This window comes from Frankia sp. CcI49, assembly GCF_001983215.1.
GTDB lineage: Bacteria > Actinomycetota > Actinomycetes > Frankiales > Frankiaceae > Parafrankia > Parafrankia irregularis.
Genome location: NZ_MOWP01000023.1, coordinates 114,864 through 165,636, shown reverse-complemented (window position 1 = coordinate 165,636; position 50,773 = coordinate 114,864). Strand labels below are relative to the sequence as shown.

At 70.7% G+C, this 50,773-nt stretch carries 38 protein-coding genes, 1 tRNA gene and 1 pseudogene; 16 read left to right on the top strand and 24 right to left on the bottom strand.

Features of this window, described 5'->3' with window-relative positions:
- Positions 1–204, top strand: a pseudogene (locus CcI49_RS42950) (hypothetical protein); the annotation flags it as partial.
- Positions 205–452: 248 nt separating this feature from the next.
- Here the strand turns inward: CcI49_RS42950 and CcI49_RS21315 are convergent.
- The gene (locus tag CcI49_RS21315; protein ID WP_054568992.1) at positions 453–1,292 is read right to left on the bottom strand and encodes an SAM-dependent methyltransferase; all 840 of its coding nucleotides are present in this window, start codon (positions 1,290–1,292) and stop codon (positions 453–455) included.
- A 253-nt stretch (positions 1,293–1,545) separates the two neighbouring features.
- On the opposite strand from CcI49_RS21315, the gene CcI49_RS21310 reads away from it, so the two are divergent.
- The 3 genes from CcI49_RS21310 to CcI49_RS21300 all read left to right on the top strand — a co-directional run bounded on the left by CcI49_RS21310 (position 1,546) and on the right by CcI49_RS21300 (position 4,286).
- On the top strand, positions 1,546–2,331 hold the full coding sequence (locus tag CcI49_RS21310) for a siderophore-interacting protein (RefSeq protein WP_054568993.1): 786 nt from the start codon (positions 1,546–1,548) through the stop codon (positions 2,329–2,331).
- 441 nt (positions 2,332–2,772) lie between these two features.
- A complete protein-coding gene (locus tag CcI49_RS21305) occupies positions 2,773–3,129 on the top strand; it encodes a hypothetical protein (RefSeq protein ID WP_050796123.1) in 357 nt (118 codons plus the stop codon).
- Positions 3,130–3,305: 176 nt separating this feature from the next.
- Entirely contained in the window at positions 3,306–4,286 is a 981-nt protein-coding gene (locus CcI49_RS21300; protein ID WP_235498197.1) for a hypothetical protein, read from the top strand.
- Between the two features lie 38 nt (positions 4,287–4,324).
- On the opposite strand, the gene CcI49_RS21295 is transcribed toward CcI49_RS21300, so the two are convergent.
- The 4 genes from CcI49_RS21295 to CcI49_RS21280 all read right to left on the bottom strand — a co-directional run bounded on the left by CcI49_RS21295 (position 4,325) and on the right by CcI49_RS21280 (position 8,579).
- Positions 4,325–4,735 (bottom strand): DUF3817 domain-containing protein, encoded by a 411-nt coding sequence (locus CcI49_RS21295; RefSeq protein WP_076828826.1) that lies wholly within the window; start codon positions 4,733–4,735, stop codon positions 4,325–4,327.
- Positions 4,732–5,286: a hypothetical protein gene (locus CcI49_RS21290; RefSeq protein ID WP_054568995.1), complete on the bottom strand. Its 555-nt coding sequence runs from the start codon at positions 5,284–5,286 to the stop codon at positions 4,732–4,734. The genes CcI49_RS21295 and CcI49_RS21290 overlap by 4 nt, the downstream gene beginning before the upstream one ends.
- Positions 5,287–5,885: 599 nt before the next feature.
- On the bottom strand, positions 5,886–7,487 hold the full coding sequence (locus CcI49_RS41605) for a hypothetical protein (protein ID WP_152991525.1): 1,602 nt from the start codon (positions 7,485–7,487) through the stop codon (positions 5,886–5,888).
- A 135-nt stretch (positions 7,488–7,622) separates the two neighbouring features.
- Complete coding sequence (locus tag CcI49_RS21280; protein ID WP_076828862.1) at positions 7,623–8,579, bottom strand: SigE family RNA polymerase sigma factor; 957 nt, start codon at positions 8,577–8,579, stop codon at positions 7,623–7,625.
- Between the two features lie 590 nt (positions 8,580–9,169).
- Between CcI49_RS21280 and CcI49_RS21275 the strand changes: the two genes are divergently transcribed.
- The 3 genes from CcI49_RS21275 (at position 9,170) to CcI49_RS21265 (ending at position 11,211) form a co-directional block, all read left to right on the top strand.
- Complete coding sequence (locus CcI49_RS21275) at positions 9,170–9,373, top strand: hypothetical protein (RefSeq protein WP_054568997.1); 204 nt, start codon at positions 9,170–9,172, stop codon at positions 9,371–9,373.
- A 48-nt stretch (positions 9,374–9,421) separates the two neighbouring features.
- On the top strand, positions 9,422–10,414 hold the full coding sequence (locus CcI49_RS21270) for an NAD(P)H-quinone oxidoreductase (RefSeq protein ID WP_076828860.1): 993 nt from the start codon (positions 9,422–9,424) through the stop codon (positions 10,412–10,414).
- A 227-nt stretch (positions 10,415–10,641) separates the two neighbouring features.
- The gene (locus CcI49_RS21265; RefSeq protein ID WP_054568999.1) at positions 10,642–11,211 is read left to right on the top strand and encodes a bacterial proteasome activator family protein; all 570 of its coding nucleotides are present in this window, start codon (positions 10,642–10,644) and stop codon (positions 11,209–11,211) included.
- A gap of 63 nt (positions 11,212–11,274) precedes the next feature.
- On the opposite strand, the gene CcI49_RS21260 is transcribed toward CcI49_RS21265, so the two are convergent.
- From CcI49_RS21260 to CcI49_RS21250, 3 genes are all read right to left on the bottom strand, one after another.
- Positions 11,275–12,762, bottom strand: a complete 1,488-nt coding sequence (locus CcI49_RS21260) for a metallopeptidase TldD-related protein (protein WP_076828824.1) — start codon at positions 12,760–12,762, stop codon at positions 11,275–11,277.
- Complete coding sequence (locus CcI49_RS21255) at positions 12,759–14,330, bottom strand: TldD/PmbA family protein (protein ID WP_054569001.1); 1,572 nt, start codon at positions 14,328–14,330, stop codon at positions 12,759–12,761. Before CcI49_RS21255 ends, CcI49_RS21260 begins: the two co-directional genes overlap by 4 nt.
- A gap of 169 nt (positions 14,331–14,499) precedes the next feature.
- On the bottom strand, positions 14,500–15,921 hold the full coding sequence (locus CcI49_RS21250) for a hypothetical protein (protein WP_076828822.1): 1,422 nt from the start codon (positions 15,919–15,921) through the stop codon (positions 14,500–14,502).
- A gap of 600 nt (positions 15,922–16,521) precedes the next feature.
- Here CcI49_RS21250 and CcI49_RS21245 point away from each other — a divergent pair.
- The 3 genes from CcI49_RS21245 to CcI49_RS21235 all read left to right on the top strand — a co-directional run bounded on the left by CcI49_RS21245 (position 16,522) and on the right by CcI49_RS21235 (position 18,479).
- Positions 16,522–16,722 (top strand): hypothetical protein, encoded by a 201-nt coding sequence (locus CcI49_RS21245; RefSeq protein WP_076828820.1) that lies wholly within the window; start codon positions 16,522–16,524, stop codon positions 16,720–16,722.
- A gap of 496 nt (positions 16,723–17,218) precedes the next feature.
- On the top strand, positions 17,219–17,428 hold the full coding sequence (locus CcI49_RS21240; RefSeq protein WP_054569004.1) for a hypothetical protein: 210 nt from the start codon (positions 17,219–17,221) through the stop codon (positions 17,426–17,428).
- Positions 17,429–17,561: 133 nt separating this feature from the next.
- The gene (locus CcI49_RS21235; protein WP_054569005.1) at positions 17,562–18,479 is read left to right on the top strand and encodes a helix-turn-helix transcriptional regulator; all 918 of its coding nucleotides are present in this window, start codon (positions 17,562–17,564) and stop codon (positions 18,477–18,479) included.
- A gap of 28 nt (positions 18,480–18,507) precedes the next feature.
- Here CcI49_RS21235 and CcI49_RS21230 read toward each other — a convergent pair whose 3' ends face one another.
- On the bottom strand, positions 18,508–19,314 hold the full coding sequence (locus CcI49_RS21230) for an HAD family hydrolase (RefSeq protein ID WP_054569006.1): 807 nt from the start codon (positions 19,312–19,314) through the stop codon (positions 18,508–18,510).
- A gap of 277 nt (positions 19,315–19,591) precedes the next feature.
- Here CcI49_RS21230 and CcI49_RS21225 point away from each other — a divergent pair, with 277 nt between their 5' ends.
- The 3 genes from CcI49_RS21225 to glsA all read left to right on the top strand — a co-directional run bounded on the left by CcI49_RS21225 (position 19,592) and on the right by glsA (position 23,027).
- Positions 19,592–20,062 (top strand): phosphoribosyl-ATP diphosphatase, encoded by a 471-nt coding sequence (locus CcI49_RS21225; protein ID WP_054569007.1) that lies wholly within the window; start codon positions 19,592–19,594, stop codon positions 20,060–20,062.
- Positions 20,063–20,120: 58 nt separating this feature from the next.
- Positions 20,121–20,966, top strand: a complete 846-nt coding sequence (hisG, locus tag CcI49_RS21220; RefSeq protein ID WP_076828858.1) for an ATP phosphoribosyltransferase — start codon at positions 20,121–20,123, stop codon at positions 20,964–20,966.
- A gap of 228 nt (positions 20,967–21,194) precedes the next feature.
- Positions 21,195–23,027, top strand: coding sequence for a glutaminase A (glsA, locus tag CcI49_RS21215; RefSeq protein ID WP_054569008.1), 1,833 nt, complete (start codon positions 21,195–21,197; stop codon positions 23,025–23,027).
- 69 nt (positions 23,028–23,096) lie between these two features.
- Here the strand turns inward: glsA and folE are convergent, their stop codons facing one another.
- From folE to dacB, 5 genes are all read right to left on the bottom strand, one after another.
- Positions 23,097–23,855: a GTP cyclohydrolase I FolE gene (gene folE / locus CcI49_RS21210; protein WP_054569009.1), complete on the bottom strand. Its 759-nt coding sequence runs from the start codon at positions 23,853–23,855 to the stop codon at positions 23,097–23,099.
- Entirely contained in the window at positions 23,852–26,107 is a 2,256-nt protein-coding gene (ftsH, locus tag CcI49_RS21205; RefSeq protein WP_076828818.1) for an ATP-dependent zinc metalloprotease FtsH, read from the bottom strand. Before ftsH ends, folE begins: the two co-directional genes overlap by 4 nt.
- A gap of 210 nt (positions 26,108–26,317) precedes the next feature.
- Positions 26,318–28,090 (bottom strand): hypoxanthine phosphoribosyltransferase, encoded by a 1,773-nt coding sequence (hpt, locus tag CcI49_RS21200; protein ID WP_076828816.1) that lies wholly within the window; start codon positions 28,088–28,090, stop codon positions 26,318–26,320.
- Positions 28,091–28,171: 81 nt separating this feature from the next.
- The gene (locus tag CcI49_RS21195; protein WP_054569011.1) at positions 28,172–29,326 is read right to left on the bottom strand and encodes a zinc-dependent metalloprotease; all 1,155 of its coding nucleotides are present in this window, start codon (positions 29,324–29,326) and stop codon (positions 28,172–28,174) included.
- Positions 29,327–29,413: 87 nt separating this feature from the next.
- Entirely contained in the window at positions 29,414–30,892 is a 1,479-nt protein-coding gene (dacB, locus tag CcI49_RS21190; protein WP_054569012.1) for a D-alanyl-D-alanine carboxypeptidase/D-alanyl-D-alanine-endopeptidase, read from the bottom strand.
- Between the two features lie 616 nt (positions 30,893–31,508).
- Here dacB and CcI49_RS21185 point away from each other — a divergent pair.
- Positions 31,509–32,048: an inorganic diphosphatase gene (locus CcI49_RS21185; RefSeq protein ID WP_006542998.1), complete on the top strand. Its 540-nt coding sequence runs from the start codon at positions 31,509–31,511 to the stop codon at positions 32,046–32,048.
- A gap of 161 nt (positions 32,049–32,209) precedes the next feature.
- Here CcI49_RS21185 and CcI49_RS21180 read toward each other — a convergent pair.
- A tRNA-Thr gene (locus CcI49_RS21180) sits at positions 32,210–32,281 on the bottom strand.
- A 504-nt stretch (positions 32,282–32,785) separates the two neighbouring features.
- Between CcI49_RS21180 and CcI49_RS21175 the strand changes: the two genes are divergently transcribed.
- Positions 32,786–33,517 (top strand): response regulator transcription factor, encoded by a 732-nt coding sequence (locus CcI49_RS21175; RefSeq protein WP_006542997.1) that lies wholly within the window; start codon positions 32,786–32,788, stop codon positions 33,515–33,517.
- On the opposite strand, the gene CcI49_RS21170 is transcribed toward CcI49_RS21175, so the two are convergent.
- The 9 genes from CcI49_RS21170 to CcI49_RS21130 form a co-directional block, all read right to left on the bottom strand.
- Entirely contained in the window at positions 33,499–34,146 is a 648-nt protein-coding gene (locus CcI49_RS21170; protein WP_116437461.1) for a histidine phosphatase family protein, read from the bottom strand. The genes CcI49_RS21175 and CcI49_RS21170 overlap by 19 nt on opposite strands.
- A gap of 60 nt (positions 34,147–34,206) precedes the next feature.
- Positions 34,207–35,181, bottom strand: coding sequence for a regulatory iron-sulfur-containing complex subunit RicT (gene ricT / locus CcI49_RS21165; RefSeq protein ID WP_054569013.1), 975 nt, complete (start codon positions 35,179–35,181; stop codon positions 34,207–34,209).
- Positions 35,182–35,321: 140 nt separating this feature from the next.
- Positions 35,322–36,122: a metallophosphoesterase gene (locus tag CcI49_RS21160; protein WP_076828856.1), complete on the bottom strand. Its 801-nt coding sequence runs from the start codon at positions 36,120–36,122 to the stop codon at positions 35,322–35,324.
- Between the two features lie 104 nt (positions 36,123–36,226).
- The gene (locus tag CcI49_RS21155; RefSeq protein WP_076828814.1) at positions 36,227–37,495 is read right to left on the bottom strand and encodes a DNA polymerase III subunit delta'; all 1,269 of its coding nucleotides are present in this window, start codon (positions 37,493–37,495) and stop codon (positions 36,227–36,229) included.
- Positions 37,496–37,502: 7 nt separating this feature from the next.
- A complete protein-coding gene (gene tmk / locus CcI49_RS21150; RefSeq protein ID WP_076828812.1) occupies positions 37,503–40,118 on the bottom strand; it encodes a dTMP kinase in 2,616 nt (871 codons plus the stop codon).
- Entirely contained in the window at positions 40,118–43,183 is a 3,066-nt protein-coding gene (gene topA / locus CcI49_RS21145; protein WP_054569015.1) for a type I DNA topoisomerase, read from the bottom strand. Before topA ends, tmk begins: the two co-directional genes overlap by 1 nt.
- Positions 43,184–43,824: 641 nt before the next feature.
- On the bottom strand, positions 43,825–46,185 hold the full coding sequence (locus CcI49_RS21140) for a sodium-translocating pyrophosphatase (RefSeq protein ID WP_054569016.1): 2,361 nt from the start codon (positions 46,183–46,185) through the stop codon (positions 43,825–43,827).
- Positions 46,186–46,852: 667 nt separating this feature from the next.
- Entirely contained in the window at positions 46,853–47,428 is a 576-nt protein-coding gene (locus tag CcI49_RS21135; RefSeq protein WP_054569017.1) for an ATP-binding protein, read from the bottom strand.
- Positions 47,429–47,464: 36 nt separating this feature from the next.
- Positions 47,465–47,806 carry an STAS domain-containing protein gene (locus CcI49_RS21130; protein ID WP_006542987.1) on the bottom strand — a complete coding sequence of 114 codons (342 nt, stop codon included), beginning with the start codon at positions 47,804–47,806 and terminating at the stop codon, positions 47,465–47,467.
- A 316-nt stretch (positions 47,807–48,122) separates the two neighbouring features.
- On the opposite strand from CcI49_RS21130, the gene CcI49_RS21125 reads away from it, so the two are divergent.
- Complete coding sequence (locus CcI49_RS21125; protein ID WP_076828810.1) at positions 48,123–50,567, top strand: DEAD/DEAH box helicase; 2,445 nt, start codon at positions 48,123–48,125, stop codon at positions 50,565–50,567.
- The last annotated feature ends 206 nt before the right edge of the window (positions 50,568–50,773 follow it).

Here is a 50,773-nt window from a genome sequence, read left to right as displayed (position 1 = left end):
CAGGGTGGGTCGACCGGGTCGTTCGGTAAGGGTGGCGCTCAGGGTGGGTCCACCGGGTCGTTCGGTAAGGGTGGGTCGACCGGGTCGAACCACGCGGCCGTCGACGGCTTCGCACCGACCGGGAGCGCTGCCGACACGTCGATCAGCCAACTCCTTCAGGATCTCCTGGAGTTCTCCGCGATTGTTCACTGGCTTGGCTTCTAGAACAGTTCCGCGGATGGTCCACGGAAAATGCGGAAACCGGGTGCGTCGCAGCGCCAGATGATTTCGCGCATGTGGACGAGTAGATCCCGGCTGGGTGGGCTCATCCTGTTCCGAAGAGCCATGGCGATGGTTGTTGGGGCGGCGGTCGCGGGTCCCCGGCCCGCTGGTGCTGATCGGTGCGGGTGCAGCGCTGTGATCGGTGCGGGTCGGCGGACGTGTGTCGACCCGCACCGGCGGACAGCGGTGGATCAGGATATGCGGGCGATTCCGCCGTACCAGCTGACCTGGGCGTCGGTCGGCCCGTCCGGCGCCGGCTCGGCCCGCCAACGATGGACGATCTGCACCCCGGGCTCGACGAGATCGAGACCTTCGAAGAAGCCCTCGATCTCCTTTCGGGTCCGGGTGGTGAGGGGGATCCCGCGCTGCCGGTAGATCTCGACGAGTCGCCCGGCCTCCTCCGGCGCGACGTCGGCCGTGCAGTGGGTGAGCGCGAGATAGCTGCCCTTGGGCATCGCGTCGAGGTACCGACGGAGAAGCTCGGTCACCTCGTCGACGTCGGGGAAGAAGTGGAGGATCGCGATCAGGGACAACGCCACGGGGCTGCTCATGTCGAGGGTTTCCCGTACCTCGGGCGAGGCCAGGATCTTCTCCGGTTCGCGCAGGTCGGCGTCCAGGTAGGCGGTGCGGCCTTCGGGTGTGCTGGTGAGCAGTGCACGGGCGTGCGCGAGGACGATCGGGTCGTTGTCGGCGTAGACCACCCGCGACTCGGGGGTGATGCTCTGGGCGACCTCATGCAGATTGGGCGAGGTCGGGATGCCGGTGCCGATGTCCAGGAACTGGCGCAGGCCCACCTCGCCGGCAAGGTATCGGGTCGCACGGTGGACGAAGGCGCGGTTCTGCTGGGCGGCGATGCGCAGTGCCGGGAACGCCGTCAGCGCATGTTCAGCGGCTTCCCGGTCGGCCGGGAAGTTGTCCTTGCCACCCAGAAAGAAGTCGTACATGCGAGCGGAATGCGGGACGTCCGTCCGCAGGTCGACCGGCTCGATCTGCTCCACCGGCCAGCCATACCTGTTCTTGTTGTCGCTCACGTCCCGGCCTCTCTCAGCGTCGTCCGGACATCGGCATGCACCGTCCCCGCATGCGTCTTGCCGGCGGCCGAGCGGTATCTGCCTGCCGGGTCAGGGAGCAGCGAGATGTTACCGAATTATGATGGTTCGATCTCAGGGAGTGGCAGGTGGGTCGGCAACGGGACGTGGCGTGGTAGCCCCGCCTGGTGCACGCTCCAGTGGGCGGCGGCCCAGGCGGCTGGCTCCTTTTCCCTGAGTTGAGGAGGATTCGGTCGTGACTGACAACGGTGAAGAGGCCCCCGGCGTCACTCGGACCCGAGGGGCTGCCTGGCGTCTGCTGGACAGGGTGCTGCTCCACGCCCGGGTGGAGTCCGTCGGAATGCTCGCCCGCCGAACGCGGCGCATCGTGCTCACCGGTCCGGCGCTGGCGGATCTCGCCTGGTCACCCGGGCAGAACGTGACGGTGTTCCTCGCCGATCCGACCAGGCTGGCGGGGTGGCGCAATGGCCCACGTGACCTCAAACGCAGCTACTCGGTGTGGGACTACGACCCGTCCGGCCGCATGGAGCTGGCCGTGTACGACCACGGCGGCGAGACCCCTGGGACGTCCTGGGCCCGTCGGGTGGTCCCGGGCGACGAGGTCATCGTCACCCGGCCGGAGGGGCGCCTGGTGACCCGTCCCGAGGCGGGCGTGCACCTCTTCGTCGGAGAGGACACGGCGGCCGTCTCGTTCGGCGCGATGCTCCGCACGCTGCCCGCACCGACCCTGGTCCGTGGTGTGATCGAGTGCGATGAGGAGGATGACCGGCTTCCGCTGCCGCGTGCCACGGAGCTGACCTGGGTCCATCGGCGCGGTGTGCCTGCCGCCTCCTCCTCGCTGCTGACCGCGGCGCTCGCCGATCTCGATCTCTCCGGTGGCGAGCCCGGCGCTGCCTACGTGGTCGGTGAGGCTCGCACCTGCCAGGCTGTCCGGCGCCATCTCATCGATGAGCGGGGCTGGCCCCGGCAGCGGGTTCTGGTCAGGGCCTTCTGGACCCCGGGCCGCCGTGGGATGGACTGACCAGTGCGTACGCCGCGGCCGTGGCAAACGGGGTCGCGACCGGCGGAGACTCCTTCCGGATTCCTTCCGTGATCGAGGCAGGCGCGGCGTCCGCCCACCCGATCAGGCCGCCAGCCGCGCCGGCCGGTGGCCTGCGCCGGCCGGGCAGGTGGCTGCGGGCCGGTTCACCCCAGGCGGGGGAGCGCCGAGGGTCGTCCGGGGCCGGACCTGCGGCTTCCCGTCGGCGGGCTTGCCCGTGTGAGCCCAGGTAGCCGTGTCGGCGGATCACCTGGAAGGGCCAGCGAAGGGCGCAATGCCGAAGAACTCTGAAGAGTCGACGCCCGGTTGCGTGACGCTTGTGCCGGTGTACGACAGGATGGCCGGGTGCCTCCCCGCCGCTCTGCTGGTCGGCGCGCGATCCCGACCCCGCTCGCGCCGAACACCGCCCCACGTGCCGTTTCGGTGACGCTGCCGACGCGTCCGGGCCCGTCGTCTCAGCAGGCGCTTCCCCTGCCTGTCGACTCCGCTCGTCAGCCTGTGCGCCTGCGTGACCTTCCCACCGTGGTGAGCTGCGGAGGCTGCGACCAGCGCTGGTCCGAGCTGGAGGCCGCGCACTGCCGGGCCTGTCATCAGCTCTGGCCGACAGTGGACGGCTTCGATGACCATCTTGTGGAGTGCCCGGCCTCGCCGGAGATCGCGCCCAGGAAGGCGAAGCGGATTCCCGACCAGCGCCGGAACTCCCCGGAGGCAGCCCAGGAGCCGGCCGAGCGTGCCCAGCCGTCGGCGGGGGCCGCGCGGGACGAGTGGAACGTCGCCTGACCGCAGGCCGCTGTCCGCTGTCCGCGTCGGCGTTCGTCCCTTCCTTCGCGCCGGACGTCGCGCCGGACTTCGTATCGGTGTCCGCGTTTGGCGGTCGTTCTCGGTGGATGATGCGGTCATTGGGCCCGACAGCCCGGTGATCGGGTCAGCAAGCTGCTACGTTCCGGCGCGGGAGCGTGCGCGCGCGTTCCGCGATGGTGGGCTCGGAACGGGAGGACGGCATGACCGTGTGCGGGCTGCTGCGGCTGGACGGTGCCGACGTCCGCCGGTCGGAGCTGACCGGAATGCTCGCGGCGTCCTCCATCGGTCTTCCCGCCGCGCGCCGGGTGCATCTGGATGGTTCGTTCGGTGTGGTCACAGCCGCGGATGATGCGGTCGGATCCATGCCACCTGTGCTGGTGGGGCCGGCCGGGCTGGTCGTCGTGATCGTCCACCACGGGGCGGGAGCGAGGGTGGTGCGGGTCGGTCGAGCCGGGGGCGCCCGAGTGGCCGCGCCGACGAGCCAGGCAGGCGCCGCCACCGGGCCTTTCCGCACCGCCGGTTCGATCGGTACCGTCGGCCCGCCGGGGCGGCGTGCCGCCTCGGACGGATCCGATGGCTCCTCGGCCGGCACCGGATCGGTGACTGTGCTGCGTCCCGCCGGTCCGCGCCCGGTCGGCCTGCGTCCTGCGGACGCGGGGGAGTCGCTCCCGGCGGTGGATGCCGCGGATGCCGCGGGCGGCGTGGATGTTGTGGACGCCGGGGCGCCGTGGCGGGAGCCGACCGGCGACGGCGGCTGGGACGAACGCAATCACGGTGTTCGGGCAGCGGACGCGCTGATGGCCTCGTACCGCGCCGCCGGGCAGCGTGCGCTGGGCACGCTGGGCGAGCATCTGTTGGCGATCGTCTGGGAACCGACCCGCCGAAGACTGATTGTCAGCCGGGGTGGCCGGCGTGCGGATGACCTGGTGGTCTGGTCCGACGGCCGCTATTTCGCCTTCGGCGCCGAGCCGGGGCAGGTGCTCGCGGTGGGGTCACTGGGCTCCGTCCGCCCGCGCCGGCTCGCGGCTGGTGAGACCCTGCCGGTGACCGTGGCGACCAGGCTCCGCAGGCCTCCCGCGGCCGACTTTCTTCCCCAGGAAGCCGAATCCGCCGTGTTGGACACTCCTGTCACCTGACCGGCGCACGCCAGGTGGCGCACCGCGGCATTCGTGAGCTATGCGGAGGCGGCGCCCCGGCCGGCCCGTACGAGGGTGACGACCTTCCGCTCCGCGACAAAGGACAGGAAGGGGATCGTGCCCGCCAGCATGAGGAGGATCGTCCTCTTCGCGGGGAACCGCAGGCGGCTCGCCAGATCGAACGCCGCGGCCAGGTAGATCATGTAAAGCAGCCCATGGATGGGCCCGATGGTCTTCACCACGGCCGGCTCGTCCGCCAGATACTTCAGCGGCATGCCGACGACGACCAGAAGAATCAGCACCACGCCGACCACGTAGGCGATGATCCGGTAGCGCAGCAGCGAGGAGCGGACGGCGGCGGGCGTGGAGCGCGGCCCGCCCTGTGCGCCGGGTCTGCTGGGCTCGGCCGTGCTCGGCCGGGACGTCACGGGCTCTGAGGATGCCGTCACCGGCGGCCTCCCTTACGGTCGTTGTCCGGGCCGGTGGCGTCGCGTTCGTACAGCGACGCGAGATAACGGTTGTAGGCGGCGAGCTCGAGGTCCTCTTCGGTCTCCGCCTCCGAGCCGACGGCCGAGACCTGGCCGGGACGTGCCTGGGGCAGCGGGGTTACCGCGACGGCACCCGCGGTGCCCTGCTGCGGCACGGTCGCCGGAACGGCGGCACCAGCGGCACCCGCGACACCGGTGGCATCCGCGGTGCTCCCGTCGACGGATGGCGCGGGAGCCTCCGGAGCTATGCGCCCGCCAAGGCCCCACTGGGGGCCGGAGTCCTCTTCGGCGTCCCGCGGATGGAGGTCCTCGGAGACCATCCGCCACCACCAGTAGGCGACGAAGGCCGCGAAGATCGGCCACTCGACGCCGTAGAAGAGGTTCTGCATGCTGCCGTGATCGGACTCACCCTTGGTCCACTGCCAGATGCCCATCCGCAGGAAGAGCCCGATCAGCGCGAGCGCGAGCGCATGGCGGGCGATCCACGACGGGCGGAGCAGAATCCTGCGCACGCAGCCGACGGTACCTGTCCGTCCGCGCGGGCGGGTAGCTCCGGCGATCCGGACGTGGCGGGCGTAGGCACCGGCGATCTGACGACGGATCGGAAAGCGGCCACGGTGAGCGACCCAATGGATCACGAGGCCCAACGGATCGCGGGACCGTGGAAGTGGTGGTGGGAGGTCCGTGGACGCGTGGAGGGCAGCCCTCCCACCATCCGCGGGGCTCGGTGACCGCGGGCGGATGACGGAACCGCCGACGGAGATGTGACGTGTGAGCTCCGCGTGCTGGCACCAGAGCGGTAGTGCTCCGGTGCCAGTGTCGGTTCGGCCCGCCCGCCCGGCTGGGGGGGGTTAGCGGGGATCGGGCGGGCCGGAACGACCACCACAACCTGGCGCGGTATGCGGTGGTGCGCTCATATGTCCAGTCGTCCGGGGGCCGTCGGAGGTTGCCGCGGATCGCGGATTTTTTTTCCGTTGTTTTTCGGGGTGATGCGGTGCCGCAGTGATGGCGCCGTCGGAGGGCGTGGACCTGCCGGCGCCAGTAGCCGGTGCCGGTGTCGACGGGTCTGCTCGGCCGACGGATCGGCTCGGCCGACGGGTCGGCTCGGCGGTCAGTAGAGGACGGCCGCCGCGAGGGTGAGCATCCGGCTGCCGTCGCTCGCCGTGACGCTGATGGGCGTCGATCCCGCAGCACGTGGAAGCCACACGGAGAGCACGGCGTCGGCGTCGCCGTTGGCCTTGGCGCCATGCGACGAGCCCAGTGCCACCTGATGGGACTCGGCATCCCGGCCGTCCCCGACGACCACGGTGAACGCGGCGTTCGGCCCCCCGAGATACAGGTCGAGGCGTCGGGGACCCGATCGTGCGTCGATGCTCAGCCGAAACCGGGAGGTGGCGAGGCGGTCGTTGTCTCCCGTGCCGGACGCGAGCGGCCGGCCACCCGTCCACGAGAAGCTGTTCCGGAAGCTGCCGGCCGCGGTGGCCGCGGCCAGGCGGCTGGTGTCGATGCTCGCGGCCGGATGGGCGGCGCGGGTCTGCACGCCTGCGTTGAACAGCACCCAGTCGAGGCAGCCATGCGCTGGTAGGGCCGTCCGCTCGCTGGCACCGAACACCCGAGCGGAGGCGGAGCTGCCGGCGGACTCGCGCGTGGACGCATCGCGATCGTGCCCCGTGCCGGACGAGTCCCCGAACCGGTGGTAGGAGGAGTCGTCGCCGTCGCGGCCCTGCGTGCCGGTTGAGGAGTCACGGTCCTGTTGCTGGCCATGCTGACGGTCCGAAGCACCGCCTCCTGCTCCGCCTCCCCAGCCGGAGCTGCCTCCCCAGCCGGAGCCGGATGCCGAGCCCGCCATCCCACGCGCCGTTCCGCGCACCGTGCCAGGCTTCGTGGCACCGGTGCCCCCGTTGGGTTGTTCCCCCGGGGACGGGCTGGTGGCGTCGGTGGTGGGCGTCGGCACCGGCGGAGTCCGCGTCGGAGCGGCGGACTCGGCGAGCTGTTCGGACGGCCGCACGACGCCCTTGGTCGGCGGGGGCTCGGTGGTGGGTGCGACGGGAGTCCGGGTTGCCGGGTGTGATGAGACGGTCACGGTGCCCAGGTCGGGGCTGCTGTGAGTGAGCACGCTGCTCAGCAGGAACACCCCGACGATCGACGCGGCGCCGGCACCGGCGAGGAGCGGCAGGCGGCCTCGGCCTCGGTCCTGGGCCGGGCGTGGCCGTGGTCGGACCCCGCCCGGCCGTTTCGTCACCAGGTCGCGGCGCCCGGACGTCGACCGAGGGGTCCACGTGGCGGACCGACTGTCGACCGTGCGGTCCGTGCCGGGCGTGTCGTCGGTCGTGCTGGTCCCGGCCGTGGCGGACGCGCCGGCCGGGGGCAGCGCGGGTTCCGTGGTGAGCAGGCCTCCTGCCTGGAGGCGGGCACGGATTCGCTCCGTGTTCGGATCGTGGCTTGCGAGTTCGCGGGCGAACAGGGCCCGCAGTGTGCTGGTGAAATCGTCAGCGGGTGCGGATTCGGGGCGCGCGGCGTTCCCGGCAGCTCCGGCCTTCCTGGCAGCTCCGGCGTTGGCAGGCCCGGTGTTCTCGGTGGGCCTGTGCACGCCGCCGAGAACGCCCGACGGCTCGTTGGTGGAAGCTGGGCGCGTGTCGGGGATGCCGCTCCCAGGGGTGTGCTCGTCCGTCTGGGAGCGAGCAGAGCGTCTCGTGAAACGATCACGGAACATGACATGCCCATTATGCGAGTACCGGGGGTTACCCGTGAACGCGCACTGTCGCACGCGCCCGTTCATACGGCCTCCACGATCAGGAAATCCGGGTGGGAGCGGTGACATCGTGGGTGGCGTGACCCCCGTGTCAGCTCAGCTCTCACTGCCCCGGAGCCGGCCGTGCGCCTCGCCCTCCCGTAGCCGGTTCAACGCTGACCGCGCGGCGGCCGCCGGATCCACCGCGCCACCGACGCGCCGCCGGGACCGTGGGGCACCGCCACGGCGGGCGGCTGCTGAACGAGTGGTGGGTGGCTCCTGCTGGGGCACGGATCTGCCCGCTTCGTGGGGTGGGATCAGGTCTGGCCGCGCGCCGAGCAGCCGTTCCAGCTCGGTCACGGCCTTGGAGGTCTGGCTCTTGACCGTGCCGACCGAAACGCCGAGGATCCGCGCGGTTTCCGCTTCGGAAAGATCAAACGCGTAGCGCAACACCACGCAGGCCCGTTTGCGTGCGGGCAGGGCCATCAACGCGGCACGTAGATCGACCGCGGCCGGTAGATCCGCGTGCTCACGAGCTTGTCCGGCGTGATCGCCCATCATGCCGAGTACCGCCAGGCCGCGGCGTTCTCTGATCATCCGGCGTAGTCGGCTCGTCGCGAGGTTCGCGAGGATGCGCCGGACATAGGCGATCGGGCTGTCCGCCGCGCTGACCCGATCCCAGCGGGACCAGGCCGCGGTGAGCGCGTCGGCGGTCAGGTCGTCGGCGACATCGCGGTCGCCGGTGAGCAGGTAGGCGAAGCGTGACAGCTCACGGTGGTGGTTCTCGAAGAAGATCTGGAACTCGTGCCGTGCGTTCGGCTGGCCGGCCAGGTGGCCCGAGCCGTCCGCCGGGTGCTCTGGGAGAGGCTCCGGCTCCTCGGTGTCGCCGCCCCACTGGGTGACCACGTCGCTGCTTGTTGCCAGGAGCTCCGCTCCCCAGTCCGGCGGGGCCGCTTCGAGTGGTACCGCTTCCAGGAGCGTGGGATCCAGCAACGTCGGATCCCACCGGGGTCGGTGATCGGTGCGCAGCCGAGGGGAATGGGCGCCGAGCTCCGCGACGCTGTCCACACTCACCAGGCACACTCCCGAGGCTTGTCTGGGCGATCCCGTGTGCCCTTGTCGCGGTGGCGCGGTGCTGGCGGCGCGGTTGTGTTAACCGGCGCGATAACACCGCACTATTGGACGGTACTCCGCGCTGGAAGTATCGCGAAAGGGGTTGAAGGCGACTAAATCGTGTCGCTGGGATGTTGTCGGCCGCGTCGGTCCGTTCAATCACTCCGGCACTGTCCTCGTGGCGCCCGTGATGGGCTGAACTTTCGTGTTTCATGTCCTGATGTCGTGACGGATGTGCGTGGACCGGTACCTGACCGGAACGGCGCCGGCTCGCTGGGCGGGTGCGCGTGGAACGGGCAGCCGTCAGCGGGGCCGTGGTACGGCGGAACGCGATACGGGCCGGGGCGGTACGCCCGCGATGTTCCCCGCGACGGGATGCGGGGTAGGCGAGCGGTATGGCCCCGCTGACTGACGCAGTGCCGCCGGACGCAGTGCCGCCGGACACAGTGCCGCCGGACACAGTGCCCCCTGACCCCGCCGTGGCTGGAGGCCTCGCCTCGCGTGCCGGGGGGCCGCGCGTTGCCTGCCGGCCGATGGTCGCCTGCCGGCCGATGGCAGTGGCCGCGGCGGTCCCGCGGCGTCCCGACAGCCCACCCCCGCTCGACCCACCCCCGCTCGACCCGGACGCGCCCATTCCGGACGACCCGGGCCCGCTGCTTCCCGACAGCCCGGATCTTCCGCCGGCGCCCCACGAGCCGTCCCCCTACACGCCCCCGGTCCCCGAGCGGCCGGAGCCGGAGCCGGAGCCCGTCTGAGCGCGAGTGCGCCGGGCCGGACGTGCCCCGCGCCGTACAGTGACCTTCGTGCATGCGGTGACAGTGAGCGCGCCCGGTGGCCCTGATGTCATGACCTGGGCGGAGGTGCCCGATCTTCCTCCGCCGGGGCCGGGCGAGGTCACGCTCGACGTCGTGGCCACCGCGGTCAACCGTGCGGACCTGCTGCAGCGGCAGGGTTTCTACCCTCCTCCGCCCGGTGAGAGCGACATCATCGGCCTGGAGTGCTCGGGCCGAGTAGCCGTGGTGGGCCCCGGTGTCGCAGGGTTCGCGCCGGGCGACGAGGTGTGTGCACTGCTTGCCGGCGGGGGGTATGCGACCCGGGTGAACGTCCCGGCGGGCCAGCTTCTGCCGGTGCCCGCCGGCGTGACCCTCGTCCACGCCGCGGGCCTGGCGGAGGTGGCCTGCACTGTGTACTCAACGGTCTTCGAACGCGCGGAGCTGGCGGACGGTGAGGTCTTCCTCGTCCACGGTGGTGCGTCCGGGATCGGGACCTTCGCGATCCAGGCGGTGCGGGCGCTGCGCCCGGCCGCGGTGATCGCGGCCACCGCGGGCAGCGCGGAGAAGCTCGCGCGCTGCCGTGAGCTCGGCGCGAACATCACGATCTCCTACCGGGACGAGGATTTCGTCGCCCGGGTGCGGGAGGAGACCGGTGGCCACGGCGCGGACGTGATCCTCGACAACATGGGCGCGTCCTATCTGGAGCGCAACGTCTCGCTGCTTGCGCCGGATGGTCGACTCGTCGTGATCGGCCTGCAGGGGGGCACCAAGGGGACGCTGAACCTGTCGGCCCTGCTGCCCAAGCGGGGCAGCGTGCACGCGCTGTCGCTGCGCAACCGCCCGGCCGGGCAGAAGGCGCGGATCGTCGCGGGGGTCCGGCAGCACGTGTGGCCGCTGGTCGCCGAGGGGCGCATCCAGCCGGTGATCGACCGTGTTCTCCCGATCTCGGACGTCCAGGCGGCCCACCGGATCGTGGAGGAGCTCGGGCACGTGGGCAAGGTCATCCTGAACGTCGGTGGCTGATCGGCCGGTGCTCAACAGCCGTTCATCGGGCTGACCAGGGAAGTCGTCGCCGCGGTTGGGTCAGGGAACGAATTCGGCCGTTGGTCACCTTTCCTGGTGTTTCGTCCGGCCCGCAGCGGGCCCATCATCCGGTGCGCTGTGGCCGGAGCGTGAACCGTTGTCGGCGCGAACAGGAGCCGGCGATTCCGTTGGATGGACTCGCCCGCTCGGGAGGGCAGGATGGAGGCATGACAGACCAACCGAAACCCCGCGTCGTCGTCGTCGGCCCGGACGGCGCCCTGCAGGAGGTCCGTGGGGCGGTCGGCGTGCCGCTCACACCGTCCGCGGAACCCGGCTCCCACCCGGCGGCCGAGGGGTCGGACGGCGAGGTCAAGAACCCGTTCGCCGACATGGTGTCCCAGCCCGACAAGGTCATGCGAATCGGCACGATGATCAAGCAACTGCTTGACGAGGTGCGGGCGGCGCCGCTGGACGACGCCAGCCGGGTCCGGCTCCGCCGGATTCACCAGAGCTCGATCGCCGAGCTGTCGGACGGCCTCGCGCCGGAGCTGAGGGAGGAGCTCGCCCGGCTCTCCCTCCCGTTCGACGAGAACGTGACGCCGTCCGACGGAGAGCTCCGCATCGCCCAGGCGCAGCTCGTCGGCTGGCTCGAAGGGCTTTTCCACGGGCTGCAGACAGCGCTGTTCGCCCAGCAGATGGCGGCGCGCGCCCAGCTCGAGGAGATGCGTCGGCGCGCGCTTCCCAGCGGTCAGCAGCAGCAGGGCGGCAACGAGCCCTTCGGCGGTACCTACCTCTGACGTCCTCCCCCGCGTGAACCGCGGGGGATTCCAACGGACCCTCGTGATCAGGCAAGCACCTGATCAGCTGGCCGGGCTCACCGAGCTCATGTTGAAGTCGGGGATCCGTAGCGTCGGCATTCGCGCGAGGGTGAACCAGTCGGCCCATTCGCGGGGCAGTGTCCGTGCGGTGGCGCCGATCTCGGTGGCGCGGCCCAGCAGGTCGACCGGCGACTCGTTGAACCGGAAGTTGTTGACGGCACCGACGACCTCACCGTCCTCGACCAGGAAGACGCCGTCCCGGGTGAGGCCGGTGAGCAGGAGCACCTCCGGGTCCACCTCGCGGATGTACCACAGGCAGGTCAGAAGCAGGCCGCGTCGCGTCGAGGCAATCATGTCGTCGAGGCTGGCGGTGCCTCCTCCGTCGAGGAGCAGGTTGTCGACCAGCGGGGTGACGGGCATGCCGGGCGCTGCGTCGGCGTGGCCGGCTGACCGTGCCGACGCACGGGTCTGCACGAGCGCGTTGAGGCGTCCGTCCATTATCCAGTCGGTCGGCCCGAGCGGCAGACCGTTGTCGAAGACGCTGGAGGTGGCCGAGGACGAGGTCGCCGTGACGAACGGTGTGGTTGCCAGGCCGGCCGCACCGGGGTCGCTCCACAGCCGCAGACCCGCCGGGCCGATCATCTCCCCGATGCGCGTTCCGCCGCCGGGGCGGCTGAACACCGTGCGCCCTTCGGCGGCGTCCCGGCCGGCGGCCGACCAGTAGAGATCGACCATGAGGTCGGCGACGGCTGACGGTGGCAGCAGCGTCTCGTACCGGCCGGCCGGAAGGTCGACGGAGCGGCCACACCATGCCAGCCGGGCCCGCAGGTGCTGGTCGGTCGCCGCGACGTCCACATCGGTGAAGTCAGGAGTGGACTGGCCGTGCCACACGGAGCCACCGGGGACGTTGCTCTTGGCGTTCCACTCCACCGAACCGGTCGGCTGGCTGTGGCGCAGCCGCAGGCCGGTCGACGTCCCGAGCCAGGTGGTGGTGAGGTCATGTGAGGCGAAGCCGAACAGCCGCCGGTCCTCGGCACGGGCGGCGCCGAACGCCTCGGCGAGATCACGGGCGAACGCCGCGAACACCGCGCTGCTGGTCCGCTCGGCCGGGTCGGTGAAGACGCCGACCGGCGATCCCGGCGACCCCGCGGACGCGGCCGGCGGGCCGCCCGCCGGGGTGATCAGCTCGCTGTAGTCCTCGGCGTCCTCCGACTCCCGCGCGGCCGCTTCCGAGGCACGGACCAGCGCCTCCAGGACAGCGAGGTCACCGTCGCCGCCCGGCCCGTCCACCGCGGAGGTGGTGCGCACGCCGAAGGACCGCCCGACGACACTGATGACCGTCACCGACCGGTCCCGGGCGGCACCGTTCGTGGTCAGGGTGTTGTTCGCCCAGCGCAGGTTGACCGTGCTGGACTCACTGGCGATGACGATCGCGCCGTCCGCGCGGGACAGTTCCAGCGCTCGCTCGACGATCTCGTGCGAGGCCCGGATCGCGTGTGCTGCCCCGGCCACCGGGAACCCCCCGCTCATCGCCCGCCCTCACGACGGGTGTTAAGGATGTTGACGTTGCGGAACAGTGCCGTCGGGCAGCCATGGCTGACCGCGGCGACCTGGCCGGGCTGGCCCTTGCCGCAGTTGAACGCCCCACCCAGCACGTAGGTCTGCGGGCCGCCGACAGCGTCCAGCGAGCCCCAGAAGTCGGTGGTGGTGGCCTGGTAGGCGACGTCGCGCAGCTGGCCCACCAGCTGCCCCTTGCGGATCTCGTAGAAGCGCTGCCCGGTGAACTGGAAGTTGTAGCGCTGCATGTCGATGGACCAGCTCCGGTCGCCGACCACGTAGATGCCGCGGTCCACCCGGCTGATCAGCTCCTCGGTCGACGGGCCACCGGGCGCGGGGAGCAGCGACACGTTCGCCATCCGCTGGATCGGGACATGGCCTGGCGAGTCGGCGAACGCGCAGCCGTTCGAGCGGTCCACGCCGAGCGCGGCCGCGTTCTGGGCGGCCATTCGCCGGTCGAGCTGGTAGCCGACCAGGACACCGTCGCGGACGATGTCCCACCGACCGGTCCGCACGCCCTCGTCGTCGTACCCGATCGTGGCCAGACCGTGGGGCGCCGTGCGATCGCCGGTCACCGTCATGGCCGGGGAGCCGTACCGCAGCGATCCGAGCTGGTCGAGGGTGGCGAAGGACGTCCCCGCGTACGCGGCCTCGTAGCCGAGCGCGCGGTCGAGCTCGGTGGCGTGCCCGACGGACTCGTGGATCGTCAGCCAGAGGTTGGACGGGTCGACGACGAGGTCGTAGCGGCCCGGTTCGACCGACGACGCCTTCGCCTTCTCCGCCAGCAACGACGGGATCAGGTCGAGCTCGGCCTCCCAGTCCCAGCAGCCCGCCGCCGGGCCGGCGACCATCCACTCCCAGCCGCGGCCGACCGGCGGCGCGATCGTGCGCATCGTCTCGAAGCCGCCGGCCGGATCCACCCGGGTCGCCTCGAGCTGGCAGATCACCCGAACCCGCTGCTGGCTGGTGTCCGTGCCAGCGGTGTCGGCATAGAACTTGTTCTCCATGACGGCCTCGAAGTGCCCGTCCACGTGATCGACGTCCTGGGCGGCGAACAGTGTTCGACACAGGCCGCCGACCCGCTCGATCTGATCCCGTGGGTCGATGGCGAACGGGTCCGAACCGTAGGCGGACACCCAGGTGGCGCCGGCGTGGACCGGCTCGTCGGCCAGCTCCACCGGTTCCGAGTTGAGCGGCCTGGCCACCTTCGCCATCGCCACCGCCTCTCGGGCGACGCGGACGGCCTCGTCCACCGTCAGGTCGACGCCGGCGGCGAAGCCCCAGGTCCCGTCGTGCACCACCCGCACCGCGAAGCCCGCGGTGACGCCGTCGGAGCGGCTCTCCAGGCCGGCGTCACGGAAGGAGAGCGACGACTCCTTGAGCCGTTCGACCCGGATGTCCGCATGGCTGACGCCGAGGTCGCGGGCGGTCTGGAGGGCTGCGTCCGTGAGAGCCGCGGTGGGCAGCGCACGGAACTCCTCGTCGATCTGATGCGGTGGCAGAGCCGGAGTGGCCGGATCCCCGGGAACGGAAGGCGCCATACCCCCATCCTGGCCTGTCGGCGCGCCTGCCACGCGATCGCGTGCTCCGTCATCGCGATCGCGTCGCCGACCGGTGGGGTGAGCCTGCCGCGAGCCATGCCACGAGCCGTGTGGTGAGCCGTGTGGTGAGTCGTGCCGTGAGCCGTGCCGCCGGGCGCGGCCCGCCGGATCAGCGCGGACGCTGCTGGCCTCCCGGCGGATGCTCGCCGGGGCGCCGACGGACAGGTCCGCGCCGTGAGTCGTCGGGCTCCCCACCAGAGGACGGCGGTACCGGTGGTCGTGGCGGTATCCGGATGCGGTGCTTGGCGACCGCGGGGCGTGCCCGCTCGTCGTCCTGCTCCGGCATCCCAGGGCCCGCGGCCCGGCGGGACAGCAGGGACCCGGAGGTGCTCAGCCCGGCACGGGTGCCGACGACGTCCCACCGGCGCTCGACCTCGCGAACGGCCGCGACCAGACTGTCCAGGTGTGCGGCCGGCGCCTGCCCGCCGAAGAGATCGAACGTCATGGTCAGCGCGCAGACGAAGTGACGGGCGTCCGGCGCGTACGGGTCGACCCGGGCCGGCTGGCCGGCCCGCGGCGTCACCGCGCTCATGTACAGCCGGACGACGCGCTCGATTCGGGCCGAGAGGTTCTCGAGGAACGGATCCTCCCTGGTGCGCCAGGCACTGCGCGGTGGCGCGGGGAAAACCGGGGTCTCCTCCTCCCAGTCGTCAGCCATGTCATCCCACGCGGCGGCATCGTTCTGGTTGTCAACGGGTGCTCCGGGCCCGGCGGGTTCTCCGGAACCGGCGTGCTTGGCGTGCTCCCAACGACCCGCGGCCGGATCGGGGTGCTCCGCGTCCCTTCGCGGGAGGCACCAGAAATCGTTCTCCAGCACCTCATCCGCCGGATACCAGTCCTCCACCGGATAGCCGTCGGCCACCTCGCTCGGTTCACCCGGCTCTGGCCGAGTCGCGATGACACCGCCGGCTGGCCATGGATCCGGATTTCCGGTGCCGGGCAGATCCGGGTCGAACAGGTCGGAAAGACGTATACCGCTTCCCTGTTCCGCGCCGTCGAGGTGCTGGCGGGGAGTGGGAAGCGGGGTGTGGGTCCACCGCACCGCGGTCGGATCCGGTCTCGACCGCAGGTCGGAATCGCCCCGATATCTGTTTCGGAATCGCCGCCGGAACAGGCGCCGGTCGCCCGGTTCGCCGTCGTCGCCCCGGGGACCGCGTCGCCGGTCGGACCGTCGGGGCCAGGGCGCGTGGACGGCTATGCCGAGCAGCACAAGGACCGCCCCCGCGACCGTCGGAATCAGGGAGATCCCGTGGTCGCCGGCGTCCGTGGGACCCGAACGGACCGTTTCCGGCGGTACACCCGGGAGCACAAGGTTTCCGTCGTGGTTGCCGTCGTGYGACGTGGCGGTGGACTCACCTGCGACCAGGGCGCCGACGCCGGCCGCGCCGGCCAGCAACACGGTGAGAAGCGCGAGCAGGAAGGCGGCGCGAAGCCTTCTGCGCCTGGCGCTGAAGACAGTCAATGCCACACCGATGACCGCCGCCCCGACTGACAGGCCCGGATGGAGGTCGTTGCTGGTGAGCACGCTCATTCCTGTTCTCCCCCGTATCGGTTCCCGGGGGATGCTGCTGCTGGCTCGATCGGCTCGATCGGTGCCGCTGGAGACGGGATGGAGGCACCCGTACGGACCGGTGCCGGCGCAACTCCGGCGCAGCAGAAGACGTGTGTGGTCGGGGAGGAACACGGCGCTCCACCCGGCCGTGGTTCCGCGGATGACCGCGCCCCCGTGCCAGACATCCGATGCACCTCCTCGGGTGCGGGAGGACCTGTGGAACGCCCCCGATAGGGTCTGTCGGGGTGTCTCGAATCGTGACTCCTGTAGCGCTGTGCCACAAGGTCCTTTTGACGAATAATCCTTGATCTTTCTGAGATCGCGCCGAAAGTCGATATTTGATTACGCGAAGATATAGAGTGGTTACAGGGTGTGATTATCCCCACTTTCTCTCATCATCTATATCTTGTCGATCTTTGAACTGATTTTCCATGCGTAGCGGTGGGCGTGAAGCGCATCTTTATGCTCTACTCGGGCTTGCCTCCCCGTGAGACGAACGGCGGCATCGTTCGTTTGCGTCACGCGCGATGCCCAACCGGGTCGACCGGTGGCCGAGGTGAGTACAGAGAGGCTGAATCGATGACTCTGACCCCGTTGGCGGCTGTCTGTAACACCGCCGCGTGCCCGGCGGTGTTCCTTGACGAATCGGGCGCGATCGTCATCCGGGGTGATCAGATGGATCCGCCGCCGGCCGCCGTGGTCCTGTCGCCCGGCGAGGCGCTGGTTGTCATCCCGCCGGCCCTGTTGCTGGAAGCGGCCCGGCGGCTCGGCCCGCTGTGAGTGGGGTGCGTCGTGGTCGCTGAGGCCGTGCATCGGCGTAACTGACGCCGTGCGCCGGCGTTTCTGAGGCAATGCGCCGGCGTTTCTGAGCCGGTGTGCCGGGTCGGGTGTGTGGCGGTGTGCCGGGTCGGGTGTGAGGCGGGCCGACGCTGCGGGCCTGGATGCGAGCACGGATGCGGGTCGGACTGGCTCAGGCGGTCGGAGCCCGCCACCCCGAGTACGCGGTGCCGGTTTGTCGCGGAACAGAGCCGGCTTTGGTAACAAAGTATTCCAGTGCGATTACGGAACGTGGTTGGATCCTGTCGGGTAACCGGGCGACCTGGTGCCTCGCTCATGCGTGCCCTGCCGGAGGGTCGCCAGCTCCGCCGCTATATTCAAGCGGCTACGGGCCCGAGTCCGGAGTATTCGGCCGGCCGCCCGCATATGCCTCCGATCCGAGCTAGTATTCGTGGCGGCCGGCGGTGTCGTCGAGCTGACAGTCAGGAGCCGCGGAGCGATGGAGCTCACCCCGTTGGTCGGCATGGCCTGCAACACGTCGGGATGTCCGACCATTTACACCACCGAGGGTACCGATCTGGTGGTGCAGGGTTATATTGTCCCGGATCGGCGCGGGGCCGGTGAGGTGCCGGAAGGCGAGACCCTGGTACGGATTCCTCGCCAGCTGCTCGTCGATGCGATTCGGAAGCTGCCCGCCGTAGACGGGTAGCCACCGACCGCCGAGAACCTCGCCGTTCGCCGGCCCGATGCAATGAGCCTTTTCCGTTGTCTACTCGGCCCTGCGGAACCCCTGACCGTGCACCGTGAGATGGAAAAGGCTCACTGACCGTACCGAGGTAACAATGGCGGATATCGGACCGGGCACGTCGTCTGCGTCTGCGTACGACGTCGACGACCACGGCGCTCGTTCCTCGGCGGTCAACATCGGCCGGATCCTCGGCTCCCTGCGTCGGGCCCGCGGCCTGACCGGCGAGGCCCTCGGTGCCAAGGTCGACATGAGTCAGGCGAAGATCTCCAAGCTTGAGCGGGGCCTGTTACGTCCCACTCCGGCGGACGTCGAGCGCATCGCCAGGGCTCTCGACGCGCCGGAGAACGCGTATCGGAACCTGATGGACGACGCGGAGAAGCTCCAGAACGCGGCCGCGCGGCGCGGCGGACGGCGCCGGATCGGCGCCGTCGGGCAGCACGACTACTTCACCGAGGAAGGGCGGGCACGGGAGCTGCGAAGCTACGAACCCGTGGCCGTCCCGGGCCTGCTGCAGATCAGTGAGTACACCCGGCGCGTTGTGAACGGATACTTCTCACTTCAGTACGCGGAGGACACGTCCGAACAGGAGTGGTACGCCGACACCGCGGCCACGGTCTCCCTGCGGGCCCAGCGGCAGGAGCGCCTTTACGAGCCGCAGCGGATCTTTGACTTCGTCATGATGGAATCAGTGCTCAGTAACCGGTTCGCCCCGCCGGCCTACATGCTCGCGCAGATCGACCGCATCGAAAAGGTCGCGGATCTGCCCAATGTCACGGTCCGCATCGTGCCCCGCGGGGTGGAGCTTCGGTTTCCGCCGGCCCAGGGCTTCACACTTCTCGACGATCGGGCCGTCATGCTCGAGTCGATTGAGGCGACAATTGTGCGGGACCGGCGGACCGTGGACTTCTACCGGCGGGTACACGACTACTTCGTCAAGAACTCCGAAACCGATCTGGCGCGGATGACCGATTCCTACAAGACCCTGTACGCGGATCTGGCGCGTCCCAGCTGACCCGCGCCGACGGGAGCACCAGGCCACGTCAGCGGTAGAGGCGCTCCAGCACCTGGGCGACGCCGTCGTCGTCGTTGGAGGCCGTGATCTCGTCGGCGGCCGCGAGGACCTCCGGATGCGCGTTCGCCACCGCCACCGAATGCCCGGCCCAGGCGAACATCGGCAGGTCATTCGGCATGTCCCCGAAGGCCACGACGTCGGTGGGCCCGATCCCGCAGCCTGCCGCAAGCTCGGCCAGAGCGACCGCCTTCGAGACACCCGGCCCGGAGATCTCGATCAGGTCGGCGCTCGACATGGTCACGGCCGCGTCGGATCCGGCGATGCTGACGACCGTCTGGTACACGTCGGTCATCACTGTTCCGCCCCGGCGGACGAGGAGCTTCGCGGTCGGCAGGAGGTCGAGGAGCTCCTGGAAACTGCCGACGACCTCGTCCGGGTCCGGCCACATGGTGAGGAACTCGGGTTCCCGCCCGAACCGCAACCCGCTCTCCACCGCGAAGGCCACACCGGGCACCACCTCCCGGATCGCCTGCGCGAGCCGCACCGCCGCCGACCGCTCCAGGACTGTCTCGCGCACCGCGACGCGAGCGTCAAGATCGTAGACGAGTGCGCCGTTGGCGCAGATGGCGAGGCCGGAGACCGCGGTCTGGCGGACGATGTCAGCCATCACCCGGGTGGGGCGACCGGTGACGAACACGACGGTCGCGCCAGCACCCTCGACCTGGCGCAGCGCGTCCCTGGTCCGGTCGGAGACGGTGCCGTCGGTACGGATCAGGGTTCCGTCCAGGTCGGTGGCGACAAGAGCGGGACGGGACACAAGTAATGAGTCAACCATTCGCAGCGATGCCGCACCATCGTCTGAGCGGGCTCGGTGGTGTCGGCTTCGGGTCGCTACCAGTCGATACCAGAGCATCGCCCGGAGTGCGTCGACCCACCGCTGATGTCGACTCGGGTAGCTCATCGAGCTGATCCGCTGTGGCCTCAGGTGTGCCTGCGGCCAGAGTCGAGGCCGGGTGCCTCGAGTGCTGATCGGCGTCCCTGGCCTGGTCGCATGGATCGGATCGACGATCATGGTCGGCGTCCGGCCCGGCGGCTGCGGGTAGCATGCGGGCATGGTCCTTTCCGACGCGCCCGACGCGGCCCGTCCGTCCGCGACCGGCGGTGCTGGCGGAGTGGGGGGTTCCGGCAGCGGCGCCGGGGCTGGTTCCCGAGGCGCGGCCGCGGCTGAGGGCGTCGAGTTCGGCGGGCCGGCTGCATCGGTCACATCGCCGCCGTCCGCCACCGAATCCGCGCTTGGCGCAGGAAGCGGCAGCCGGGAAAGAAAAACATTTGACGAACTCTTTGCGGAGCTCGCGGGAAAATGGCGCGACCGGTCGCCGGGCTCGGGCACCGTCGCCGCGCTGGACCAAGGCCTGCACCACTTGGGTAAGAAGCTTGTGGAGGAGGCCGCCGAGGCCTGGATGGCGGCTGAGCACGAGAGCCGCGAGCGAGCGGCCGAGGAACTCTCACAGCTGCTCTACTGGAGTCAGCTGATGATGATTTCCCTGGGCCTTTCCCTGGACGACGTATACTCGCGCCTGTGAGTACGTCCGTTTTCTCCGCGGCCGTGTGTGCCGTGTGCGCCGTCGGCGAGTGGTGATGATGCTGCGTATCGCGGTTCCGAACAAGGGCGGGCTCGCGGCTCCGTCCAGTCAGTTGCTGTGCGACGCGGGTTACCGTGCGCGGCGCGAGTCCGCCGAGCTCGTGATTGCAGATCTTGAGAACGACATCGAGTTCTTCTTCCTTCGCCCGCGTGACATAGCCGTGTATGTGGGTACAGGTCGGCTCGATCTGGGCATCACCGGTCGAGACCTTCTCGTCGACAGCAACACCGCCGCGCAGGAGCTCGTCCCGCTGGGGTTCGGCCAGTCGACATTTCACTACGCCGCGCCCGCCGGGGCGCTGAGCGACGTCCGGGAGCTCGACGGGCTGCGCATCGCCACCTCCTTCCCGGGCCTGGTGCGGACCGATCTCGCCGGGCGCGGTCTCTCCGCGCAGATCGTCAAGCTCGACGGCGCGGTGGAGACGGCGGTGCGGCTCGGCGTGGCGGATGCGGTGGCCGATGTCGTCGAGACCGGGCGGACGTTGCGGGCCGCGGGCCTGGAGCTTGTGGGCGAGTCGGTGCTCCACTCCGAGGCGATCATGATTGCCAAGCGGGGGGCGGAGCTGTCGACCGCTCATGAGCGGCTGCTGCGCCGGGTCCAGGGCGTCCTCGTCGCTCGGCGTTACGTGATGATGGACTACGACGTGCCTGCCTCCGTGCTGGAGAAGGCCTGCGAGATCACGCCGGGGTACGAGTCACCGACGATCTCGCCCCTGCAGCGCGAGGGGTGGGTCGCCGTCCGCGCGATGGTGCTGAAGGCCGAGGTCAACCGCACCATGGATGACCTGTGGGATCTTGGTGCCCGGGGGATTCTGGTCTCCGGGATCCAGGCCTGTCGCCTTTAGCACGGCGAAAGGCCTGGTGGCGTCACCGCTGGGCACGGCGCCCGGCGGTCCGCTGGCTGCGGCCGCCGGTCCGCTTTCGCCGACCGGCGGAACCAGCGTTCATGCTTTGATCGGAGCATGCGCGGGATCGGGAACGTCGGGCTGGCAACGGGTACTTCTGGACTGGCCTCCGATGTCGGCTCGCCGGCTGCGAGCCCCGGCGCGGTGGGAGCCCGGGGCGTGGGGGACATGGGCACGGGGCCCATGGAGAAGGTCCTCGCGGACATCCACGATGCCTTTCAGAGCCACACGTCGGGTTCGGTGGCCAGCTACATTCCCGAGCTCGCCACGGCGGACCCGGATCTCTTCGGCCTTGCGGTCACCACGATGGATGGGCTTCACTACCAGGTCGGGGACAGTCAGGTTCCGTTCACGATCCAGTCGGTCTCCAAGCCGTTCGTGTACGCGCTTGCACTGCGTGACCGGGGCACCGACGACGTTCTGGCGCGGGTCGGCGTGGAGCCCACCGGCGATGCCTTCAACGCGATCACGCTTGAGCCGGGGAGTGGCCGGCCGCTGAATCCGATGGTCAACGCCGGAGCGATCCTCACATCGAGCCTGGTTCTCGGCAGTGACACCGAGGAGCGTTTCGCCCGCATTCTGGATGGTTTGTCATCCTTTGCGGGGCGGCGGCTGACGGTGAACGAACGGGTTTTCACCTCGGAGCGCGGCACCGGTGATCGCAACCGCGCGATCGGCTTCCTGATGCGTGGCGCCGGCGCGCTGCGCGGCTCCGTGGACGAGATCTGCGACGTCTACTTCCGGCAGTGCTCGGTCGAGGTGACCGCGGCTGACCTGGCGGTGATGGCAGGCACGCTGGCCCACGGCGGGGTCAACCCACGCACCGGCGAGCGAGTGCTCGACGAGGAGCACGTCAACCACGTGCTGACGGTCATGGTGACCTGCGGCATGTACGACCGGGCCGGAACCTGGTTGTTCCGGGTGGGCCTGCCGGCCAAGAGCGGCGTGGCAGGTGGGGTCTGCGCGGTGCTGCCCGGGCAGCTCGGCATCGGTGTCTTCAGCCCGCCGCTCGACGAGGTGGGAAACAGCGTCCGGGGGGTCCGGGCGTGCGAGATGCTGGCGTCCCGCTTCGCGCTGCATCTGCTGGCGCCGCAGGGCGAGCCGCCGCATCCGGTGCGCGGGACACACCGTGGCGACGCGCTGAGCTCGAAGCGGCTGCGCGGTGCGCGGGAACGTGCCGCGCTCGCCCGATCCGGTTCCGCCATCATCATTCACGAACTGCAGGGCGACCTGGTGTTCGCCAGCGCGGAGCGGGTCGTCCGAACTGTCCGGGCGAACCTGGACGGTGTCCGCTGGGTGGTGCTTGACCTGCGGCGGGTCGCCGCGGTCCGGGAGCCCGCGGTCGAGCTGATCCGGGTCATGGTCGATGACCTCGCGGCGCAGGGAACGACGGTGCTCTTCGCTGATCCACGGGCGATACCGGGCGTCGCCCGGCTGATGCTCGGTACGGCCAACACGATGCGGCTGCCCGATCTGGAAACCGCACTTGAACACGCGGAGGAGGCCCTGCTCGCGGCCGAGGACCTGGCCACCCCTCCGCCGACCGCGCATGTCGACCTCGGAGCGCAGGAACTGCTCGCTGATCTCGCCGACCTCGGTGAGCAGGCCGCCCGCGCCGTCGCCGACGCGTGTGAGCGTCGTTCCTACGAGGTCGGTGACACGATCTTCGATGTCGGTGAGCCGGCGGACGCGCTCTTCTTCGTGACGCGCGGGGTGGTGAACGCGCTGGCCCCGAACTCCGACAGGACCAGGTGGTTCCGCCTCAGTGCGATTCCGGCCGGGAGTGCCTTCGGTGAGATCGCGCTCGTCGAAGGTGGCCGGCGGTCCACCCGCACGGTGGTGGCCCAGCCCGCGACCTGCGAGGTGCTGTCCGTCGAGGCCTTCGCGACGCTGCTGCGAGACCAGCCGGACGTGTACAACGCGCTGGTCCGTTCGATCGCGCGGAGCCTGTCGTCCCAGCTCCGCCAGGCCACGTTGGAGATCCAGTCGCTGGAGGAGTGACCGGCGAGGCCGCGAGACCCTGTAACCGCTGGTCATGCGGCCCCGCGGATGGTCAGCGGCCCCGCATGATCAGCGGCCCCGCATGATCAGCGACATGCCCTCGCTGCGGGTGGCCGGGCTCAGGAACTGGCCGCGCACCGCCGACGTCACGGTGGTCGCTCCCGGCTTGCGAACGCCCCGCATGGACATGCACAGGTGCTCGGCCTCGACGACGACCATGACACCACGTGGGTCCAGGACGTCGACGAGGGCGTCGGCGACCTGTGAGGTGAGGCGCTCCTGCACCTGCGGCCGCCGGGCGTAGAGGTCCACCAGGCGGGCGAGCTTCGACAGGCCGGTGATCTGGCCCTTCTCGTTCGGGATGTAGGCGACGTGCGCCTTGCCCGCGAAAACCACCAGATGGTGCTCGCACAGTGACGAGAAGTCGATGTCGCGGACGAGGACCATCTCGTCGTGACCCTCGTCGAACACCGTGGTGAGGACCTCCGCGGGGTCCCGGCCGAGCCCTTCGACCGCCTCCTGGTAGGCGCGGGCGACCCGGTCGGGCGTCTTGCGCAGTCCTTCGCGGTCCGGGTCCTCGCCGATGCCGATCAACAGTTCGCGGACGGCCCGCGCGACCCGGTCGTGGTCGAACGGCCGGACCATGTCGGGCCGCTTGGGCCGCTTGCGTTCCGTGCTCGCAGAACTCGCCGATGACCCGTTGCCACCGCCGTTGTTGGCGTCGGTTCCTTCGGAGAGGGCCGTACGCTGATCGACGCCGACGAGGCCCGAAGCCGGGTCACTCGCCTGCTGCGAAACGGTCCTCGCCTGCTCGGAATCGGCGGTCAACGGCGTCTCCTGTCGTCATCGTTGTCCCAGGTGGGTGGCGCCCACGGGTTCGAGATCCGGGGTGTCTCCGGCGCCGGGTCTCCGGCCGCCCCAGGTGCCTGAGCAGGGCCACCGGCGCCGGGTGCACTGTGCCCGGTCTGCGCCGGGTCGCCGCCCGGGGCCGGCGTGTTCTGGGCGGACGTCGGGTCGGCCGACCCCGCGGGACGTGCATGCCCGCCGGATCCGTTGCCGTTGCCGTTCGGCGCACCGCCGTTGGTGGCGCCGGGATGGCGCGTGCCGCCGTTCGCGGCGTGGCCGGCCGGACCGCCCTTCACCATGTCGGAGACGTTGGTCGGGACCAGGCCCAGCTCGGCCGGGGTCTGGACCGGCGGCCGGTCCGACGGGATGCGCCGCCCGACGCCGGTGTACGAGCCGCGGCTCGGGCGCTTCTGCACCGTGGCGAAGACCTCCAGGACGTCGTCCTTGCTCAGGGTCTCCGAATCCATCAGGCGCAGCACCAGGTTGTCGAGGACGTCCCGGTAGGTCACCAGGATCTCCCACGCCTCGTCGTGCGCGGCCTCGATCAGCCGGCGCACCTCGTCGTCGATCTCGCTGGCGACTTCTTCGGAGTAGTCCCGCTGGTGGCCCATGTCGCGGCCGAGGAAGACCTCACCGGACTCGCTGCCGAACTTGATCGCGCCGAGCTTGTCGCTCATGCCGTACTGGGTGATSATCGCGCGGGAGATCTGGGTCGCCTTCTCGATGTCATCGCTGGCACCGGTGGTGGGCTCGTGGAAGACGAGCTCCTCCGCGGTGCGTCCACCGAGCAGCACGGCCAGCCGGTCGAGCATCTCCGACCTGGTTGACAGGTACTTGTCCTCCAGCGGCAGCTGCATGGTGTAACCGAGGGCGCGCCCACGAGGCAGGATTGTGATCTTGTGAACCGGGTCGGCGTTGGGAAGCGCGTGCGCCACGAGCGCGTGACCACCCTCGTGGTAGGCGATGCGCTTCTTCTCCTTCTCGTTCATCGCCCGGGTCTTGCGCTCGGGCCCGGCCATCACCCGGTCGATCGACTCCTCCAGCAGAGCCGACGAGATGAATCGGACGTCCGACCTGGCCGCCAGCAGGGCGGCCTCGTTCAGCACGTTCGCCAGGTCGGCACCGGTGAAGCCGGGCGTGCGACGGGCGATGGTCAGCAGGTCGACGTCGGGACCGATCGGCTTGCCCTTGGCGTGGACCTTGAGGATCGCCTCGCGCCCGAGCAGGTCGGGCCGGTCGACGACGATCTGGCGGTCGAATCGGCCGGGGCGCAGCAGCGCGGGGTCGAGGATGTCGGGCCGGTTGGTGGCGGCGATCAGGATGACGCCACCCTTCACGTCGAAACCGTCCATCTCGACGAGGAGCTGGTTCAGCGTCTGCTCGCGCTCGTCGTGGCCGCCGCCCAGGCCGGCGCCGCGGTGCCGGCCGACGGCGTCGATCTCGTCGACGAAGATGATCGCGGGGGCGTTCGTCTTGGCCTGCTCGAACAGGTCACGGACCCGGCTCGCGCCGACACCGACGAACATCTCGACGAAGTCCGAGCCGGAGATCGAGTAGAAGGGGACGCCGGCCTCACCGGCGACCGCCCGGGCGAGCAGGGTCTTACCGGTTCCCGGCGGCCCGTAGAGCAGGACACCCTTGGGGATCTTGGCGCCGATGGCCTGGAACTTGCCCGGATTCTCGAGGAACTCCTTGATCTCCTGGAGTTCCTCGATCGCCTCGTCGGAGCCCGCGACGTCGGCAAACGTGGTCTTTGGCGTGTCCTTGCTGACCAGTTTTGCCTTGGACTTCCCGAAGTTCATGACGCGGTTGCCGCCGCCCTGCATCTGGTTCATGAAGAACAGCAGCAGCGCGACGATCAGCACGACGGGCAGCAGGTTCAGCAGCAGCGAGACGAGCACGTTCCCGCGGTCGACGGTGACGTTGTACTTGACGTTCTGCGCCTTGAGCTCGTTGGCCAGGGCGATGGCCTGCTCGGTCGCGAAGGACGCCTCGTACTTCTTGCCGTTCTCGAGCTTGATCCGGATGATCTGCTTCGAGTCCTGGATCGTCGCGTCGACCACACGGTTCTCGGGCGCGGCGCTGGCACTCTGGTCGATCTTCTGCTGGACGGCGCTGAGCTCCGTCTTCTGGTACTCACTCGGCCCGGACAGCACGCCTGTCGTGAGAATGATCACGAAGAGGGCCAGGAGTAGCAGGGGTACCCAGCCGCGGAAGATTCTTCTTGGAGTCATCTGTTTGGAACGCCGGACACAAGCGTTCCACCCTCCTGCCCTGTGTGCTGCCCTCGATCGGGATTCCCTTGTGCCGAGGGTACCGCCGGCACGCGCATCTCACCGCGCGTACATCCGAGCAACGGCCCGCGGGCCCGCCCTGTTCCACGCACCGGGGTCGGAACTGGGCGCGCCTCGTCCCGGAGGAGCCGTGAGCCTGCGTGGTGAGCCTCAGGCGCGGCGGGCGATCGCCTCGGGTGTCAGCGTTCCCACGAACGGCAGAGTCCGGTAGTGCTCGGCGTAGTCGAGGCCGTAACCGACGACGAACGCGCTCGGGATGTCGAAGCCCACATACCGCAGGTCGACGTCCACCGTGATGGCCTCGGGCTTGCGGAACAGCGCCAGCACCTCCAGTGACGCCGGCCCGCGTGACCGCAGGTTCTTCAGCAGCCAGGACAGCGTCAGGCCGGAGTCGATGATGTCCTCGACGACGAGGACGTCACGGCCCTCGATCGACCGGTCGAGGTCCTTGAGGATGCGGACGACCCCGGACGACGAGGTCGTCGACCCGTAGGACGAGACGGCCATGAAGTCCATGGTGATCGGGACGGACAGCGCCCGGGACAGGTCCGCCATCACCATGACGGCGCCCTTGAGCACCCCGACCAGCAGGATTTCGCGGCCGGCGTAGTCCGCGTCGACGCGCGCGGCCAACTCTGCGATCTTGGCCGCAATCTCCTCCTGGCTGACGAGGATGTCGTCGATATCCGGATGAATCCGGGCTCGAGCAGACTCATCTGTCGGATTCGAAGTGCGGTCGTTGTCGGGCTTCGCCGTAGCGGCCTGGCTCACCGGCCTGTCCTCCTGGTTGTGCGCTGGGTGGGCCGGCCCTCGCTCGCCGGACTCTGCGGCTTCGGCGACGATCGGGGTATCTGGACCGACAATGGCGATCCTGCCACCCGTCCGGCGTGCCAGCACGCCCGACGGGAGCGGCACGGGCCGCTGCCCGCGCCAGCGGGTGACCAGTTCCTCGATCGCCCAGACATGCCCGGCCCGCAGCGCCGAGGCCGAGGAACCCGCCGTCAGCGCCGCGCGCCGCAGCACGCGGCTGCGCACGGCCTGGGACAGGCCCGCGAGCGCTTCGACCTCGAGCTCCACCCGCGCGGCCGGCCCCGGCGCGGAACCGGCGGCGTCCCGCTCCGGCTCCTGGTCCCGCTCCGGTTCCTGGTCCCGCTCCGGTTCCGGTTCCTGGTCCTGTCCATGGTCCGGACCGGAAGCGGCGGTGAGGTCGGAGTAGGTCGCGTCGGCCAGCTCGTCCAGCGCCTCGGCGTCCGCGCGCAGCAGGTCGGCGGTGCGGGCGAGGGCCTGCGCGATTCCCGGCCCGAGCTCGGCCTCCAGCACCGGCAGCACCCGCGATCTCGTCCGGGCCCGGGCGAACGCGGGATCGGCGTTCGTCGGGTCCTCCCAGTACGGCAGGCCCAGGAACTGGCAGGCCTGGCGGGTCTGGTCCCGACGTAGCCCGAGCAACGGCCGGCGGATCAGCCCGTCAAGGGCCGGCATGCCGCTCAACGAGCGGGCGCCGGAGCCCCGGGCCAGGCGTAGCAGCACGGTCTCGGCCTGATCGTCGAGGGTGTGGCCGAGCAGTACGGCGTGTGCGTCGAGACGTCGAGCCGCCGCGAGCAGGGCTTTCCTACGCTCGTCCCGGGCGGCGCCCTCAGAGCGGGGGGACGGGGCCGCGAGGATCTCCACCGGGGACAGCCCCAGCGCCCGGCCCTGAGCCGCGACCTCCTCGGCCCGCGCGCGTGAGTTGTCATCCCAGGCGTGATCCACCGTCAGCAGGCCGGCCCGCAGCGCACGCCGGGGAGCGACGAAGGCCACCGCGGCCGCAAGCGCCAACGAGTCGGCGCCACCCGAACAGGCGACCAGCACCAGGGCGCCCGGTGGAAGGTCGGCCACCGCGTCGCGGACACCGAGGCGCACCGCCGCGACGGCCGGTGCGGGCATGCCCCGCGGGGTCTGGGGCGCCGCCGGCCGAGCCGCCGTCACGAAGACCTGGCCGACACGTTGACCCGGGCCCTCAGGCCGTCAGGCCGACATCGACGGCCGGGTGCCGAGCACCCGCAGCATCCACGCCCCGGGGTCGGCCAGCTCCGACCTGGTCGGCAGCGTCTGCGGCGACTGCCAGACGTGGTTGAAGCCCTCGACACCGGCGTCGGCCACCACGGCCCGGACGAAGGCGCCGCCCTGGCGGTACTGCTGCATCTTCAGGTCGAGCCCGAGCAGACGCCGCAGGAACCGGTCGATGGGCGAGCCGCCGGAGCGACGGTTGTCGAACTTGGCCCGGATGTCGGCCACCGTCGGCACGACCAGCGGGCCGACCGCGTCCATGACCTGGTCGGCGTGGCCCTCCAGCAGGGTCATCAGCGCCTGGAGCCGGTCCAGGACGGCGCGCTGCGCCGGTGTCTGCAACGCCTCCACCACGCTCGGCGCGTCCGGGCCGTGATCGCGGACGGCGCTGCGCAGCGCCGTCACGGCCGCGCGCACCCGGTCGGCAAGGACGTCCGGGTCGAGATCGGTGGCGGCGATGAACGACGTGATCTCGGACTCGAGGTGCTCGCGAAGCCAGGGAACCGCGGTGAACTGGCTGCGGTGGGTCTGCTCGTGCAGGCACACCCAGAGCCGGAAGTCACGCGGGACGACGTTGAGCGCCTCCTCGGCGTGGGCGATGTTGGGTGCCACCAGGCTCAGCCGACCCACCGGGAGCGCCGCCACCGCGGCCGCTGCGGCCGCGGGCTTGGCGAGCGACGGCAGACCCGCGCCGGGCCCGCCCTCCTCGTACTCCTCCGGCGGCAGGAAGATCTCGAACTGGCCGAGAACCTTGCCGGCGAGGTAGGCCAGGGCGGAGCCGATCTGGATCCCGGTGACGCGGCGCCCCACGTTCGCGGAGAGGCGGCTGCGGTTCTGGTCGGAAAGCTTCTCCATCAGCGGCGCGGTGGCGACCCGCAGGCCCGCGACGTTGGAACGCACCCATTCGGGTCGGTCGACGACCGCGATCGGCGTCGCGGGACCGGCGGGAACCAGCTGCGTGTAGTCCTGTACGTGGCCCTCGGCGACCACGGCGAGCCTGCGAAGCTCGGAGACGATTTCATCCGCCTGCGCTCGGGTGCGCTGCGGGCCAGGACGGACGAGTTTCTTGGCAGTTGCTACAGCGAGGCCCCAGTCGACCAGCTCAGCGTCCACGAATACGAGCGTACCGGGCCTCCGGCGGGTTGGCCTGCCCGATCGGACGACCCGCTTGCGGAAGGCAGCCGCCCGGCCGGAGCCGGATCAGCGCCCGGCCGAGGCAGACGGCTGGGCCGGTGTCTGAGCGCCCGAGGCTCCCGCGGCACCCGCGCCGCCGGTACTCGGCACGTTGGTGGATGTCGTCGCCGAGCACCCGCACGAGGCGAGAGCGGTGGCCACCCGATCCAGCGCCATCTTGGTGAGGCCCTGCTCCTCGACCGGCGCGAACAGCCCGAACAGCAGCAGCCGACCGTCGGCGTCGGTGACCATGCCGGCAAGACTTGTCACGATGCGCAGGCTCCCCGTCTTCGCCCGGACGACGCCCGCTGCCGCGGAGGTGTCCCCGGCGCTGTAGCGGTCGCCGAGAGTGCCGGTGAAGCCCGCCACCGGCAGCCCGGACAGCACGGTCCGCAATGCCGGATGCCCGGGCATGACCGCCGTCCGCAGGGCCGCGACCAGGGTCGCCGGTGCGATTCGGTCCTCGATGGAAAGCCCGCTGGTGTCCTGCAGCGAGGCTCCGTCGGTGGGGATCCCCGCGTCGCGCAGCGCCGCGAGCACACCGGCGGAGGCGCCGGCGAACGTCGCCGGCAGCCCGCGGGCGACCGCGACCTGACGGCCCAGGCTCTCCGCCAGATCGTTGTCGGAGTCGGTGAGCATGCGCTCGACCAGCACCGGGATCGTCGGGCTCTGGACGGAGGCGACCTCCTGCGCGCCGGCATCCGCGCGGCCGGTCGCCACGGTGCCGACCGAGACACCCGCCGTGCGCAGTGCCGAGGCGAAGGCCCCGGCCGCGGCCGCGTCCGGGGTGGTTGTGCGTGCCCCGGCCGCACCGGGTGCCCGGCGCCCGGCATCCACCTCCAGCGCCGACACCGGTGTGACATTGCCGTCGGTGACGTATCCGTCGCGCCAGCCGGCGGCCTGGGCGGGCCCCTCGTAGGCGGTACCGTCGCCGATCACCGTGGCGACGGAGGTGATCCCGGCGTCGTGGACCTGCTCGGCCAGGTCGCTCAGGCGGGCGGCGGGCGGGTAGCCGCCGGGCTCCGTGCTCGCGGTCAGGGTGGGATCACCACCGCCGACCAGCCACAGCGTTCCCCCCGGCGAGGTGGCGGAGCCGCCCGCCGGGGGCAGGTAGACCACCCGGGTGACCAGGCGTTTGTCGGGGTCGAGTGTGGTGAGCGCCGCGGTCGCCGTGGCGATCTTGATCGTCGAGGCGGGGGCGGTCGGCTCGGTGGAGCGCTGGGCGAACAGCACCTGACCGGTCAGTGCGTCGACGACCAGGGCGGCCGGGTTGCCGAGCACGGGGTCGGCGAGTGCCTCGGTCAGCCGCGCGGTGACCGCTGCCGGATCGGCCTGTGGTGCGTCGGGGTCGAGCCCGGGCAGGGCGGACGCCTCGACCCGGGTGCCCGAGCCGGGCGACGCCGGGCCGCCCGGGGTTGCCGTGGGCCCGGGTGTGGGCGACAGAGATCCGGCCAGCAGCGCGCCGGCCAGGGCCGTGAGGCCACCGGTGCGCGCGGCCAGCGGCACTGTTGTCACCAGCGGAAGACTACGCAGGCTGGCTGTGGCTGGACAGCGTCGTGCCGTCCACGTGTCGGCCTGGTATTTTTGAGATCTTGATGTCGCTTGTGGTGGACGCCCTCGTTTGGGTCCCCGAACGTCGGGGCTCTCGAACGTCCGGGCGCTCGAGCAGCGGGGGTGCCCAGGTCACCGGCCGCGGCTGCGTGGCCTTCAGCCGGGCGGGAACATCTCTGACACGTGAGCCGGCGAGGCGCCCGCACCGAGGAGGCGTCATCCGGGAGCGGCGCGGTTCGGATACGGAGAAGACCACACCTTGGCGCCCGCACCGAGGTGGAACGGGCACGATGTACACGACCCGCGTGGGTTTCCGGTCGCGACGCACGTGCACGGCGAGTCGGATGTCGGACCGGGACCCCGTCGAGTTCCGTCACCGCACGCAGGGCACAGTGGGTCCGCACCGCCTTCAGGCGCCCCCGGGCGCAGGCATGCGGGCACACCGCGCCCGGATCCGGCCGCCGGCCGGGTCGCGTGGGCGTGGTTCGGCGGGGGCACCACCGACGTGAAGGCGTCACCAAACCAGTTCCGGCCTTCGGTGCCGGACGTACCGAAGGAGACAGGGAACGGCGTGGACCTTGAGTTCGATGTGACCATCGAGATCCCCAAGGGGCAGCGCAACAAGTACGAGATGGATCACCACACCGGGCGCATCCGGCTCGACCGGATGTTGTTCACGTCCACTCACTACCCGTCCGACTACGGCTTCATCGAGGGCACCCTCGGCCGGGACGGCGATCCGCTCGACGCGCTGGTCCTCCTGGAGGAGCCGACCTTCCCGGGCTGCCTGGTGCGGTGCCGGACGATCGGCATGTTCCGCATGACGGACGAGAAGGGCCCGGACGACAAGGTGCTGTGTGTTCCGGTGGCGGACGTCCGCCAGGAGCACCTGCGTGACATCCGTCACCTTCCGGAGTTCGACCGGCTGGAGATCCAGCACTTCTTCGAGGTCTACAAGGATCTCGAGCCCGGCAAGTCCGTGGAAGGCGCCTCCTGGGTCGACCGGCGGGACGCCGAGAAGGAGATCCTCGACTCGATCACCCGGCTCAAGGACTCCGAGGAGGCCGGGCACGGCGCCGACGACACGACGGCGCACGCCCACACGGCCTGACGCCGAGGCGGCTGACGCGATGGAGACGGCGATGCGCTGACCGAGCTGGCGCGTTGCCGCGGGCGGCTGGTGGGGAAGGATCCCCCGGCCGCCCTTTTCGCTGGTGGCGGGGGTTTTCCCTGCTGGGACTGTGTTTGAGGTTCCTGCTGGGACTGTGTTTGAGCCGGAGGCGGGGATTGAACCCGCGACCTATCGCTTACGAGGCGATTGCTCTGCCACTGAGCTACTCCGGCGTCTGGCAGGTGCATGTGGGGCTGCAAACTCCGACACCGCCCTGCCCGGGACGAGTATGCCAGACGGAGGCCGGTGAGCGATCGGCGCCCGTGGTCGGCGATCCGGTGGCACCTGGAACAGCGCGATGCGCGGCATGATCGGTGTGATGGGTGCTCCGGTCCGGGGTCCGCGGGGTGGGTGTGCGGATGGGCCGAACGTGCGCGATCCTCCCGGGCGGGCGCCAGGGGGATCGCCGGACGGGAGTGCCGGGCGCGTGACGGAGGCGCGAGGCCCACAGTGGTCCCCGAACGTCACCGATCGGATGTTCTGTGCGTCATGCCACATCGCGTGGACGTTGGGTCGCTTTTCGAGGGCTGAATCATCGCAATGTGTACCGATCGCATGCTGGGTGCGTCTTTCCGTTACGAAACTGAATGCGGGTACTCCGGCGTGTGGGGCTCGTGGTGCCGAAAAGGCACCCCCGGTCGCAGTGGCTCCGGAGAGGTTGCGTAGGGTTTCGCACCATGACCGGGGCCGGGGAAGGTGCGCCAGGCACGACGCGCGGAGCGTCGCTGCTTGTTGCCGAAGACGACGAGGCATCGCGAATCGCACTGGCACGCAGCCTTGAGCGATTCGGGTACCGGGTACTGGAGGCCGCGGACGGCGAGGCCGCGCTGCGGTTGTTCCAGACCACAGAGGTAGACCTCGTTGTGCTTGACGTGGCTATGCCGCGGATGGACGGGTTCGCCGTTCTGAGCCGGCTGCGCCAGACCAGTGAGGTTCCGGTGATCATGCTGACGGGGCGCGCGGAGGAGGTTGACCGCGTCGTGGGCCTCGAGCTGGGTGCCGACGACTACGTGGTCAAGCCCTACTCGCTGCGTGAGCTGGTGGCCCGGGTCCGGGCCCGGCTGCGGCGCCGGCCGGTGGAGGCGCCGCCGCAGCGCACCGGCGACGGCAACGAGCCCCTGATCTACGGTGACGTCTCCATCGACCTGCGTGCGCGGGAGGTGGCGGTGGCCGGCGAGCGGGTGGATCTGACCGCTCGTGAGTACGAACTGCTCGCGTTCCTCGCCCGCCATCCTCGGCGGGTCTTCAGCCGTGAGGAGCTGCTGGAGCAGGTGTGGGGCACCCGCTTCCAGGACCCGGCCACGGTGACCGAGCATGTCCGCCGGGTGCGTACCAAGGTGGAGGGCAGGCCCCCACAACGCCGCCTCGTCACGACCCTGCGTGGGATGGGCTACCGCTTCGACCCGTGAGGTATGAGATCGATCGGCTGGCGTAGCTCCTTGTCGTCCTCATGAAGCTCGATGATCGAGCCGTTCGGGACGGGGTTGCCCTGCTGGTGCTCCCGGTAGCCGCCCATGTCCAACCGCTGGACCCGGCCGGCGCGGCTTCGCAGGCACCAGTCCACCGCCCGGATGAACATCCCGTGGCTGAAGACCACGACGAGGCCGGGTGGCGCCAGCCGTAGCCGAGCGAGGAGCCGGTCAGCCCGGTCCAGCAGGCCGGCGAACGACTCGCTGCCCACCTCCGGCCGGTCGACGTGGTACGGGTTCGCCGCGAGCCAGTAGGAGCTCGCGTACGGTACCCGGTCACGGTCGCTCATCGGCTTGCCGTGCAGGCTGCCCAGATAGGTGAACTCGTGGACCTCCCAGATCTCCTGGGGGGTGGTGGGGAACCTGCGGGTGGTCGGCTCGGCGGTCAGCTGGGCCCGCAGAAATCCTGAGACCACAATCAGGGACGGATCTCGCGGAACCGCGTCCGCGACGAAGTCAGCCTGCCGCAGCCCGAGATCGGTGAGACCGATGCCATCCGGGTCCGTGCCGGGCTGCCCCGCGTTCGCTGTGCTCTCCCCGTGGCGTACCAGCCACACCAGCTGTCCCACTATCGCCCCCGAACCTTGGTGGGTTGCTCGCCAGTCCGCACGCCCGCCCGTGCGCGGCGCCTACTGCTCCGGACGTCGTCGCGACCGCCGGCGTCGAGCGGACGGATCCTGGCCGCCCAGGTCCATCTCGTCGTTTGGCTCTGCCTGGTCGTCTGGCCGTGCCTGGTCGTCTGGCTCTGCCTGGTTGCCCGGGGCCACCTGGCTGCCTGCGTTCGGTGAGCCGTGGGCCGCCTCGTAGGCCTTTCTCGAGCCGCAGACATCCGCGCGGGAGCAGCTGTGCCGGCTCCCGTCGTCGAGCGCGACCGTGAGCTGCTGGCGAGGCACGTCATGGCCGACCACACGGCCTTCGCCGGCGGGGATCGACACCGCCGCCCCGACGGCGGGAACCGCCGCGGTGAACTCCTCGTAGAGCGGATGCTCGTAGCGCAGGCAGCACATGAGCCGGCCACAGGCGCCGCTGATCCGCATCGGGTTCAGCGAGAGGTTCTGATCCTTGGCCATGCGCACGCTCACCGGCTCGAAGTCGGTGAGAAAGGTCGAGCAGCACAGATCCCGGCCGCAGGAGCCGATCCCGCCCTGCAGCTTGGCGCTGTCGCGGGCCGAGAGCTGGCGAAGCTGCACCCGGGCGGCCAGGGTCCGATTGAGGTCACGGACCAGCGAACGGAAATCGACCCTGTTCTCCGCGGTGAAGAAGATGGTGATCGCGTTCGTCTCGAGAACGACGTCCACGCCGATCACCTTCATCGGCAGCCCGTGCTCCCGGACCAGCCGGCGGGCGGCGACCCTGGCCTGTGCTCGGCGCCGCCGGGACGCGTCGTTGCGGCGGAGATCCTCGTCGTCGGCGAGACCGACCAGCACGGGGAGGCCGCCGACGTCCTCACTGACCCACTGCGGTGCCCAGACGCAGGTCGCGACCTCGGGCCCGTCGTCGGTGGGCACCAGCACCCGGTCGCCCACCCGCGGGCTGTGCGGACCGGGGTCGGCGTAGTACAGACGACCCCGCCTGGAAAAGGACACCGCGCACATCATCGGCATGCGACGGCCGCCGCCTTCCACACTCGCGGGTCCGGGACACCCGAAGACTACGACGCGCCCGGCCGCTTGGCTCCCAGTTCGCCCATCTCCGTCCCGCCCGGTCAGGACACGCCCGGACGTCGGCGGCCGCGTTGTCCCGGCTAGCCGATCCGGGCGCCGTCGGGCAGCCGGTAGACGGCGAACGGTGCGACGATCACCGGCCGGGCGACGTTGCGGACCGGTGTCCCGCCCGGGGTCCAGCCCATCTCCTGGCCGTGGTGCGCATGGCCGTGGACGGCCAGCATGGTCGTGGGCTCCGGCGCGGCCATGCCGATCAGGTCACCCGCGTCGAGCGGGCCGGGATCGGCGGCGGTGTCGACGGCGGGTGCCGTGACCGGAGCCGGCGGCGCCGTGCCCGCCCGGGAGCCGTCGATCGCGGCACCGAGCAGGGGACTGCCGAGAAACCGATGGATCTCCGGCGCCTCGCCGGTGAGCGTCTCCATGACCGGCGCGTAATGGGTTAGCGCGATGCGGACGTCGGTGTCCAGGGACGCCAGCGCGTCGCGCAGGCGGCGGGCGGCTGTTCCGTCGGTGGCGGCCCTCCCGGCGTCCTGGCCGTCGGAGAACCCCGTCACGCCCGCGACGCCGACCGCGCCACTGGACGTCTCGATGGTCGCGGCGGTGCCTTCGAGCACGATCGCGCCGGCGTCGCCGAGCATCGCGGCGACCTGGCCGCCCGCGCCGGCGTCGTGATCGTGGTTGCCGAGCACCGCCACGACCGGGAGATCGAGACCGGTGACGACGGTGCACAGCTCCGCCGCGGATTCCAGATCGCCGGCGTTGGTGAGATCGCCGGCCAGCAGGAGAAGATCCGCGACCATGGCGGCCCGCTGGTAGAGGGGACGGAGCCGATGCGCGGACCCGGGAACGACGTGGAGATCCCCGACAGCCGCAACCCGCATGATCATCCCTTCGTCACGGGCGAACCGTGACTTCCCACCTGGTCTCTTGCCTGATTAGTGGGTCTGCGCCGGAGGCCGGCGGCGACCCTTGCCGCTGAAGGCTCTCATGCGTCGCGCAACGCGAGCGCGAGAGACTCGGTGGCGAGCTGTGGTACGAGCCCCGGATTGTCCGCGAGCGCCTGCCGAGTCGCCAGGACAGCCTCCCACCGCCGCAGCGTCTGCTCGGGCGTGGCGGCGGAGGCCAGCTGCGCCGTGGCTTCCGCGTGGTCTGGATGCACCAGAGCGACATCGGCGCGTAGCTGGCTGACCAGGACGTCCCGGTACAGGCCGGCGAGATCGACGAGGGCCCGGTCGAGGGAGTCGAGCACCGTTCGCCGCCCACGGCTCTTCTGCGCCCGCTCCAGCTCCTTGAGCGCGCCGGCGGCGCCCCTGACCTGGATCGACCGCGGCTTGGCGCCCGCGCCGCCGGCCCGACCGCCGCCCCGGGTGGAGGTGGACCGGGTGCCGGCCGACGTGGCGCCGACCCCGAGGGCTGTCTTGAGCGCCTCGGTCTCGGCCTCGTCCCGATCAGCACCCGCCGCCTGGGCGTCGGCGGTCGCCGCTTCCACCAGGTCGGCGGCGGCGGCCAGGCAGTCGCCGGTGCGCCTCAGCCGGGACGGCAGGCGTAGCACGGCCTCCCGGCGGGCCCTGGCCTGGGGGTCCGCGGCCAGCCGCCGGGCCTGCCCGACGTGCCCCTGCGAAGCCTGGGCCGCGACCCGGGCCAGCTCCTCGTCGGCACCCTCGCGGACGAGGACGGCGACGACGTCCTCGACGGTGGGCAGGCGCAGCGCGACCGACCGGCAGCGGGAGCGGATGGTGGGCAGCACATCGTCGACCGACGGCGCACACAGCAGGAACACGGCCCGCTCGGCCGGCTCCTCCAGTGCCTTGAGCAGCGCGTTGGCCGCCGAATCGGTGAACCGGTCGGCGTCGTCGATCAGCAGGATGCGCCAACTGCCCGCGCTGGGGGCGCTCGCGGCGTCCCTGATCAGGGCCCGGACGTCACGTACGCCGATCGACAGCCCCTCCGGCCGGACCGTACGCAGGTCGGCGGCGGTGTCGGACAGGACGGTGTGGCAGGCGGGGCACTGCCCGCAGCCGGGCGGGGTGCTCTCGCAGAGCAGCCCGGCGGCGAAGGCCCGCGCGGCCTCCGCGAGCCCGGAGCCTGCGGGCCCGGTGAACAGCCAGGAATGGGTCATGCCCGCGCGGGCGGCCGCCAGCGGGCCGGCGGTGGCCACCAGCGCCGCCGCCTCCGCCGCCGCGGTCAGCGTCGAGACCACGGCATCCTGCCCGACGAGCGCATCCCAGACCGTCACGCTGCCATTGTCGGCCACGCTCGGCCTAACCCGCGTCGGCGGTCCGGCGGATCCGTTCGGTGATCACCGAACGGATCCTTCTGTGCAGTTCGGGCACGGGAAGCGTCGCGTCGACGGTCACGTGTCTGGCGGGGTCCTCGGCGGCGATCCGGCGGAACTGCTCGCGGACCCGCTGATGGTAGGCCGCGCTGTCGCCGGCGGCGCCGCTGTCCGCAGCGGTGGCGGCGGCGGTGGCTTCGTCGGCGGTGCCGCTCTCCGCGGGCGCGGTGGTGTCGCCGATGTCGCCGATGTCGCCGATGTCGGAGGTGCCGTCGGTGGCCGCGGTGGCGGCGGTGTCGCTCCGGCTGGCACGCCGGGGCCGGGTGGACGGGCGGGGCGCTTTCCGCTCTGTCGGCAGATCCAGCAGGATCGTCACATCGGGGAGCAGCGAGTGGGTCGCCCACTGGGCCAGCGCGGCCAGCTCGTCCTGGTCCAGGCGCGGGTCGGCGCCCTGGAAGGCCTTCGACGACGCCGCGTACCGGTCGGCCAGCACGATGGCCCCTCGCGCCAGCGCGGGCTCGATGATCCGCGCGACCTGCTCGGCCCGATCAGCCGCGTCCAGCAGGGCCACCGTCCGGAAATGTGGTCGTGTGGACGGGGCGTCGAGCAGCTCGCGCACGCTGGCGCTGATCGGCGTGCCGGTCTTCTCACGAACGACCACGACCTCGCGGCCGCTCGCGGCGAGCCACTCCTGGAGCAGGTCCAGCTGGCCCTCGGCGCCGGCCGCGGTGTCCCCCTCGATGGTGATGAACAGCCCGGCGTGTCGCAGCCGGCGGCGGCTGCGCGGCCGGCGGCCCCGGACCGCGTTCCACAGCTCCGGAAGCACCGCCTCGCCGGCGTGGTCGTCCATCTGCCGGTAGGAGAAGAGCCCGACAGCCACGGCGAGCAGGCCGCCGCCCAGCAGCACGGCGGTGACACCGTCCGCGCGGACGTTGATGTCCCCCCACAGGTGGACCTCGTGGAAGCCGATCAGCCCGACGAGCGCGGGGGCGGCGGCGAGTACGAGCAGCAGGTCGACCCGCACCAGGGACTGCACCAGCGCGAACGTGCGGCCACGCAGCTCGTCGGCGACCTCGGCCTGCAGCAGCGTGTACCCGGTCACCCAGGCGACACCGGCGAACGCGCCGACGAGCACCACCAGGATGCAGGCGATGACCAGGTTCGGAATGATCGCGACGATGACCAGGGTGATGCCGGCGCCGGTGACACAGACACCGAACAGACGGGTCCGGCTGTAGTCCCCGAGCAGCCGTGGACCGGCGGCCATACCGCCGGCCAGCCCGATGAAGACGGCACCGAAAAGCACACCGTAGGCCGAGTCGCCACCGCCGAGGATCTCGACGTAGAGCTTGCCGAGCGCGATCACGCTCCCGGCGCCCGCGAAGCCGCCCAGGATGCCCACAACGAGACCACGGACGAGGCGGTCCTGGCCGACGAACTTCCAGCCCTCGGTGATCGACGCGAAGAAGCCCGGCTCCGGGCCCTGCTCAGGCCGTTCCGCCTTGCCGATCGAGCGCAGGCCCCAGATGACGATCGCGGAGCCGAGGAAGGTCGCCGCGTTGAAGTACAGCGCGAGATCGAGCGAGCGGTCCTCGAAGTAGTGGATGCTCGGGCCCAGCCCACGTGACACCGTGGCCAGCAGGGTGAAGATCGCGGCCGCCAGCGGGGCGGTGCCGTAGGTCGTGATCAGGCTCAGCGTGTTCGCCGCCGCCAGCCGGTTACGAGGAACCAGCCGCGGAATCGAGGCCTCCTTGGCCGGCGCCCACACCAGGCTCACGCACTCGACGAGGAAGGACGCGATCAGCAGCCACTCGAGGGTGTGCACGATCGGGATGGACACGAAGAGCCCGAATCGCATGACGTCGGTGACGACCATGGTCATCCGCCGGTCGAGGCGGTCGGCGATCGCGCCGGCCAGCGGCCCCAGGATGAGAGCCGGCAGCAGGCGGACGATCAGCAGTGAGCCGATCGCGTAGGCCTTGCCGGAGAAGCTGCTGGCGAGCTCGGTGATGAGCGCCGTGGTCGCCAGCAGGCCCAGCCAGTCGCCCAGGCTCGACAGACTGAGCTGGATCCACATCCGGYGGAACTCGGGGATCCGCAGGACCGCGCGTAGGTCGCCGTCGGAGCCGTCGGGGCCCTGCGACCGGGCTGGCGGCGATGGCACGGTCGTGACCGGATGCCGGCTGAGTGTGCGCCGCACCCGCATCCGTGGTTGACGCCGATCGCGTGGACCGCTCGTCAGCGCGTTCGGTGCGTTCGACGCGGCCGCGGCGTCGGTCGGTGCCGCGCCGTCGGCTGGTGCTACGCCGTCCGCTGGTGCCGCGGCCGCGGGCGGCTCGCCGGATGCCGCGGCTTCGCCCGTCTGGCCCGTCTCGTCCAGCTGGTTTGGCGCACCAGCCGCGTTCGGCGCCTCCGGCCGTGGGCCCTCGTTCGGAGGGGTACCTCCACGGGAGGGCGGGCGATCGAGCGGAGTGCTCTGAAAGCCGGGCAGGGGGACGGTCGCGTCGGCCAGCGGGGACACACGTACAGCTGGCTCGCCGCCCGGAGCCTGTACAGGAGTGCCGCCCAGTTCGCCGTGGCTCTCGTCGAGGGGCAGGTCCATCAGCCTGACCGGCGTGAGCCGTTGGAAGCGGCTCCGGTGGCCCCCGCGGTGCCGTTACCGCCGCCGTCGAGGTCCTGGACCGGCGTGGCCCCAGGTCCGTCGGCCGGTGCGGCTTCGGCGGTCCGCGACCTGCGCGAACCGGATCCGGCGGCTGCCGTCGACGTCCCGCCGGCACTCTTCCTGGCCGTCGTCGCCCGGGTCTTCGCGGGGCTCTTGGCGGCTGTGGTCTTCGCGGTCGCCTTCGTGCCCGCCGTTTCGGTCTTTTCGCCCGGCTCGGAGCTCTTTGCTGTCGAGCGGGTCCTGGCGGTCGCCTTCGCCGTTGACCTGGCGGCCGTCTTCGCGGGCGCCTTGACGGTTCGGCGGGGGGCCGTGGCAGTCCGGGCGCGACGGTCGGCGAGCAGCTCGGCGGCGCGTTCGGTGGTGATGGATTCGACCGCGTCACCCTTGCGCAGGCTGGCGTTCGTCTCGCCGTCGGTCACATAGGGGCCGAAACGCCCCTCCCGGACGACGATCGGCTTTTCGCTGGCCGGATCCTGCCCCAGCTCGCGCAGCGGCGGGGTCTGCGCGGCCTGGCGCCGCCCCCGTGCCTTGGGCTGGGCCAGCAGCGCGAGCGCCTCCTCCAGGGTGACCGTGAACAGCTGCTCCTCGGTCTCCAGCGACCGACTGTCGGTCCCCTTCTTCACATAGGGCCCATATCGGCCGTTCTGGGCGGTGACCTCCGCGCCGTCCTCGCCCACCCCGAGAACACGGGGCAGCGTCAGCAACCGGAGTGCGTCCTCGAGGCTCACGGTCTCCAGGGACATCGTGCGCAGCAGGCTGGCGGTTCGCGGCGGCTCGCTGTCGGTGGTCACGTACGGGCCGTAGCGGCCGGCCTTGGCGGTGATCGACGCACCGGTCTCCGGGTCGGTGCCGAGCAGCCGGTCCCCGCTCGGCGCGGCCAGCAGCTCCAGCGCGCGCTCGACGGTGAGCTCGTCCGGCGCCACCTCGTCCGGGACGCTGGCGCGGGCCTCCCCGTGCTGGACATACGGGCCGTAACGGCCCACCCGCACGACGACGGGCGCGCCGTCCTCGGCCTTGCCGAGCGGAATCGAGTTGACCTCACGGGCGTCGATCTCGCCGAGCCGCTCGCCGACGAGGTGCTTGAGGCCCTCGGGTGCGCCCGTGCCGTCCGGGTCGGGTGAGCCGAAGTAGAAGCCCGTCAGCCAGTCGGTGGAGGCGGCCGTGCCAGCGGCGATCGCGTCGAGGTCATCCTCCATCGAGGCGGTGAACTGGTAGTCGACGAGCCGCCCGAAATGGTCTTCGAGCAGGCCGACCACGGCGAAGGCCACAAAGCTCGGGACCAACGCCGATCCCTTCTTCCAGACGTAGCCGCGGTCCTGGATCGTCCCGATGATCGAGGCATAGGTCGACGGGCGGCCGATCCCCAGTTCCTCGAGGGTCTTGACCAGGCTCGCCTCGGTGAAACGCGGCGGCGGGCTGGTGGTGTGGCCCCGTGGGGTGAGGGTGCGGGTGGCCAGCGCGTCGCCCTGGCGGACGTCCGGCAGCCGCCGCTCGCGGTCCTCGAGCTCGGCGTCCGGGTCGTCCGCACCCTCGACGTAGGCGCGCAGGAAGCCCGGGAAGGTGATGACCTTGCCGGAGGCGGAGAACTCGGCGTCCTCGCCGGCGGACGAGCGCGCGCCGAGCCGGATCGTGGCGCTGGTGCCGCGGGCGTCGGCCATCTGGCTCGCCACGGTGCGCTGCCAGATCAGCTCGTACAGGCGGAACGAGTCGCCGTCGAGCTCGGCGCGAACCTCGCCCGGAGTCCGGAACTGGTCGCCGGCCGGGCGGATCGCCTCGTGGGCCTCCTGCGCGTTCTTGACCTTCTTGGCATAGATCCGGGGCCGGTCGGGCACGTACTCGGCGCCGTACAGGGTGCGGGCCTGGTCGCGCGCGGCGGCCAGCGCGGTCTCGGACAGGTTGGTCGAGTCCGTCCGCATGTAGGTGATGTAGCCGTTCTCGTACAGGCGCTGGGCGACCTGCATGGTCCGCTGGCTGGAGAAGCGCAGCTTGCGCCCGGCCTCCTGCTGGAGCGTCGAGGTCATGAACGGCGGGTAGGGCGAGCGGCGGTAGGGCTTCGTCTCGACCGAGCGCACCGCGAACGCGGCGCCGGCGAGGCGCGCCGCCAGCTCCCGGGCACCGGCCTCGTCCAGCAGGGCGACCGCGTCGGACGTCAGCTCGCCGGTCGGGGCGAAGTCACGGCCGCTGGCGAGACGTCGACCGTCCAGCGCGACCAGGACCGCCGGCAGCGGGGTCGGGTCCAACGCGGCACCGTCGTGGGCGACGGTCTGGGCGAAGACGCCCTCGATGTTCCAGTACTCGGCGCTGCGGAACCGCATCCGTGCCCGCTCGCGCTCGACGAGGACGCGGGTCGCCACGCTCTGGACCCGGCCCGCCGACAGCTTCGGCATGACCTTCTTCCACAGCACGGGGGAGACCTCGTAGCCGTAGAGCCGGTCCAGGATCCGCCGGGTCTCCTGGGCGTTGACCAGGTTCTCGTTGATCTCCCGCGGGCTGTCGACGGCGCGCTGGATCGCCTGCGGGGTGATCTCGTGGAAGACCATGCGCTTGACCGGGACGGTCGGCTTCAGCGTCTGCAGGAGATGCCAGGCGATCGCCTCGCCCTCCCGGTCCTCGTCTGTCGCGAGATAGAGCTCGCTGGCGTCCTTGACGAGCGACTTCAGCTTGCTGACCTGAACCTTCTTGTCCGGGCTAACGACATAGAGGGGCTCGAAGCCGTTGTCGACGTCGACCCCGAGCCGGGCCCAGGGCTTGCCCTTGTGCGCGGTGGGCACATCGGCGGCGCTGCGCGGAAGGTCCCGGATGTGGCCGATGCTCGACTCGACCTGCCAGCCGGGGCCGAGGTAGCCCGCGATCGTCTTCGCCTTGGCCGGCGACTCGACGATCACCAGGCGGGTTCCGTCCCGGGCCGTGGTGGCGCCGAAGGCCTCGTGGCTGTCGGCCGGCTCGGCGACCGGCGTGGGCGACCCCGCGGTCGTCCGGCTCGTCGACTTCGTGCGCGGTGGCACTTCTCTCCTCGTCACGGCGTGCTGCATCCGGTGGACTCCTCGGGCCGCGATCCGCCCCGGGGAATCCTCGTTCGATCGACCTCTGTCACTTGCTCCAACGTCTGCCCGGGYCGCCGTCGGTACGCACACCGACGGCACGCCGGCCTTCCCCGCTCCCTGGGCGTGGGCGCGGGTCCGGCGCGACCGGACACCTCCCGCTGCCGGAATCGGCCGCAGGGAGCACCGTACGCCGGTGTGTCGCTGGAGGGACCCCCCGTCCGCCGTCGGGGGCCGAGCGAGTTCTCTCTCCGTGGTCGCACGGGCCACCGACCGCACCATCGTGCCGCGCCATACGCCGACTGGTCCAGCGTCAAAAGGATCTCTCCGCCCACCAAACCCGTCGTACCCCGGTCGACTGAACTGGCATTACCAGAGCCGGGCCGAGTAGCGGTGCCGTGCCGGTCGTGGCCGCCGCGGGTGCGGCCGATACGGCCCATACCAGTGGCCAGGTTACGGAATGTAAGAGGTCCGACCGGATCGTGCCGGTCGGACCTCTGGGCGTGGTGATGGGGCGGCGCCGACCCGTCCAGGCCCTGCCGGCGGGCTGTTCAGGCCCTGCCGGCGGCTTCGTCAACGGGCCTGGACGGTGTCGGCCCCGGCCGCTAGACCTGTACCTGGGAGTCCGGTTGTGGAGAGAACGCGGGCGGCGACGCGGGCTTCGGCGGCTCGTCGCCGATGCTGGAGCCACGCCGCTTGGAGGCGGCGACAACCGCGATGATCACGGCGACCGCCGCCACCGCGATGCCGATCCGGGCCGGGGTGTTCTCGTCGGCGCCGACGGAGAACTTCACGACCAGGGGAGCGATCAGCAGGCTGACCAGGTTCATCACCTTGAGCAGAGGATTGATCGACGGGCCCGCGGTGTCCTTGAACGGATCGCCGACGGTGTCGCCGATCACCGTCGCGGCGTGCACCTCGGAGCCCTTGCCCCCGTATTGCCCGTCCTCCACCAGCTTCTTCGCGTTGTCCCAGGCACCACCCGAGTTGGCGAGGAAGACCGCCATGAGAACTCCGCCGGCGATCGCCCCGCCGAGGAAGGCGCCCAGCGGCGGGTAGCCCAGGCCGAAGCCGACCGCGATCGGTGCCATCACCGCGAGAGTCCCCGGTGTGACGAGCTCACGCAGCGAATCCCTCGTGCAGATGTCCACGACGGCGCCGTAGTCCGGCTTTTCGGTGCCCTGCATGATCCCGGGCTTTTCGCGGAACTGCTTGCGGACCTCTGACACGACGCGGCCGGCCGCCCGGCCCACGGCGTTGATGGCCAGCCCGGAGAACAGGAAGACCACGGCAGCGCCGATGATCAGGCCGACCAATGCGTCGGGATAGGCAACATTGAGACCACCAACGGTGCCGCGGCCGAGCTCGGGCGCGGCACCGGCGTCGGCCAGCGCGGTGGTGACGGTGTCGGTGAACGACCCGAACAGGGCAGTCGCGGCGAGCACCGCGGTGGCAATCGCGATACCTTTCGTGATCGCCTTGGTGGTGTTGCCCACGGCGTCCAGCGAGGTGAGAATCGCCGCGCCCCGCTCGTCGATGCCCTCCGGCCCCGCGGACATCTCCGCGATGCCCTGCGCGTTGTCGCTGACCGGGCCGAACGTGTCCATCGAGACGATCACGCCGACCGTGGTGAGCAGCCCCGTTCCGGCAAGAGCGACCGCGAAGAGCGCGATCGTGACGCTGCCGGCTCCGAGGAGATACGAACCGAACACGGCGGCTCCGATGAGCAGTGCCGAGTAGACGGCCGACTCCATGCCCACGCCGATACCGGCCAGGATGTTCGTGGCCGGCCCGGTCGTCGACGCCTCCGCGACACCGAGCACCGGACGCCGGTTCGTCTCCGTGAAGTACCCCGTGAGCAGCTGGATGGCCGCCGCCAGCGCGATCCCGATGATCACTGCGCTGATGGCGATGACCCGGGGGTCCCCGTCCTGGGTGCTTCCGGCCAGCCCCGGGAACTCCGCGAAGCTGCCCGGAAGGTAGAGCAGGGAGACGATCACCACGCCGATCGCGGAGATCACCGCCGAGATGAAGAATCCACGGTTGATCGCGCTCATGCCGGTGCGGTCACCGTCCCGGGGAGAGACCGCGAAAATCCCGATGACAGCGGTGATGACGCCGACGGCGGGGATGAGCAGCGGAAAGACCAGCCCGTCCTCACCGAAGGCCTTGACGCCGAGAATCAGTGCCGCGACCAGGGTCACCGCGTACGACTCGAACAGGTCGGCAGCCATTCCCGCGCAGTCCCCGACGTTGTCACCCACGTTGTCCGCGATGGTCGCCGCGTTGCGCGGGTCGTCCTCCGGTATGCCCTGCTCGACCTTGCCGACCAGGTCCGCACCGACGTCCGCGGCCTTGGTGAAGATGCCGCCGCCGACCCGCATGAACATCGCCAGCAGTGCCGCGCCGAAGCCGAATCCCTCGAGAACCTGCGGTGCGGTGTCCTGGAAGGCCAGGACGACCACCGCCGCTCCGAGCAGGCCCAGGCCGACGGTGAACATTCCGACCACCCCGCCGGTGCGAAAGGCGATCCGCATCGCGGCCGGTTCGCCGCTTTCGATGGCCGCCGCGGCCGTGCGGGTGTTGGCGCGGGTGGCCAGCGACATCCCGACGAAGCCGACCAGCGCCGAGAACACCGCGCCGACCACGAAGAACACGGATCGGCCCACCCGTGCACCGGTGTCGTCCGCCGGGAGAAGCAGGAGTACGAAGGGGATTACGATGACGAACCCGGCAAGGGTTCGGAACTGCCGACGGAGGTAGGCTGCGGCTCCCTCCTGAACCGCTCGGCCCACCTCGATCATTTTCGGAGTGCCCGCACTCGCGGCCAGCACCTCGCGGACGAGGTAGCCGGCGACGAGCAGGGCGAGCGCTGCGACGATCGCCACACCGGCGACCAGCCCGACAGCTCCACCGCTAAGGTCGATTGAGGGATTATCGGCCTGTAGGGTGTGGATCGGGGACATGGCTCCTCCCGGTCTGCATTGTCCCGGGACTGCTGTCCCGGTTTGTTCTGTGCACCCTCCGTGATCGTGCTGGTGGAAGCGGACGCCGACCGTCCGCGGCCATCGGTCATCGATCACAGCCAGGTACGTCGCATCCGACGACGTTCTGGGTGGGTGACAGACACAGGTCAGGGCGTGAGCCACGGTCCGGCGAAAGCCGAACGGTCGCCGGAGGCGACTGAGAACGAGGGAAGCGACGCCGGTCCAGACCCGGCGCTGGTTCCCTCGTGCACGGCAAACACCTTCACGCGGCCCTTGCCTGTGGCCCGGGGCCGGACCCACGGGGAACACCAAGGGAAACACCGACGGTCTCGATCAACCGTCGGCGAGATGCGGCGCAGTCTATCCGTAGGTGTGTGACGTGCGCAGGTTTTTCGGTTGTGACTGGCCGGGGATGCTGTTTTTGTTGTAGACGATCCCGTCGCCAGTGGGGCGGTCGGTGGCCCGGGGGAACCGTGGGATCGCTGGTCCCGGGCAGGCGTCATCGCCGAAGGCAACCGCACGGCCGAAGGCAACCGCATAGCCGGGGGCCCCTCCGGTCTCCGGACAGGCCCCCGGCGTCTGAGGACCCGGTGTCTGCGGTCCCGGTGTCTGCGGCGCCTCGCTCGCCGCGGCTGGTCCGGGGGACTCAGCCTTCCCGGCGGGCCGATCCGGCGATCTGAGCGGCCAGCGCCGCGTACCCGGCGGAATCGAGGTCGGCATCCTCCTCGGGCTCGGCCGTGTGCCAGGTCATCTCGACGACGGTGCCGGTGCCGTCCTGACCACGCCGGACGGCTACCTCGTCCACCAGCCCTTCGATCAGGGCCAGCCCCAGACCCGATGGCAGCGGCTGGTCGACCTCGGTGCCGGGCACTCCGATGGCCGCTAGGTCGGGCTCCGCCCCCTCGCCGAGGTCGAGCAGGGCGTCGACACTGAGCAGGCCGCCGTCGGGACCTGGGGCGATCTCGTCTCCGGCCGCGCCGCTGTCGGAGACGACGACCCTGAACGACTCGGGGGTATCGGTCAGCTCGACGTGCACGAACGCCTGGGGATTACTGCGGCGGTTGACTCGGACGGCACGGGCACACGCCTCCCCGACCGCCAACTTGATCTCGTCGATGGCCCCGACCGGCACGCCCGCACGCCTGCTGACCGCGGTGGCGATCATTCTTGCGGTGCGGACATGTCCGGGCAGGGCGGCGAAGCGCAACTCGACGGTGGGCATGCGTCCGAGGACCTGCCTTTCGCGATGGGACCTGACTCAGTCGCTGGCGGCGAGGGCATCCTCGACGGAGGAATGGATGGGGAAGACCTTGGTCAGCCCGGTGATCCGGAAGATCTTCAGGATGCGCTCCTGGGTGCAGACCAGGCGCAGCGAACCCTCGTGCGCACGAACCCGCTTGAGCCCGCCGACCAGGACACCGAGGCCTGTGGAGTCGAGGAACTCCACACCCTCCATGTCGACCACCAGGTGGTACGACCCGGCCGAGACAAGATCGATGAGCTGCTCGCGGAGCTTGGGGGCGGTGTAGACATCGATCTCGCCGCCCACCACGACGACCGTGTGGGTCCCTTCCTGACGAGTCGTGAGGGACAGATCCACGGATCCTCCTAGTGGTTCTTCCCGGCGCCCGCGCCTCGGGCAACCGACATCACGGCGGCACTACCCTCCCATGAGGAGGATCAATCCGGTGGCTCGCAACACTTTGACGAGCCGACGCCTGCGTGGCCTACGGACGAATCGCTCTCAACCGCGTCCCTCTCGTCCAGGGTGGCGCACCCAAGGGATGCTATCGCTGATCTAGCGTCGAGTGAGCCTGGGTTGGCCCGGCACCGGATGTTCACCACCAGCAGCTTCGGGCCTGGTCGGCATGTCCGCGGTGGGCGTCGGCTCCCGCTGACCGCCTATCGTGACGGGCGTGGGTTCGTCGGCGGCCATCGAGCGTGACCTCGCGCGGGCGGACAGCATCCTGGCCCGGCTTGCCCGTGACAGCCGGCGGGCCGGCAACATCACGCATGTCGAGCATGTGCCGTCACGTCCGGGCCGCACGGGGCCCTGGCCGGACTGGGCCGACGAGATCCTGGTCGGCCGACTGCGCACGGCCGGGATCGACGAGCCGTGGACGCACCAGGCCCAGACCGCCCAGGCGGCGCACGAGGGGCGAGACGTCGTGCTCGCCACGGGCACCGCGTCCGGGAAATCGGTGGGCTACCTGCTGCCGGTGCTCTCACGGCTGCTGGCCGAACCGGGCGCGCGGGCGGTGTATCTCGCGCCGACCAAGGCGCTCGCTCACGACCAGCTGCGCTCCGTGCGCTCGCTGCGGCTGACCGGTGTCCGGGCCTCGACCTACGACGGCGACACGCCAGGCTCCGAACGGGAGTGGGTGCGCGTACACGCGAACTTCGTCCTGACCAATCCGGACATGCTGCACCGTGGGATCCTGCCGGCGCACCGCCGCTGGTCCTCCTTCCTGCGCGGGCTGCGTTTCGTGATCATCGACGAGTGCCACGGCTACCGTGGCGTGTTCGGCGCTCATGTCGCGCTGGTGTTGCGCCGGCTGCGGCGGGTCTGCGCCCGGTACGGCGCGCGACCGGTCTTCGTCCTCGCCTCCGCGACGGTGGCCGATCCGGGAATGTCCGCATCACGGCTGACCGGAGTGGACGTCGAGGTGGTTGACACGGACTCGTCCCCGCGCGGCCCTGTGGACTTCGCCCTCTACGAGCCGCCACTGATCAGGGGGGCCGTGCAGGCTGGCGGGGCGGGATCGGTTGGCCTCGCCGGTGGTGCTGGCCTCGCTGATGGTGCTGGGCTGGCTGGTGGTGCTGAGCTGGCCGGCGGCGAGAACGGTGCCCCGGTCCGGCGGGCCGCGACCGCCGAGTCGGCTGATCTGCTCGCGGATCTGGTCACGGAGGGCGTGCGGACACTGGTGTTCGTCCGTTCCCGCCGAGCTGCCGAGGTCGTCGCGGCCGCAGCGCGACGTGGGCTGGAGGAGGCCGCGCCGGAGCTGTCCGGGCGGGTCGCGGCGTACCGCGCCGGCTACCTCGCCGAGGAGCGTCGGGACCTGGAGAACCGGCTGAGGACAGGTGAGCTGCTCGGCGTTGCCGCGACGTCGGCGCTGGAGCTCGGCGTCGACATCAGCGGGCTCGACGCGACCGTGATCGCCGGATTTCCCGGCACGCTCGCCTCCCTGTGGCAGCAGGCGGGTCGTGCGGGCCGGGCCGGGCAGGGCGCGCTCGCGGTGCTCGTCGCCCGAGACGACCCACTCGACACCTACCTCGTTCACCATCCCGAGGCGGTCTTCGGTCGGCCGGTCGAGGCCAGTGTGTTCGACCCCGACAACCCGTACGTCCTGATGCCTCATCTGGAGTGCGCGGCCAGCGAACTGCCGCTGACCGAGGAGGACCTGGAGCTGTTCGGGCCCGGAGCCCGCGGCGCCGTCGACGACCTCGTTCGCCGGGGACGGCTGCGCCGCCGGCCCACGGGCTGGTTCTGGACGCAGCGGCACCGGCCGGATGTCGACATCAGAGGAACCGGTGGTCCTCCCGTGCGCATCGTCGAGGTCGGGACAGGTCGCCTGCTCGGCAYCGTCGACGCGGGGACGTCGCATTCGACGGTGCACCAGGGAGCCGTGTACCTGCATCAGGGCGTCACCTTCCTCGTCACCGAGCTCGACCTCGACGACGCGGTCGCTTTCGTCGAGGCAGCTCAACCGGACTGGACGACGGTGGCGCGTGARCACACCGATATCCGGGTGGTCGAGTCGACGCGGTCGGCACGGTTCGCCGACGTCGAGATCCACCTCGGCACGGTGGAGGTCACGAATCAGGTGGTCGGATTCCAGCGCCGACGCCTGGCCACCGGTGAGATCCTCGGGCAGGAACCGCTCGACCTGCCGCCGCGCCAGCTCCGCACCAGGGCCGTCTGGTACACCGTCACCGACGAACTGCTGGCCGCTGCCAACGTGGAACCCGCGGAGGTGCCGGGCGCGGTGCATGCCGCCGAGCACGCGGCGATCGGCCTGCTTCCGCTGTTCGCGACGTGTGACCGGTGGGATATCGGTGGTGTGTCCACCGACCTGCACCCGGACACGGGCCGCACCAGCGTTTTCGTCTACGACGGCCATGCCGGGGGAGCCGGGTTCGCCGAGCGCGGGTTCCTGCGGGTGGCCGAATGGCTGAGCGCCACCCGGGATGCGGTCGCCGCCTGTGAATGCCCGGCTGGCTGCCCTTCCTGCGTGCAGTCGCCGAAGTGCGGAAACGGCAACGAACCTCTCGCCAAGGCGGCGGCCGTGCGGCTGCTGGACTCCGTGTTGGCCGCGATGGACGGAGACCGCGGTCAGGTACTGGACCCACCACGGAAATAGACACCTTCGTGGGTCGGGGGGGTAGCCGACCGTATCGGGGGTAGACCGCGCTCTGTCGGATTCTCAGAGCGGTCCTACTTCCCGTAAACGGCAGGAATGTGGAGGTTCCGGTGGTCACCGTCGGCGTAGTCCTGGTACTTCTGGCGGGCGTTCTCACTGCGGACATCGTCCTGGAGAGCTCTGGCCAGACGGAACTGATGATCATG

Bases quoted from the DNA above. Each gene is read 5' to 3' on its own strand.
- CcI49_RS41605 (WP_152991525.1), bottom strand. From the start codon at position 7,487: ATGTTCCGTGATCGTTTCACGAGACGCTCTGCTCGCTCCCAGACGGAC.
- CcI49_RS21275 (WP_054568997.1), top strand. From the start codon at position 9,170: ATGGCAGTGGCCGCGGCGGTCCCGCGGCGTCCCGACAGCCCACCCCCG.
- CcI49_RS21265 (WP_054568999.1), top strand. From the start codon at position 10,642: ATGACAGACCAACCGAAACCCCGCGTCGTCGTCGTCGGCCCGGACGGC.
- CcI49_RS21260 (WP_076828824.1), bottom strand. From the start codon at position 12,762: ATGAGCGGGGGGTTCCCGGTGGCCGGGGCAGCACACGCGATCCGGGCC.
- CcI49_RS21255 (WP_054569001.1), bottom strand. From the start codon at position 14,330: ATGGCGCCTTCCGTTCCCGGGGATCCGGCCACTCCGGCTCTGCCACCG.
- CcI49_RS21245 (WP_076828820.1), top strand. From the start codon at position 16,522: ATGACTCTGACCCCGTTGGCGGCTGTCTGTAACACCGCCGCGTGCCCG.
- CcI49_RS21240 (WP_054569004.1), top strand. From the start codon at position 17,219: ATGGAGCTCACCCCGTTGGTCGGCATGGCCTGCAACACGTCGGGATGT.
- CcI49_RS21235 (WP_054569005.1), top strand. From the start codon at position 17,562: ATGGCGGATATCGGACCGGGCACGTCGTCTGCGTCTGCGTACGACGTC.
- CcI49_RS21230 (WP_054569006.1), bottom strand. From the start codon at position 19,314: ATGGTTGACTCATTACTTGTGTCCCGTCCCGCTCTTGTCGCCACCGAC.
- CcI49_RS21225 (WP_054569007.1), top strand. From the start codon at position 19,592: ATGGTCCTTTCCGACGCGCCCGACGCGGCCCGTCCGTCCGCGACCGGC.
- hisG (WP_076828858.1), top strand. From the start codon at position 20,121: ATGCTGCGTATCGCGGTTCCGAACAAGGGCGGGCTCGCGGCTCCGTCC.
- glsA (WP_054569008.1), top strand. From the start codon at position 21,195: ATGGGCACGGGGCCCATGGAGAAGGTCCTCGCGGACATCCACGATGCC.
- hpt (WP_076828816.1), bottom strand. From the start codon at position 28,090: ATGCCCGCACCGGCCGTCGCGGCGGTGCGCCTCGGTGTCCGCGACGCG.
- CcI49_RS21175 (WP_006542997.1), top strand. From the start codon at position 32,786: ATGACCGGGGCCGGGGAAGGTGCGCCAGGCACGACGCGCGGAGCGTCG.
- ricT (WP_054569013.1), bottom strand. From the start codon at position 35,181: ATGCCGATGATGTGCGCGGTGTCCTTTTCCAGGCGGGGTCGTCTGTAC.
- CcI49_RS21160 (WP_076828856.1), bottom strand. From the start codon at position 36,122: ATGCGGGTTGCGGCTGTCGGGGATCTCCACGTCGTTCCCGGGTCCGCG.
- CcI49_RS21140 (WP_054569016.1), bottom strand. From the start codon at position 46,185: ATGTCCCCGATCCACACCCTACAGGCCGATAATCCCTCAATCGACCTT.
- CcI49_RS21135 (WP_054569017.1), bottom strand. From the start codon at position 47,428: ATGCCCACCGTCGAGTTGCGCTTCGCCGCCCTGCCCGGACATGTCCGC.